Genomic DNA, 57,671 nt, shown 5'->3' on the forward strand with positions numbered 1-57,671 from the left:
CTCGGAGCCGGATTAGACGGGGTCGGAGCCGGATTAGACGGGGTCGGAGCCGGATTAGACGGGGTCGGAGCCGGATTAGACGGGGTCGGAGCCGGATTAGACGGGGTCGGAGCCGGAGTCGTGCCGGGGAAGTCGGGTGGAAAACTGATCCTGGGAATGACGGGGACACCCGGGGGCAGGTTGAGGGGTGCGGGAATGAAGGGCAGTGGATTGATGAATTGGGCCGGGTTGGCGTAGGTGTCGAGTCCGGATTGCAGTGTTTCGCAACAGGATCGCTGCATAGGGTGGGAACGGGGGCCGGATTCGGCCAGTGTCGGACCGAATCGGGTCGACCGGGCGACGGGTGCGATCGCCAGACCGGAGGGGGTATAGGTGACCGGCCGCGATCCCGCGCCCCCGGTTCGCCAGAGCTTGTCGAGCGCTCCGTCGCCGCTTGGTTCGTACAGCAGCGTGTCCGCGGGAATATCGACGCCGGGTAAGCGGTCGAGCACCGGGGATAGTCCGGTGTCGACGGGTCCGCCGAACACGGTGACAGCCGAAACCGCGATCGCGGAAGCGACTGCGGCGCTGGAGAATACCGTGGGATGCGGGAGGAAATGCTTACCGGTGAGGGCGGGAACGAAGGTGCGCGCGGCGTAGTAGGCGGCGCCGGCGGCGACGGTCTGACCGGGATCGGCCGACATCACCACGGGGCGACCGAGTTCGGCGAGTGTCCGCGCGACCTCCGCCGGCCGGCCTGCCCCGCCGATGAGCAGAACGCGTCCGATATCGGAGAGGGTGAGGCCGGTCGACTGCACACACGCCCGCACCACATCGAAGGAATCGCGGATGTGTTCGGTGCGCAACCCGTCGACGTCGACGATCGACGTCATCGACAACGGTGCGGCGCGGCCGGGTGCGACGCCGTGGGCGTATCGCGCGATCATCGACCCGAGCGGCCGGCCGCCGAAGTCGTAGGAGCGCTGTGGCTTCCCGACCATCGGGTGGTCTTCCCAGTCGGGCCCGACCCGGACGACGGTGACATCCAGACAGGTGCCGCCGAGGTCGTACACCAGCACAAAGCCGGGTTCCAGCGGACCTTGCTCCTGCTCGAGCCACTCCGCTGCCGCCACCGGTTCGGGCATCAGCAGCACGTCTCGCGCTCCGGCGAGATCCATGGCCTGGCGCAGCAGGGCGACCTGTTTGTCGGAATACGCTGCCGGATAGGTCGCTACGGCGCCCGCGATCGGCTCGACCGCCTCGATCAGGCCGTTCACCACGGCCGCAACCAGATTGGCGGGCGACCAGATCCGCCCGCCGACGATCACCGGCTCCGGATCGCGCGCCAGATCGGCGAAATCACTGACCGCCATACTGAATTGGGGTATCGCACCGATTCGGATGCCGCCCGCGCTGTCGAACGTCACCGCCGAACGTCGAGTGCGCACCGATGGCCGGGAGCGTTCCTCGCTCACCGAAGCCGATACGGAGTTCACTGAACCGATGCTGAAGCCCACGCCTGTAGTCATTCGCCATCCCGTCAACGCACCGTGACCACGTCCATCACACAGGAAATCCATGTGGCCGCGGTCGTCTTCCAAATAGCCCCCACAGGTTAACTGCTTACCGGCCAGTACGGATGCCGAATTGATATGGAAAGTTCGATCGCCGTTGGCTATCCGTTATTTACCCAGGTAGATGGGTTGCGCGAGGTGGATCAAGACACCTCGGCGATGGCAATTCGATTGCGGTAATGCCGATTCCGCTACTACACAGCGACCTGGATATCCATTGTGGACGCTGCACTGCCGCGACTCGGCGGCCATCGATAAAACCCGGACAACACACACCGACCGGTCGGTAACCGAATCGTTGCCAGCGCTAGGCATTTCATGGCACACATGCCCCATTCGCACAAATATGACACGTCAAACGCAACGGCTGTTTTCCGCCAGCACCGCACTGCCGCTCCGGCTTGACTGGGTACAGCGATGCGACGCACGACCGAGACAAGATCCAGGTCCGCAGTTACATCCGACATGAAAAATCAAGGACGAGAAGGGGATTGAAGACGATGACTACACGCTTCGCGCAGAAGGTCGTGCTGATCACCGGAGCTAGCTCGGGGATCGGCAGGGCTGTGGCCCTGCGCGTCGCCGCCGAGGGCGCGGCAGTGGTACTCGGCGCTCGCGGTAAAGACGCGGGCGAGCAGGTCGCCTCCGACATCCGCGCGGCCGGCGGCCGCGCGCTGTTCGTGCCGACCGATGTCACCGTCGAAGCCGACGTGGCCCGGCTGACACAGGCCGCGTTGACCGAATACGGTCGCCTGGACGGAGCCTTCAACAACGCGGGCGCGGTCAACGCCTTCGGTCCGGTCTCCGATATCGAGGAGTCGGGCTGGCGCGCCGATATCGAGCTCAACCTGACCAGCGTGTTCTATGGTCTGCGCCACCAGGTTCCGGCATTGGTCGCCTCCGGCGGCGGCGCGATCCTGAACAACGCCTCGAACCTCGGCGTGGTTGGCATGGGCCAGGTCGCCCCGTATGTCGCGGCTAAGCACGGCGTGGTCGGGCTGACCCGCGCGGTGGCGTTGGAGACGGCCGAACAGGGTGTGCGGGTGAACGCGATCGTCTCCGGCGCGGTCGACACGCCCGCCTTCCGCAACTCGATGGGCGCGACACCGGAGGGCGAAGCGGCCATTGCCGCACTGCATCCCCTCGGCCGGATCAGCGAGCCCGAGGAGATCGCCTCGTTCTGCGCGTACCTGCTCAGTGCTGAAGCAAGCTTCATCACCGGCGCGGCACTCGCGATCGACGGCGGGTTCACAGCTCGGTAAGTATCGCGTCCGTATAGACAGGCGCGGCACCTCGGCTCGAACACGCCCTCATCGCGTGACCGCCGGCCGAGGTGCCGACTACCGCTCTGGCGACCCTACCGTCTGATCGCCGCCGCCGGACGGAGTCCGTACAACCGTCCCACATTCGGCCCGTGAGCGCCTCGGCCCGCAAGCGATCCGGAAGTGCCATGGCGGTCTTCGACCGTGCGTATCGGGTCGCTCCCGCAGCCTCCGTCCCAACCGATCCGAGGGTTGCGAGGGGCGCCTCGGCCTGCGATCAAGCGCGAGCAAGCAGTCGGCGGATCGAGCCGGGGCGCTGCGCCGCCCCTGTCGCGTGCACCGCAGGCCGGCGGTTACGCACCAGGCGATCGAATTCCTTGGCACTGCCGCGAGGTTCGCGCAGCAGACCGGCATTGAAATCGTCGGCCACCTGCTGCACCGTCTCCTGCGCGCACGACTTGTTGGTGCCGATGAAGCCGGTGGGGACGCGCTTGATCCAGCCGGTGACATAGGCGCCGGGAAACACCGATCCGCCCACCTCCCGCAGGACACGTCCGTTCCGGTTCGGGATCACCGCGTCCCGGTCGTCGAATGGCAAGCCGGGCAACGCAACACCGCGATAGCCCACCGACGTGAGCACAAGTCCGGCCTCGATCCGCTCGGTCTGCCCCGTCGCGACCGCACGTACCCGGCCGTCCGGATCGGTGACAAGTTCGTTGCGGCCGACCTCGACACCGGAGACCTCGTCGATGCCGAGAATTTCGGTCGGCGCGGCCAGGTAACGGAAGATGATCCGTTTGCGAGCGCCGAACGGGCGGTCGGCCACGCTGCGCAGCAGTCGCAGCTTCTGCTCTACCTGGTACGCCATCCCCTCGGCCGGTTCGGGCACCTCGCCCTCGACGGCGATATCGACATCGGCGCCGAGCAGACCGACGAATTCCGGGACGGTGAAGGCGGATTCGGCAGGACCACGGCGGCCGAGGATGACAACCTCCTCGATCTTGCTGTGCCGCAACGCCCGCAACGCGTACGGCGCGATATCGGTGCCCGCCAACGACTCCGGGTCGCCGGCCAGGATGCGCGCGACATCGAGCGCCACATTGCCGTTGCCGACGATGACGACCCGCCGCTGCGACAAGTCGAAGGTGTCGCCTGCATGATCGGGATGCCCGTTGTACCAGGCGACGAAGTCGGTGGCGGAGACATTGCCCGCCAACCCCTCACCGGGGATACCGAGCTTGCGATCCGAGGACGCGCCGACCGCGTAGATCACCGCATGGAAGTGCCCGAGCAGCTCCTCGTGCGAGACATGCTTGCCCACTTCGACATTCAGGTACGACCCGAACCCGGGCTGCGCCGAGATGATGTCGAACAGCTCGCTGACCTGCCTGGTCTTGCCATGGTCTGGTGCGACGCCGTGACGGGCCAGTCCATAGGGCACCGGCAGGCGATCGAAGACGGTCACCGACACGTCGGGCTGGGTCAGCAGCTCGTCGGCCGCATACATCGCCGACGGCCCCGACCCGACGATCGCCACCCGCAGCGGCTGCCGTTCGGTATGGAACTCGGCGGCGGGCACCGGCTTCGCGAGCAGCGGACGCGGGCGGGTCTGCCGGTAGAAGTCGGCGTTGATCTCGATGAACGGCTTCTGCTCATCGGTCAGCTTCTTCGACGAGGTGATGGCATCGACAGGGCAGGCGCTGGCGCAGGCACCGCAGTCCACGCACGCCTGCGGGTCCACGTACAGCATGTCCGCCGTCAGGAAGTCCGGTTCGTCGGGCGTGGGATGGATGCAGTTGACCGGGCAGGCGTAGACGCAGGACGCGTCGCTGCAACAGGATTGCGTGACAACGTAGGGCACGTCAGGCAGCCTTGACCGCGCGCAACGGCTCCGAACGGTAGCGGGTGGTGTGGCCGTCGATCCGGAGCAGCTTCCAGACCGCCTTGGAGATCGGGTTCATCAGGCCGATGTCGTTGGCCAGGGTGCGCACATCGGCGAAGTAGTCGCGGAAGACCTGCTTGGCTTCCTTGGAGCCGTAGAACAGTTCCTTGCGGACCGACCGCGGGATGTCGAACTCCTCGAAGAACGCCTTCGGCGGCGTCGCGATCGAGCGACCGAGGATCCACATGACGATCGGCATCGCGACCGACAGCACCAGCTTGCCGGCCGGGTTCGCCTCTGGCACATGCTTCTTGAGAAACTCGTGCGCGAAGGAGATGTGGCGCGCCTCCTCGGCGACGTGAATGGCCATCACGCCGAGCATGATCGGATGGACCTCTTCGCCGGAGCGCAGGATGGCCTTCTGGATGTGGTCGATCGGCTCTTCGCCGGCCAGCACCGCCATGAAGAACAGGTTCGGGAACAGCCCGGCCACCGGAGCGCCGAGGTACTTGAACTTGCTCACCAGCGGGCCCATGCCGGGAACATCGACACCGATCCGGTTCACCATCTCCTGGAACATCAGGGTGTGGTTGTGCTCCTCGATCATTTCGTGGGAGCAGTAGCGGAATTCGGGCGAGCCGTTGGGCAGGCCGAAGTTGTGCGTCGCCATACCGCTGATGAGGATCGACTCGAACTGCAGACCGACCTTGGCCACGTTGGCCTGGCGGTACTTGCCGATCTTGATCTTCTCCTCGTCGGAGAGCGCGAGGTACCAGGGATGGCGGCCGAGGGTGTCGCCGGACATCGGCAGGATCCACCGCTGTTCGCCGGCGTCGGCCGCGTAGTCGGGGTTGTCCCAATCGATGTCCTCGAACGGGTCGAAGTGCTTGTTGACCGAACCCTCGGAGAGCAGCAGCAATTTCGCTGCGTACTCCTGCGCCTTCTCCAGATCGGGATCGACCGCGGGCGTCACGGCTGCAGACATCGTCGTCACTGCCTCTCCTCATGGGATCAGTTATCTGTTTCCCATAGTTACATCAACGGAGACAGCAGTCAACCCAGCGCCCACGCGGCCTTCCCGGCGGCGAGCCGGATACTCGCCACCGCACCGCTCTCCCCCGCGCTATCGCACCGCGAGCTGCGACAATCCCACGACCACCGAATCCGCGGGCAAGGCGAGGGCGAACGCGCCACAGGCCGCCGACATCCCCGCCGCGATGGCGACCTTCGTCAGCCTGCGCCGCGTCCGTCGTGACAACAACAAGGCCCTCGTCGCCGCGCTGCGGTGCGACCCGCGATGTTTACGCCTGTGCGGAACGCCCGCTGCCTCCTCGACAGCGGCCGCCGACCTGCGCGCCATGATCGCGGCGCCGTCGGCGATCGTGCGCTCCGGATCCGGGGCCGTGATCACCGGGCGTGCCAGCTCGCCCGCCAGCACCTGAGAAACCTCGATCGGCCGAGCCGCGCCACCGACAACCAGCACGCAGTCCACATCGGCCATCGTCACGTCGGCCATGCCGAGGCAGCGATACACCAGTTCCAAAGAGCGGCGCACATGCTCGGTACGCAACGCGTCGGCGGTCGTGCCGGTGACCGCTCCCGACAGCGAGGCGGCGGCGACACCGGTCCCGGCACGCTCGGCAACCAGCGCACCGAAGGCGCGGCCGCCGAATTTCGGCGAGCGCAGCGGGACGCCGACAATCGGATTGCGCGGACAGCCCGCGCCGACCCGGACCAAGGTGACGTCGAGGGTGGACCCCCCTAGGTCGTAGACCAGCGCCAGCCCCGGCATGATCGGGCCGCGTGTGGCTTCCAGCCAGGTCGCGGCGGCGACCGGCTCGGCGACCAGCGCCACATGCCCGAGAGCGACGGCATCCAGTGCCGCACGCAGCTGGGCCACGTGATCGTCGGTGTAGCCCGCCGGATGGGTCAGCGCGATCCCGGCCTCGACCGCCCGGCGATCGCGCCGCGCCTCGGTGATCAGACATTCGGCGACCACCGCGACCAGGTCGGCCGACGACAGGGCGCGGTGCCCGACTCGGGCCCGCAAGGTGGTGCGCTGGGTGAGGTCGGCGAATTCGGTGATGGCGCGACCGTGCCGCGGAATCATGCCGACCCGCGCCATTCCGGTGCTGTCGAAAGTGAGTGTGGTGCGGCGGGTGATGGCGGGCGAACGCTCGGCGGCGGAGCGTCGCCCCGGCGGAGCCTTGGCCGAACCCTCCTCCGCCAGAGCGGAAACCGTGTTCACCGTGCCGATACTCAAACCGAGACCAACCGCCATCGCAATCCACCTGATCGCCGAGCCGATTTGCTTCGAACCCCCTCACGCAACCACTCGGCGACCCGCCTGCCAACCACCGGACATAGGATTGTCCGCATCCCGCCTGCACTGACACGCGTTGCATAACGAAGGCGCCGAGCGCCGCCCACCTGCCGCGCTGGGCCAAAATTTGCGCAGGCAGCCGGATTTCCTTACGGCGCGGCGAAATTCGAGGATGCCCTGTCCGAGTTAGCCAGCCACGGAGCAGACCGTCCAGTTGCCAACAAATACACGTTCCTCCCCGCAGCACGGGCACCGCGCTATCCCGTTCGGCAACAAGACAGCACCGGCCCAGTTACCTTCTGGCTGAATCCTTCCACCGCACAGGCACTTCCGGATCTCCACCGGGAGCACACCCGCCTGGTGCGTGACGATTTCCAGGTCCCTGTCCGCCGCGCGCTCCCGCCACTCGGGCACAGAGCGTCGGGAACACCGAACACTGGGTGGTGGCCCGCCCGAACGGCCGGTGCAGGTAGTCCGGCACGTGCGTCTGAAGTGCCTTATCCGGCAGGCAACTCCGGAATACGGGTGGCGCGGGCGAAGACTGTCTCCCCCTCGTTCAGGTGCAGCGCCTCGGCATCGCCGCGGGTCACCTGAGCCGCGAACAGATCGCCGGTGGCGGCGTTGCGCAGCTCGACACGCACCTCGAAGCCCAGATGCACGACACGTTCCACGGTCGCGCGGGTGACGCCCGCCGATTGCGCGGTGCCCTCGTGCGCGGCCAGCGCCATGCTCGCGTCGCGGCCCACCCGAATATCGTGCGGACGCACCAGGTGTCCGTTGAGCCGGGCCACCGCACCGAGGAACGACATCACGAATTCGTTGGCGGGACGGTCGTACACGTCCTCCGGAGTGCCGACCTGCTCGATGCGGCCCTTGTTCATCACCGCGATCCGGTCGGCGACGTCGAGCGCCTCCTCCTGATCGTGAGTGACGAGCACGGTGGTCACGTGGACCTCTTCGTGCAGCCGGCGCAACCAGGTGCGCAGGTCCGCGCGAACCTTGGCGTCCAGTGCGCCGAACGGCTCGTCGAGCAGCAGCACCTGCGGGTCGACGGCCAGGGCGCGCGCCAGCGCCATGCGCTGACGCTGACCGCCCGACAGCTGTGCGGGGTAGCGATGCTGGAAGCCGTCGAGGCCGACGATGCCGAGCAGTTCGTCTACCCGCTTGGCGATTTCGCCCTTGGGGCGCTTGCGGATCTTCAGCCCGAACGCCACGTTGTCGCGCACCGTCATATGTTTGAACGCGGCGTAATGCTGGAACACGAAACCGATGTCACGCTTCTGCGGCGCCACCCTCGTGACATCGCGCCCGGCGATGACGACGACGCCGGAGTCGAGCGACTCCAGTCCGGCGATCGACCGGAGCAGCGTCGACTTGCCCGAACCCGACGGTCCGAGCAACGCGGTCAGCTCTCCGGAGGGGATGTCGATGGAGACATCGTCGAGGGCGGCGAACGAACCGTAGTTCTTCTTCGCGTTGTTCACGGTAATCATGGGTGGCCTCCGGCAAGGGTGATCACTTGGTGCCCCGCTTACGTTCGAGGAGGGTCATCAGCAGCAGTACGACGAGCGCGATGCCCATCAGCAGGGTGGCGGCGGCATACGCGCCGAAGGTGTTGTGGTCGTTGATGTATCGGCCGTGCACGAGCAGGGTCAGCGTCTGCGACTTGCCGGGCAGCGCGGAGGAAACCATGATCACCGCACCGAATTCGCCGAGCGCGCGGGCGACGGTGAGCACCACGCCGTAGGTCAGGCCCCAGCGGATCGCGGGCAGCGTGATACGCCAGAAGGTCTGCCACCGGGATGCGCCGAGCGTGGCCGCGGCCTGCTCTTGATCGTCGCCGATCTCGTGCAGCACCGGCTCCACCTCACGCACCACGAACGGCAGTGTGACGAAGATGGTGGCGATCACCATGCCCGGCAGATTGAAGATCACCTTGAAGCCGAGGTCCTCCAGACCGCCGAACCAGCCGTTGGCGCCCCACAGCAGGATCAGCGCGACGCCGACCACGACCGGTGAGACGGCGAAGGGCAGGTCGACGATGCCCTGAACCAGCGTGCGGCCGGGGAACTTGCCGCGCACCAGTGCGAGCGCGGTGACGATGCCGAAGATGACATTCACCGGCACCACGATCGCCACGATGATGATCGAAAGCTGGAAAGCGGAGATCGCCGCGGGCGTGGTGATCGATTCGATGAACGCGCCGACGCCCTTCTCGAAGGTGCGCCACAGGATGATGATCAGCGGCAACACCAGCAAGATGAACAGATAACCCAGTGCGATGGTCCGCAACGAAATACGGGTCAGCGGAGAAAGTTTCATCGAGCGGCCTGTTCTTTACGCGCACTGCGCTCGGCAAGCAGCCGCAGCACGAACAGCGCCACGAACGAGATGGCGAGCAGCGTGACCGACACCGCCGCCGCGTTCACCGGCCGGTCGATCTCGATCTGCTTCTGGATGTACTGCGAGGCCATCTCCGTCTTGCGCGGAATGGCCCCACCGATCAGCACCACCGAGCCGTATTCGCCGATGGCACGGGCGAAGGCGAGGCCGCCGCCGCTGATGACGGCGGGTGCCAGGGTCGGCAGCACGATCCGCCGGAAAGTGGTCCAGTTGTCCGCGCCGAGTGACAGTGCCGCCTGCTCGACCTCGCGGTCGGCCTCGATCAGCACCGGCTGCACCGAGCGCACCACGAACGGCAGCGTGACGAACGCCAATGCCACGACCAGGCCGGGCTGGGTGGCATTGAGGTGGATGTCGATCGGGCTCTGCGGCCCGTACAGCGACAACAGCACGATGCTGGCCACGATGGTCGGCAGCGCGAAAGGCAGGTCGATGAGCGCGTTGACGACGCCTTTGCCGGGAAATTCGTCGCGGACGAGCACCCACGCGATCAGCGTGCCCATCACGACGTTGATCACCGCGACCACCACCGACACCAGGATGGTGATCCGCAGCGAATCGAGCGCGGCGGGTGCGGTGACGGCGTCCCAGAACCCGGACCAGCCGTTGTCGAAGGACGTGACGGTGAGTGCGGCCAGCGGCAACAGCACGATGATGCTGAGCCACAGCACGGCGGTGGCGATGCCGAGCGGGCCGACCGAGCCGGTGACCCGCAGCCACGACCAGTTGAAGCGCCCGGGCGCTGCGGCGGGCGCTTTCGCGCCCGCCTCTAAGGAAACGCCGGAACCGGGCGCGGGCCCGGTTCCGGTGTTGCTGCTGTCTGTCACAGTCTCGAGTATCCCGTGTGGCTCAGGTCACCGAACTACTTGGTGGCCTTGTCATAGATGACCGCGACGGAGCCGGTGTTCGCGGTGAACAGCTCCTTGTCCACGGTCTTCCAGCCACCGAGGTCGGCGATGGTCCACAGCTTCTGCGGGGTCGGGAAGTCCTTGGCGAAGTCGGCGGCCACCTTCGGGTCGACCGGGCGGAAACCGGCAGAGGCCCACGCCTTCTGGCCCTCGGGGGTGAACAGGAAGTCACGGAAGGCGGTGGCCTTCTCCAGGTTCTTGCTGTTCTTCAGCACCGCGACCGGGTTCTCGATCTTGAACGTGGTCGGCGGGACGACATGCTCGATCGGGTCGCCGTTGCGCTCGGAGAACAGCGCCTCGTTCTCGTAGCTGAGCAGCACATCACCGGTGCCTTGCAGGAAGGTCTCGGTGGCCTCGCGACCGGACTTCGGCTGGACCTTCACATGCTCCTTGGAGATGAGCTGGCTCAGGTAGTCGAGGCCGGCCTGCGGGTTCTTGCCGCCGTCGCTCTTGGCGGCGTACGGGGCGAGCAGGTTCCACTTGGCCGAGCCGGAGCTGAACGGGTTCGGGGTAACCACCTCGACGCCCGGCTTCAGCAGGTCGTCCCAGTCCTTGATGCCCTTCGGGTTGCCCTTGCGGACCACGATCGCGACGACCGAACCGAACGGAATTCCCTTGGTGGCGTCGGCATTCCAGCTCGCGTCGACCAGGCCCGCATCGACAAGCCGGGTGATGTCGGGCTCCACCGAGAAGTTCACGATGTCGGCCTCAGCGCCGTCCTTGACCTTGCGGGACTGGTCGCCCGAGGCACCGTAGGACCCGTTGACCTGGACGTTCTTGCCCTTTTCGGTCTTGTTGAATTCGGGGACCACCTTGTCGAAGCCCGGCTTCGGCACGGCGTAGGCGAAGAGGTTCAGGGTGCCGCCGCTGCCGTCGGAACCACTACCTCCGACGGTGTCACTGGCTCCACCGCCGCACGCGGTGAGCGCAACCGCCGCGATCGCTGTGAGAGCGGCGGCGGCATAGCGTCGACGCGGCGAGAGCCAAGATTTGCGAGACATGAGGGGTGGACCTTTCCAACGGAACCGTCACTGCCGGCACGGCGATCGATGACGGAGGAGCTGATGCTGATCGGTAGACCTGCCGCTACGGGCAGTGGCGCGACTCTCGGCCGGGCGGCCGTCGGGGTTCGACACATCTGCGAAAAAGGTGCGTGCCAGTCTACGAGGAAACGACGCGCAGAAGTGCCGGGTTACCGATCAACGACAGTGAATATCGGCGACATCGAGGTTGCCGACAGCGATCAACGCCAATTCATGGCGGACCAGCGGGACGGCACTCGAAGACACGGGCAGACTGTAGCAGAGCGGACGCCACTGTCTCGAATTGTCGCGGCGACTGCTTGCAGATTGCTAGCAATGACAGAGGTCCAGGAAGAGGGGCTTTCATCCCATGACTACCAGCCCGGATCGGGTCCGCACCCGACTACCCGGCATCAGCACGCGCGCCTGGGAACATCCGGCCGACCGCACCGCCCTGGTGACGCTGCGCTCGCTGTCCGGATTCGACGTGGTGCTGCGCACACTGTCGGGGTTGTTGCAGGAACGCCAGCACCGCCTGCTGTACCTGGCGACCGCCGTCCGGGTCGACGAGCGCCAGTTCCGTTCGCTGCACCAGTTGCGCGAGGACTGCGTCGAGATCCTCGACGCGCGCACGACGCCCGAGATGTTCGTCTTGCAGAGCCCGCACGTCAACGCCTTGACCATCGGCATGGACACCCCGTTCATCGTGCTGACCACCGGGCTCATCGACCTGATGGACACCGAAGAGCTGCGCTTCATCGTGGGCCACGAACTCGGCCACGCCCTGTCCGGCCATGCCGTCTACCGCACCATGCTCATGCACCTGCTGCGGCTGTCGGCCAGCATCGGCTGGATGCCGGTGGGCGGCTGGGCATTACGCGCCATCGTGGCCGCGCTGATGGAGTGGAGCCGCAAATCCGAGCTGTCGGGCGACCGCGCCGGACTCCTGTGCGGTCAGGACGTGGACGCCTCGGTGCGGGTGCACATGAAGACCGCGGGCGGCACCTGGATCAAGGAAATGAACCACGGCGCGTTCCTGGCCCAAGCCGACGACTACGAACGCTCCGGCGACCTGCGCGACGGCGTCCTGAAACTGCTCAACCTGGAGCTGCAAAGCCACCCGTTCTCGGTGCTGCGCGCCGCCGAACTGCGCCGCTGGATCCAATCCGGCGAATACAACCGCGTCCTGGCAGGCGACTACCCCCGCCGCGAACACGACAAGAACACCAGAATCAGCGACGAAATGAAGGAAGCCGCCCGCACCTACCGGCAGAACTTCGACCAATCCGAGGACCCGCTCATCCGCACCGTCCGCACCCTCGGCAAGGACGTGGGCTCGGCGGTGAGCACCGTGGGCCACGAAGTCGGCGAGACGGTGTCGAAGATCGGCAAGCGCTTCAACGACTGGCGCACGGGAGAACGGGACGACTGACCCGGTCAGTCGAGGATCGTGTGGAGATCGATCCGGACCTGGAGACTTCCCGTCAGGCACACCTACCAGGGGTTTCCCAAGCGGTGCTGAGCAGCCAGAGACACGCGCGGCTTCCAGCGTGACCGCACCGACGATTGCCGAGGAAGTCCTCGGCCGATGCCACTACTACCGAACTGCCTGCGCACTGCCCTGCCATGTCGATGAGCGCGGCAGGCTGGCCGTCACCATCGGCGGCACTCTCCGCGCACTCATGCTCGCCGAATACTGGGGTTATCGAGTGACGGAGGAACTTGCCGTTTGGGGCATGGGTGGTCCGACGATCTGGCATCCGGTTCAGCGGCTCACGATGCTGACGGGTGCGTACTTCGACGACGAGCACGGCCCATCGATAGACCGCCTCTTGCGGCATACGGTTCGGTTCTGGTGGAGCCGGGAAAGTCGGTCGTCCTCCCCTCGCCTGGCGACGGCGGCCGTGGTTGGGCGACCCCGATCAGAGACCTGTTCCGGCCGACGATGGCAACCGTCCTCACCACACTGGCCGAATGCGCGTCCAGGGAGCGGCGATGAGCGCGATCCTGATCCTCGTTCCCCGCTGGAGCGAGAGCGACGACAACGTCGTCGAAGCCGGTTGGGCGAAGGTGCACGCCAAGATTCGTCATGACAACCCGCATTGGCCGGTGTCCAGTCGTGCCGACGCCGAGCAGGCGCAGAACATGCATCGGCGGTGCGATCCTGGGGAATGTTCGACACGAGTTGCTGCTTCTATCGTGGTGCGCAACAACTTTCAGTACTTCCGGGACCGAATGCGATGACCATCGCAGCACCCGGAGAACCGGATGTACATCTACAGATCGACCTGCACGGCGTTGTCCTCCACTACGCCGCGCACCCTTCGGCCGCGCGCCGACTGATGGCGGACGAGTCGATCCACCACTACATCGACAACGTGTCCGTCATCCCGGGCACCGCCGCCGAACTCCCCCGCCTCCCCTGCGAACAGCTATACCTCGGCCCATGAGCTCGGCGGGTGGCACGTAGCTGCGTCCAAGGGTGCGAATCGCGCGCGGGGAGTGGGCGGAAACGTCGAATAGCGCCCTCGCGGTGTGCCGCTCGTCTCTGCCACAGCGGTTGCAAGCCTCCCGCCAACAGTTAGGGAAGAATGCGCACGATGGATAGTCTCGAGCCCGCCCGCCGGGCACTCGTGCCCGGCCAGCTGGTGCGAGCCAAGATCGTCAGTCACCAGCCATGGGGTTTGTTCGTCGATATCGTCGGTCGCGAAGGTGTCGGCGCGTCGGTGGATCTCATCGAACAGTTCAGCGCCGCCTTCCCAGGGAGGCAGATCTACCAGCTGTTCCTGCCGGTCGGCACCGAGATCGATGCTGTTGTCGAGCAAGTTCGGGACTGGTATCCCTCCGAGCGCGGTATTCGACAGGGCGGAATTCGACTCAGCATTCGCCCTGCGGACCTCACCTCGTTCAGCTGGTCGTGTGACTTCTGCGGGCAACCCACAACTCTCAGCCCCGGAGGCGACGGCCTCAGCCTGGCAGTGCTGACCACCGACGGCCCCGAGGGCTACACGGTGACCTCGCACCGGGAGTGTCTTGCCGAGCGCATCCGCCCGGAAGACGGAGGTCAACGTGCGCGAGCCCTGTGGATCGGCAAGCCCCTACCGAGCAACTCGCCGCCGGAGTAGTAGGTCGGACCGCGACGTTTACGGGTCAGCGGGTGAAGAACCAGGCGACGAGAACCAGGACGAGCAATGCGACGAGGGCGAGCTGAACGCGTGATCGGGGCATCAACGGGCACCGCTCTGGACGGGCTCGCGCATCTCGGCGACGGGAAGGGGCGGTTCCTGGAGCGCGGCGGCCGCTACGGCGCGATCGCGACCGAGGGCGTGCATGGCGGCGCGCAGGACGCGGTCGAGGCCGTAGGCGATGGCGAAGCTGATCGGGACCATGCCGACGAGGACAACGAGGAACTGCGGGATGAACGGCAACCCGGCCACCCATAGCTCGAACCCGTCCCACCAACCAGCAATCGCATGCACAGCGACAGCCTACTCACGCCGGATAAACGAGCCGTAAAGGAGCACGGCTGGGCGGCCGGTGGACGTGCGGGCGAGCTGGAACGAAGATGAGGTATGGCGTCCTACGATGATCTGACGGTCCAGGAACCCGATGGCTTGCCGTCGTTGAGTCCGATGACGGTGTCACAGCACCACGCCACCTATCCACCGATCGACGACTACGCGTTCCTGTCGGACTGCGAGACCACCTGCTTGGTCGCCAGCAATGGCGCGGTCGAGTGGATGTGTGTGCCGCGCCCGGATTCACCGAGCATTTTCGGCTCCATGCTCGATCGCAGTGCCGGGCATTTCCGGATCGGCCCGTACGGCGTCAATGTGCCCGCCGCGCGCAGATATCTGCCCGGCGGGATGATCCTGGAAACCACCTGGCAGACCGAGACCGGCTGGATCATCGTGCGCGACGCCCTGGTGCTCGGTCCGTGGCACAACAACGATCAGCGCAGCAAGACCCATCGCCGCACCCCGATGGACTGGGATGCCGAGCACACCCTGCTGCGCACGGTGAAGTGTGTGAACGGCACAGTGGAGCTCGAGATGAGCTGCGAACCGGCCTTCGACTACCACCGTTCGACGGCGAGCTGGCAGTACACGGGCAAGGTCTACGAGGAGGCCACCGCGGTGCGCACCGTCGACCCGGGCGCCGGTCCGACGCTGGTGCTGACCACCGATCTGCGGCTGGGACTGGAAGGCCGTGAGGCCCGCGCCAGGACCAGAATGAAGGAGGGCGACGAGGTATTCGTCGCACTGACGTGGTCGGAGCTGCCCGCGCCACGCACCTTCGAGGACGCGGCCCAGAAGATGTGGGCGACGACCGAATGCTGGCGGCAGTGGATCACCCTCGGCAAATTCCCGGACCATCCGTGGCGCAACTACCTGCAGCGCAGCGCGCTGACCTTGAAGGGCCTCACCTACGCGCCGACCGGCGCACTGATGGCCGCCGCGACCACGTCGCTGCCCGAAACGCCTGGCGGCCAACGTAATTGGGACTACCGCTACAGCTGGGTGCGCGACTCCAGCTTCGCACTGTGGGGCCTCTACACCCTCGGCCTCGACCGCGAGGCCGACGACTTCTTCGCCTTCCTCAACGACGCCACCACCGGCGAAAACGGCGAACCCGTTCCGCTGCAGGTGCTTTACGGTATCGGCGGCGAACGGGAGATCACCGAATCCACCCTCGACCACCTGTCCGGCTACGACGGGGCCCGACCGGTTCGCATCGGCAACGGTGCGTACAACCAAGACCAGCACGACATCTGGGGCACCATGCTCGACGCCGTGTACTTGCATGTGAAGTCGCGCCAGCAGGTACCGGAGACGCTGTGGCCGCTGCTGGAACGCCAGGTGCACGCGGCCATCGCACACTGGCAGGAGCCCGACCGCGGCATCTGGGAAGTACGTGGCGAGCCACAGCATTTCACCTCGTCGAAGGTGATGTGCTGGGTGGCGCTGGATCGCGGCGCGAAACTGGCCGAACTGCACGGACAGTTCGAGCACGCCACCGAGTGGTACACCATCGCCGAGCAGATCAAGGCCGACGTGCTGGCCAATGGCGTGACCGACAACGGAGTGTTCACCCAGACCTACGGCGGCGACACCTTGGACGCCTCGCTGCTGCTGGTGGTGCTGACACGGTTCCTGCCGCCCACCGACCATCGAGTGCGCGCCACCGTGCTCTCGATCGCCGACCGGCTGACCGAGAACGGGCTGGTGCTGCGCTACCGGACCGAAACCACCGACGACGGGCTCAGCGGCGAGGAGGGCACCTTCACCATCTGCTCGTTCTGGCTGGTGTCGGCGCTGGTGGAGATCGGTGAGCTACAGCGGGCCAGGCATCTGTGCGAGCGACTGCTCGGCTACGCCAGCCCGCTACGGCTCTACGCCGAGGAGATCGATTCGCGCAGCGGCCGCCACCTGGGCAACTACCCGCAGGCATTCACCCACCTGGCGCTGATCAACGCAGTCATGCATGTGATCCGCGCCGAGGAATCACGCCACACCGGCGCATTCCAACCCGCTCACACCCCCGCCAGCCATCCCGGCTGAGCGGGAAGCTCGCCTCCACCCCGTCGGCCGGCCCGGCTGAGCGGGAAGCTCGCTGCGCTGACGCACATCAACCACGCCGAAGAATCAGGCCACACCACCGCATTCCAACCCCGTCACCTCCGATGAGCGGGGTTCGAAGTCCCGGCCGACACGACATTCGCAACACCCCGGGAGCGGACTGTCGCTAGGCCGGGGCGAGATCGTCGGCGATCGAGCGCAATCCGCGCAGCTTGCCCAGTTGGAGGTCGAGGTCGGCGATCCGCTGTTCTCTGCGGTCGCCGTACTTCCCCGACGCTTCCTCGGCGGTGCGCAACGCCTCGTCGGCCGCGCGCAGCACGTCGGTGGCGATATCGGTGAAGTGGTCGCGCAGTGTGCGCTGCAAGGCGCGCAAGCGGTTTCGCGATTCCTTGCCGACCTGGAAGACGACATCGTCCATCAGTCTGGCGACCGCGACCTTGGCCTCGGCTTGGCGGCGCTGCTTGCGCGCCTTGCGGTCGTCCCACAGCGCGTTGACACCGAGCAGTACGGCGGCCGCGGCCGAATACCAGTTCACCAGTGGCATTTTCAGCAGGCTGGTGAGCAGGCCGACCATGAGCAGACCACCGTAGGAGCCGCGCATGGCGGTCAGCAACTGGGTGAACACACCGGCTTTCGCGCTCACCAGCGATTCCAGCGATGCGACCGGCCCGAGCACTTCCCCGGGGTTGGTCAGCCGCAGATCCGGCAGCGATGGGGCGCGGTTGTCGGCGGGGAACCGCGCGGCGACCTGCTCGCACAGCTCGACTGCCCGGTAGTGCGCCATCACGAAGTTCTCTTCGACGGCCTCGCAAATGCGCGCGTCGAGATCGGTGCCGAATTCTTTCCACCGGCGGGCCGGATCGGTCTCGGCGATCTCGGCCTCGGCGTCACGGACCAGGTTGCGCAGCCGGTGCCGCAGGTCGTGTTCGATGTCGGCCATCAGTTCGGTGCTGCCGTCGACCAGGGTGACCTGCCAGTTCGCCGAGCGCTGCCGCAGCTGGTCGGCCTGGTCGCGGGCGATGACCAGCCGTTCGGTGATCTCGGCGCGCTTGCGCGGATCACGCAGTGTTTCCGCCTCGGTCCGCAGCGTCATGGCCAGGTGGTCGGTGACCAGGCGGATGTCCTGCACCGCAGCGTCGATCGCGACGGTGTCGGCCCGCGCCACTACGTAGTCACGCAGGTGATCGATGAGCTGCGGGACGCCGGATTCGATATCGCGCTGGTAATTGCCCGCCTCGCGATGCAGCTGCGCGGATACCGGCGCGACCGCGAAGCCGAGCCCGGCCGCGTCGAGCAGATCCCGGTTGCGCTGCTGAACCTGCGACCACTGCGGGTACAGGTCGATCTTGTTGAGCACGCAGATCACCGTGGGGCACACCTGCTGGATGCGTTGTAAATGGTCGATCTGACGCGCGGTGAGCTCGGCGCTCGCCTCGCCGACGTAGAGCACGGCGTCGGCGGCGGCGATCATCGACCAGGTGGTGTGGTCCTCACCATTGGCGCCGGGGGCGTCCATCACCACAACACCGTCGGCGAGCAACGGGCTCGGCTCGGTGAATTCGGCGCGGATCACGCTCTCGGCATTGAGCGCGGGGACCGGATCGAGCGGATCGACCGCCTGGCGTTCGATGCGACCCTTGCCGACCGACTTCACCAGGGTCGCAGAGGCTTCCGGCGCGTACTCCACGATCACCGGAACGCTCAGCGCACTGTCGGTCGCGCTGACCTGCGCCCCGACCAGGCTGTTGACCAGGGTGCTCATGCCGTTCTTGGAATCGCCGACCACCACGAGCCGAACCCGGGGATCGCTGACCCTGGCCAGCACCATATTGACGCGCCCACCGAGATCATCGCGGCCGGCGGATCTGGTCATCTCCCGCAGCTCGTCGAGAATCCGGATGAGTGGCGCCATCGCGTCCGGGTGTTTCACCGTCACGGCCTCCAGCCCGGCTGCGGCAGACAACACTCCTCCTGACTATGGTTCGCTTCGCTCAACGATGACATGACCGTGCGCGGGCTCGTGCACGCACCCCGAATCGCGCTCTCGGTGCGCTCCGGCTACAACAGCGCGCCGTCCAGTCCACCGGGCAGCAGGTGGTGCGCGTCTTGCATGCTCGCCTCCGACATCAGCGGGGTGGCCAGGCCGCCCGCGGCCATCAGCGTGTACGCCGAATGGTCGTAGTACATCGACGGATCGGTGTGTGACAGCAACACGCTCATCGGGTCGTCGAGCTCGCCCGCGATCCCGTGCGGCTTCGGGTCCAAGCCCATCGGAGGCTTGATCGGGGTGACAGGCCCCGCTCCGGTCGGGAGCGGGTTCTGCGCGGTCGGCAGTTCGACGTCCATCGTCGGCGTGATCGGGATTATCGTCGGCGCGGGCGCGGCGTGCGAGACCGTCGGCTGCGGCAGCGAAGGCTGCTGAGTCGGTACGACCACCGTCGGGATCTCGGTACTGGGCTGAGTGGGCGTGGAGGGGCCGGTGTGCCCGGTGCCCGCGCCGCCGCCGGTGCTCGGCAGCGTGATGTCGTCGTCCGGCGTGGTTGGGCGCGTCGGAACGACGGTCGTGCCCGGGGTCTGGGTGCCGGGCAGGCCCGGTGTCTTGGTCACATCGATCCCGGTGCCCGCGCCCGGCGTCGGCGTGAGGACCGCCGTCGGCAGCTTGGTGGTGCCGAGGTCGGGCAGCTCCATGGTGCCGGGATCGGTGATGACGTTGCCCGGGGTCGGCAGGGTGTGGGTGATGGTGGTCGAGATAGTCGGCAGCGTCGCGGTCGGCACCGGGGTCAGGGTGGGCAGCAGGTCCACCACCGGCTTCACCGGAATCGGCTGCACAGGCTGGTCGAACAGGGCGGGCAGCACCGCGGCGGGCGCGGTCAGCGGCGACGGACCCGGTGGCGGCGCAAGCACATTGGCGATCGGCGTGCTCGCCGCGTCCGGCTGGATGGTGGTCTGCAGCGGGGTGGCCGCCACCGGCTGCGCGACATTCACCACGGGTGCGGGCGGCGCGATGGGCGCGGGCACCGGCGCGATCGGCTGCGCCGCGACCGTGGACAACGCGGGCGGGGCCACCGCAGGAGCCACCGGCTGATGACCTACTCCGCTGTTTCCGAGACCCGAAGTGCCCGAACCACTTCCCTGCTGATCCGCCGTCGCGCGCCCGGACGGGCTCGCCGGGTACGTACCGTGACCGCCGTGGTCGAGCCAGTCGTTGAACCGATCGACCTGATCACCGACGTTGCTCCCCGCGGCCCCGACGACCTTCAGACCCGCGGAGGCTTCCACCTTCAGGTCGGCACTCACATACGCACCCTTGGGGCCGATGCTGACGTCCAGGTCGAACTCGGTGTGCACCTGCACCCCGGCTTGCACGCCGAGGTACACGCCGAAGTCGCCGTTGCCGACTCCGTCGAAAAGATGGCCCGATGCCCCGTCGGACATCCCGTCCAGGTAGTCACCGAACATCCCGTCGAACATGTGGCCCGGCACCGCATTGGGCGTTTCGTCGAACATGTGGCCCGGCACCGCACTCTGCGATTCGTCGGACGCGTGGCCCGGCACCGCACTCTGCGATTCGCCGTACACGTGGCCCGGCACCGCACTCTGCGATTCGCCGTACACGTGACCCGGCACCGCACTCTGCGATTCGCCGTACACGTGGCCCAGCACGGTATCGGTCGCTTTATCGCTGACCGCTTGCACTTTCATGCTCTCCGCGACCGGAGCCCTGGTCAGGCCGAATACGTTCCCCGGCGGGACGAGACCACCGCCATCGGGAATGCCGAAGCCATGACCGGAGGGACCGTGCCCCGGCAGCCCGACACCAGGTCCGTTGTCGGACGAATCGTCTTCGGACTTCTCGCCTTTACCGGTGATCGCGTCCCACCAGTTGGGCACGTGCCATTCGGGCAACGGCAAACCGGGCGGCCCCGACGGTGCAGGCGTTTGCGGGGTCGGATTGCCCCATTCGGTGGTGGACGGCACGTGCAACGTGGGCGTGTTACCGGATTCCGACCAATTCGGCTTGGTCGACTCCGACCAATTCGGCGTCGAGGGGGTGTGCCCTTCGGGCGCGCCCACCCGGATGTAGGGCCCGTTGGACGGCGCGTGTCCGTTGGGAGCCGCGGGCGCGGTCGGGAAGGACGGCAACTGGAAGCCGTGGTGGCCGTCGCGAGCAAGCGGCGGCGCGGGGATCGAATGCGGATCCGGTTCCGGGAAGGTCACCACCGGGCTCGGCGCATCGGGTTCCGGATCGCTGCTGCCCGCAGCCCAACCGGTGTGCCAGCTGTCGAGCCGTTGCGAACCGGGATGGGTGGGTGCGCCACCGCCGTTGGACGCCACCAGGGCGCCGCCGGTCACGTAGGCGCCCGCCCTCGCCACCCGCGCGACGCCGGTGGCAATGCGGTACGCGGTATCGCCCGCGCGGTCGTCAGCTTCGGTGTCGTTGCTGTCGAAGGGCAGGTCACTCGTCATGCAAGCTCCACTCTCGGGTTTCCAGCATCCTCACCAACGCCGGGCAGACCCGAGTGAAGATCACCTAACGATATTTCGGGAAATCACAGCTGTCACATTCTCCGGCCACCCTGCCATGGCAATTACCAGAACGGAAGCCCTGTTTCTCGGGGCATACCAAACCGGACGCAGCCTCAAATATATGCCGCTACCGGGGCCGATCCACACCGCAGACTCCCTCTCGCGCATGCGCACCGCAGTCGTGTCGACGAAGATTAAGAGATCTCTAACAAATGCTCAAGGCGCGCTGAAGATCCGCTGCCTACCTTCGATCTCGCCGCTCCGATCGGTCGGCGGCATCGCAGCGAAGGAGACCTCAGCATGACGGCACTCACCGGACGCCGCCGAGCCCGCATCGCCGCCGTCCTCACCGGGACGGCACTCGCAGGCGGGGCGGCCACCATCGTCGCTGGCGCCGCGTCCGCCCACCCACCGCTGCCTGCCGAACTCGGCGGCCCCGCCATTGTCTGCATCATCCAGGACCCGCCCGATATGCCGATGCCTCCCGGGCGGGTCCGCATCGAGCGGATCGAACCACTGCCCACCGAGCCGGGCCCGCAGGTCCGCATCGAACGCGCCGAACCGCTGCCGCCCGGCGTCGCCCTCCCGGACTGCCCCGACATCGGCCCGCACGGCATCATTTCGGTCCGGCCCGCCGAGCCCGGTGGGCCGCAGGTGACCATCGAAAGGGGCGGACAAGGCGAATCCGGCGTCGTCTACGCACGACCCGCGCAACCTGCGCGGATCGCGCCGACCGGCAGTAGCGGCAGCTGATCGATCACCGGCTCTATGGTGGCCCCATGACCGGACAACGCATCTTGGTCGTGGACGACGAGATTCGAGTTCTCGCGTCCCTGCGACGCGGGCTCGAACTCTCGGACTTCGAAGTGATCACCGCCGGCGACGGCGCGGCAGCGCTGACGATGGTCCGCACAGCCGCGCCCGACGCCATGGTGCTCGATGTGAACATGCCGAATCTCGATGGGGCGGGCGTGGTTACGGCGCTGCGCGCGATGGGCAACGACATCCCCATCTGCGTGCTCAGCGCCCGCACCGCGGTGACCGACCGCATCGCCTGCCTGGAGCGTGGCGCCGACGACTACCTCACCAAGCCCTTCGACCTCGGTGAACTGGTCGCGCGGTTGCGCGCGCTGCTGCGCCGCAGGCCACCCGTCCCCGAGCAGCCCGCCGATCTGTGCCGCGTCGGCAGGGTCGACATCGACCATGCCGGACACCGAGTGCGGTCGAACGGCGCGACGGTGGAGCTGACCAAACGTGAATTCGAGGTGCTCGCATTGCTTGCCAGAAACATGGGCATCGTGCTCGGCCGCGAGCAGATCTTGTCGGCGGTATGGGGCTACGACTTCACCACCGACACCAATGTGGTCGATGTGTTCGTCTCCTATCTGCGCCGGAAGCTGGAGGCATCGGGTGCGCCGCGAGTGATCCACACGGTGCGCGGTGTCGGGTTCGTGTTGCGGGAGCAGCCGTGAACGCTCGCCTCGAGGACACCGTCGCACGCGCCGCCGCGACCATTCGGAACAGGGGCGCGTCGCTCTCGCTGCAGGCTCGGGTGGCGCTGGTCTCCGGCGGCGTCGCCGCGCTCGTCGCTGTCACTCTCGGCATCGCCTATACCGCGCTGCTCGACACCACTGGCTCCCGACAGTTCGACGAGACGGTGTCGACCATGGGCGTCGCGGTCGCACAACCTGCGGAAATACCACCGCACCTGGGGAGTCCGCCGCTCCCTTGGCCCCCGCCACCAGGATTCCGGCCACCGCCGTGCCTTCCAGTACCAGGAGCCGGGGTGCTGTGCCCTCCGCCGCCAGGGGCAGCGGACTCAGTCATGGCGCCGCCGGGATCCGCGATGCCCGGATTCCCGCTGCCCGCACCGGCGATCGTGGCCCCCGGCGACGTCCGCACCACGGTCGAAGGCTTCCCAGGACTGGTCGTGCGACTGGAAGCCGACCGCTCACTGGTGGACTCGGCCATCCGGCGCAGCCAATTGACCGGACTGGCGATCGGGCTCGCAGGCATCCTCGTCGCCGCGGTGCTCGGCTGGTTCCTGGCCGGGTACGCGGCACGACCGCTGCGCAGACTGGCCACCGCGACGCACGGCATCGAGACCCTCGAACAGCTGCCACCGCTGTCGGGTCGCGGGGCGCGCGAAGCGGAAGCACTCTCCGACGCCATCACCAGAATGCTGACCCGGCTGGAGGCCGCACACGGCGCGACCAACCGTGCCCTGGCCAGCGCCCGCGACTTCGCCGCCGTCTGCGCTCACGAGCTGCGCACTCCGCTCACCGCCATGCGCACCGACCTGGAAGTGCTGACCACCAAGGACTTACCGGCCGAGCAGCAGCGCGCGGTGCTGTCCGACGTGCTGCTCGCCGAGCGCCAGATCGAGAACACCCTCACCGATCTGGAACGGCTTGCCGTCGGCGAACTCACCGAATCCGATGCCTTCGAACCGTTCGAGCTGTGCGAAGCCCTCGACCGCGCGGTCCAGGATGCTCGGCGCAGGCATCCCGAGGCGCAGATCGACCTCACCGAATGCGCGCCGGCCATGGTGACCGGTTTGCCGGGCGGGCTCATGCTGATCGTCAGCAATGCGGTGGCCAACGCGGTGCAACACGGTCACGCGAAGACCATCACCATCGCGGCCCGCCGATACCACCCGGACGACCCGAACCCTGCCGGCTCGACCACCGGCAACCCGGCGACAGCCGACCCGGCAACGAGCGACCCGAACACGGCCGACCCGGCAACGAACGATTCGAACACCAGCGACCCGGCCACAGCTGACCCGAACACGGGCGTCGAAATCCTTATCGACGACGACGGCACCGGCATCCGTGACGACCTGCGCCAGGCCGCCTTCGACCGTTTCGTCAAAGGCCCCGGCTCCCCAGGCTCCGGCCTAGGCCTCGCCCTGGTCCGCCAGCAAGCCGAACTCCATGCGGGCACAGCCGAACTCGGCCACAGTCCGATGGGCGGGGTCCAGCTGCGCGTGCGGATCGGCCCGGCTGGGCAGTAGTCCGCGACCCGAACCGGCCGCCTCCGATGCGTACGGCGTCGGCGAGTCCGGGTCGACGTGCGCTACTTGCCCTTCGGCTTGTCGGAAGCCGCATCCGAGGACAACGCCGCGACGAAGGCTTCCTGCGGAACCTCCACGCGACCGATGGTCTTCATCCGCTTCTTGCCTTCCTTCTGCTTCTCCAGCAGCTTGCGCTTACGGCTGATGTCACCGCCGTAGCACTTGGCGAGCACGTCCTTGCGGATGGCGCGAATGTTCTCGCGGGCAATGATCTTCGAGCCGATGGCGGCCTGGATGGGCACCTCGAACTGCTGGCGCGGGATGAGCTCGCGCAGCTTGGTTGTCATCTTGTTGCCGTAGGCCTGGGCGGCGTCCTTGTGCACGATCGCGGAGAACGCGTCCACCGCCTCGCCCTGCAGCAGGATGTCCACCTTGACCAGCTGCGAGATCTGCTCGCCCGACTCCTCGTAATCGAGGCTGGCGTAGCCGCGGGTGCGCGACTTCAACGAATCGAAGAAGTCGAAGATGATCTCGGCCATCGGCATGGTGTAGCGCAGCTCGACGCGGGTCTCCGACAGGTAGTCCATGCCGCCCAGCTCGCCGCGGCGCTGCTGACACAGCTCCATGATCGAGCCGATGAACTCGCTCGGCGAGATGACAGTGCACTTCACCTCCGGCTCGAAGACGGTGCGCACCTTGCCTTCCGGCCAGTACGAGGGATTGGTGACGATGTGCTCGGTACCATCCTCCATCTCCACGCGGTACACCACGTTCGGCGCGGTGGAGATCAGGTCGAGATCGAACTCGCGCTGCAACCGCTCGCGAGTGATCTCCATGTGCAGCAGGCCGAGGAAGCCACAGCGGAAGCCGAAGCCGAGTGCCACAGAGGTTTCCGGCTCGTAGGTCAGCGCGGCATCGTTGAGCTGCAGCTTGTCCAGGGCGTCACGCAGATCGGGATAATCCGAGCCGTCCACCGGATAGAGACCCGAGTACACCATCGGGCGCGGCTCGCGGTAGCCGGTGAGCGGTTCGGTGGCGCCGTTGCGGGCGGCGGTCACGGTGTCACCGACCTTGGACTGGCGCACATCCTTCACACCGGTGATCAGGTAGCCGACCTCGCCGACGCCGAGACCCTGAGTGGGCTTGGGTTCCGGAGAGACGATGCCGACCTCGAGCAGTTCGTGGGTCGCGCCGGTCGACATCATCTTGATCTTCTCGCGCGGCACGATCTTGCCGTCCACCACACGCACGTAGGTGACCACGCCGCGGTAGGTGTCGTAGACGGAGTCGAAGATCATCGCGCGGGCGGGCGCGTCGGGATCGCCGACCGGCGCGGGGATGGTCTTGATCACCTCGTTGAGCAGCTCCGCGACACCGACGCCGGTCTTGCCCGAAACGCGCAGCACATCGTCGGGTTCGCAGCCGATGATGTGCGCGATCTCGCTGGCGTAGCGATCGGGGTCGGCGGCGGGCAGGTCGATCTTGTTCAGCACCGGGATGATCGTCAGATCCTTGTCCAGCGCGAGATACAGATTCGCCAGCGTCTGCGCCTCGATGCCCTGAGCCGCGTCCACCAGCAGCACCGCGCCCTCACACGCCTCCAGCGCCCGCGACACCTCATAGGTGAAGTCGACGTGGCCGGGCGTGTCGATCAGATGCAGCACGTAATCGGTGCCGTCCACCTGCCACGGCAGCCGGACATTCTGAGCCTTGATGGTGATACCGCGCTCGCGCTCGATATCCATCCGGTCCAGATACTGGGCGCGCATCTGCCGCTCTTCGACCACACCGGTCAGCTGCAGCATGCGATCGGCCAGCGTCGACTTTCCATGGTCGATGTGCGCGATGATGCAGAAGTTCCGGATCCGCGCGGGATCGGTGAACGTCGTGTCGGCGAAGCTGGCGGGCACTCCACTCCTCATTGGTATCGGCAAACTGTCGTCTATCGTCCCATGGGCAGCCACCCGAGTCCGCCGCCGGTCCGGCGACCATGCGCAAACACCGGCGCCAGCCCGAATATCAAGTCCAACCGGTCGCCACCGACCCGCCTCGAAGCGACCTCCGAAGTCGCATCGCAACCCGACTCGCCAACCCGCCCACCATGGAGCGAGTCTTACGAGCGACCGTTCGCGGCCGGCTCGCGTCCGAGTGGCCGAAGCGATTGCGACGAAGTCGCGAGTCTCGGCCGCTCGGACGCGAGCCTTCGGGGCCGCGAACCCGCAGTGCCGCAGGCGCTGCACATCAGATACAGGCGCTGCCAATCAAACACAGCGCCGTTATTCTCCAGAGATGGCCCGAAGTTGGAACTCTCTCGGCAAGCAGCTAGGCCTCATCGCGAAGGAACAGGGTCCCAGGATCGTCAAGCAGCAGGGACCGCAGCTTGTCGACAAGCTGCGACGCTCGTCATTGCTGGAGCGTGCGGTCGGCTCGATCGCGCAACGCAGGACACCTGCCGTCGCCGTGCGCCCCACCGCCTCCAAGCCCGTGCCGACGGCCGAGCGCGCCAGGCAGATCGTCTACGCACCACACCTGGACGGCCGCGCCGACCCTGGTGAGATCGTGTGGACCTGGGTTCCCTACGAAGAGGACCCCGATAACGGCAAGGACCGTCCCGTCCTGGTCGTCGGGCGCGATCGCAAGACCCTGCTCGGGCTGATGCTTTCGTCGAATCCGCAGCGGGCGCACGACCACAATTGGGTCGGGATCGGCAGCGGCAGTTGGGATCACGAGGGCAGGCCGAGCTGGGTCCGACTCGATCGGGTGCTCGATGTACCCGAGGACGGCATCCGCAGGGAAGGCGCCATCGTGGCGCGCAAGACATTCGACCTGGTCGCACACCGACTGGTCATCGAATACCACTGGAGCTGAGAGTGATCGACAGGGTGCTCGGGCCGACCAAGGTCGCCATGCTGATCACCGACATCGGCTTTCTGATCTATTGGGCGATCGCCTTCGCCCACCTGATCCCGCCGGAATTCGCGTACAAGGACTACACCGATCCGGTGCTCAGCGACTGGAACTTCTCGTTCGTCGCGCTGGACCTGGCCGCCTGCGCCACCGGCCTCGCCAGTCTGTGCCGCGGCAACGGCTCGCGAACGCTGATGACGGTGTCGCTCACCCTGACCAGTACCGCGGGACTCCAGGCCATCGCATTCTGGGCCCTGCGCGGCGACTTCAGCCTCACCTGGTGGATCCCGAACCTCTTCCTGCTGCTGTTCCCTATCCCCGCCCTGGTCACGCTGACCTGCGGCGCGGCGCCTCGATCCGGTGCTGCGACCGAATCGGGAGCGCTCCGCTAGCGACGTGGCGATCGAACTGCGCTGATCACTTCGCGGGAGCCGCCCGTATCGCAGCAGCCCGGGCCGACACGTCCATCGGAACGTGCGACCCGGGCTGTTCGGCAAGGCCGGACGCTCAGCTGATCATGTCGCGCGAGCGGCCGAAGAGCAGGCCGTACACCAGCGCACCGAGGACGCCGCCGATCAGTGGGAAGACGACGAAGGCCCAGACCTGGCCCATCGCGCCGTTCTGGTAGGGCGCGACGGCGAGGGCACGAGCCGGGTTGATCGCCGCGTAGTCCACCGGGATCGCGACCAGATGGATGACGGTCAGGGTGACGCCGATCGAGAGCCCGGCCAGCGGGACGTCGGAAAGCTGGTCGGTCGAGGCGAGCACCACGAACACCAGCAGCGCGGTCAGCATCACCTCGATGATGATCACCGCGGCCAGGCCGTAGCCGTTTTCGATGACGACCTCGCCGAGCGGCCCCGTCCTCGCCGACGGGCTGTGCTTTCCCCAGCCGTTGGCGGCGAGCCCGTCGGTCGAGCGATCGTAGGACGGCAGGTTCTTCGCGAGAGCGAACAGCACAAGACCGGCCAGGAACGCGCCGATGAGCTGGGCGATCACGTAGCCGGCCGCGCTGATCGCCGACAACCTGCCCAGCAGCAGCTGACCGACGGTCACCGCCGGATTGACGTGGCAGCCCGAGATCGGCCCGATCGCGTACACCAGGAACAACAGCGTCAGCCCGAAGGCGAACGCCACACCGAGCGCACCTACCTTCTGACCGGCCAGCACCGCGGTGCCGACACCCCCGATGACAAGAACGAAGGTGCCGAGCGCTTCGGCGGCCCATTTCTTGGAGTCGGGAGTCGGTGCTAGCTCTGTGGCTTCCTCGATGACTTCCTGAGCAGTGGGCATACATGTCACCTTCCGAGAGAACACCCCGCGTGCACGGGGAGCACACTGGTTCTGCCTGAGGTCCTGCTGCGTTCGATAGTGCCGAAGTAGTCGATCCGATCGGGACGTTACGCGAGGTAGTTGTGCTCCACAACAACCCTCGGCGCTGCGACGACCGATTTCCCGGACACCCGGGTGACTCGCCGGGTGGCCCGGAACCGGCCGATCGCGGGTTCGCGGTGCATCGCCGACTGGATGAGCCGCGGAAAAGGCCGGAGTCTAGGCGAGACGGGTGATCTCCACGACGACCTCGAGGTCCGTGGAGCCGCCGCCGGAAAAGATTCCCTTCAGCGGCGGCACATCCGCGTAATCGCGGCCGACGCCGACCGATACGTGCTGTTCGCTGATGGCGATGTTGTTGGTCGGGTCATAGCCCCACCACTGGCCGGTCCATGCCTCGATCCAGGCGTGCGATTGCCCGGCCACGGTGGTGTTGATCTCGGCGTCTGGATTGGGATGCAGGTATCCGGAGACGTAGCGACTCGGTATGCCCATGCTGCGCAACAGGACGAGGGTGAGATGCGCGTAGTCCTGGCAGACGCCTTGCCGGTCGGCGAACGCCTGCACGGCCGAGGTATGCACGGAGGTGGTTCCGGCCAGGTAGGTCATCTCCTGATGCACCCATTCAGCGGCTCGCACCACAGCTTTCGCCGGAGGCACCCCGCGCGCCAGCTGCCGCGCGACGGTCGCCAGTTTCCGATCCGCCGGCACATAGGTGGTGGCGGCGAGCATTTCGTCGAACCGGTCGGCGATCTGTTCGCGGCGCAGCTCCTCCCAGCCCAGTTCCTCGGCCGGACCGGCGAACGGCTCGGTCTCCACCACCGAGGAGCCGGTGACCTCCAATTCGGTGTGCGGCGCGTGCAGGTCGAAGGAGGTGACCGCGGTGCCCCAATAGTCGGTATAGCGGTAGGAGCGGGTCGAGGGCACCGTCTCCACCCGATTGAGGATGACGTTCTGCCTGCTGTCGGCGCGTGGGGTGAGCCGAGCCTCGTTGAACGACCGGGTGACCGGCGCGTCGTACACGTAGCCGGTGGTGTGCACCACTCGAATCCGCCAGCTCACAGTTCTCCTTCCACCTGCGCGTGGTTGTCGTGACTGCTGCGCAGATCGGTCCACGCCACCCATGGCGCGGCATGGAAATATTGCAGCGCGATCGCCTCGCCGACCTCGCGGAAGTTCCGCTGCAGCAACAGCAACCGATTCTGCAGGTCCTCCAGAAGCACACCGGGCGGCAGGAATTCGAGTTCACTGCGGGCCCGGCCGAGTAGTCGCTGTGCCTCGTGCCGGGCGCCGACCCGGCTGGTCGGCCGCTGGTCGAGCTCGGCGAGACAGTCTTCGGCAACCCGCACCGAATGGAACAGCGACCGCGGAAAAAGCCGGTCGAGCAGAATGAATTCGGCCACCAGATTGGCGTCGAGCGCGCCGCGATGGGTGCGCAGATAGGTGTCGTGCGCACCCGCCGAGCGAAGCACCGTCACCCAGGCCGGTGACGAGGTACGGTCGCCGGCGCGCGAAAGCAGTAGCCGCACAGTCATATCCGCGCGTTCGATGGAGCGGCCGAGCAGCAGGAATCGGTAGCCGTCGTCGCGACTGAGCGTCGAATCCGACAGTCCGGCGAACATCGCCGCCCGGTCCTTGATGTAGTGGAAGAACTCGTGCGGCCCGAGACTGCGGGCGGCGCGTTCGGCGGCGGCGAGCCCGATGTAGGTGGCGTTCAGGCACTCCCACATTTCGCTGGAGGCGACTTCTCTTGCGCCCCTGGCATTCTCGCGGGCATTCGCGATCGAGTTGGTGATCGACGCACCGTGCTCGGGACTGAACGCCACCAGATCGGTGACCGACCAGACATCGAGTTCGCCCTCGGGCGGCTCGATACCGAGCACCCGCAACAACACTCGCGAAGTACGGTCCGGATCGGCCGTCGCATCCTCCAGCAGCTGATGCACCGCGACGTCGAGGATGCGTGCGGTGTCATCGGCGCGCTCGACGTAGCGTCCGATCCAGTACAACGATTCGGCATTGCGGGCCAGCATCAGCGCACCACCCCCGCACCGGACTGTCGCTGCTCTTGTTGTTGCTGCTGCTGTTGCTGATTCGACTGCTCGGCAGTCAGTTCCCTGCCGAGTTCACGCGAATCCGATTGCGGCGGTTCGCCGACCAGCTCCGCACCCGCCAGTTCCCGGTCGGCGAGCGAGTCGCGTCCGGACAACACCCAGGTGTCCTTGCTGCCGCCGCCCTGGCTCGAGTTGACCACCAGGGAGCCCTCCGGCAGCGCGACCCGGGTCAGCCCGCCGGGCAGTACCCAGATGTCGTCACCGTCATTGACCGCGAAAGGCCGCAGGTCGACGTGGCGCGGCACCAGTTCGCTGCCGATCTTGGTCGGCACGGTGGACAACTGAACCACCGGCTGCGCGACCCAGCCGCGCGGGTCCGCCTTGATCCTGCGACGGGCGGCGTCCAACTCGCGCAGCGTGGCGTCCGGTCCGATGACGATGCCGTAGCCGCCGGACCCCTCCACCGGCTTGACCACCAGCTCACCGATGCGGTCGAGCACCTCCGCGCGCTCGTCGTCCAGCCAGCAGCGGTAGGTGTCGACATTCGGCAGCACCGGCTTCTCACCGAGGTAGTACTCGATGATCGTCGGTACATAGGCGTAGATCAGCTTGTCGTCGCCGACGCCGTTGCCGATCGCGCTGGAGATGACGACATTGCCCGCGCGGGCGGCATTCAGCAGACCGGCGACGCCGAGCACCGAATCGGGACGGAAATGCATCGGGTCGAGGAAAGCGTCGTCGATGCGGCGGTAGATCACGTCGACCTGCCGCTCCCCCGCTGTGGTGCGCATGTACACGACGTTGTCCCGGCAGAAGAGGTCCCTGCCCTCGACCAGCTCCACGCCCATCTGCCTGGCCAGCAGCGAATGCTCGAAGTAGGCCGAGTTGTAGACGCCGGGGGTCAGCACCACGACCGTCGGATCGGCCTCGTTCGGCGCGGCCGAAGCGCGCAGCGCGCGCATCAGATGACTCGGGTAGTCACCCACCGCGCGCACCCGGTGCGAGGAGAACAGGTCCGGGAACACCCGTGCCATGGTGCGTCGATTCTCCATTACATAGGAGACGCCGGACGGGGAGCGCAGATTGTCCTCGAGGACCCGGAATTCGCCGTGCTGGTCACGGACCAGGTCGATGCCCGCGACGTGGATGCGCACGCCGTTCGGCGGCACCAGCCCGGCGGCCTCCCGGTGGAAATGCTGGCAGGAGGTGACCAGGCGTTTCGGGATCACCTCCTCGCGCAGGATGTTCTGCTCGCCGTAGATGTCGGCGAGGAACAGCTCCAGCGCGGTCACCCGCTGCTTGATGCCGCGCTCCAGTTTGTTCCATTCGGCGGCCGCGATCACCCTGGGCACCAGATCCAGCGGAAACGGCCGCTCCTGACCCGACAGCGAGAACGTGATGCCCTGATTGATGAAGGCGCGATCGAGGGCGTCCGAACGCGCCGCGAGATCCGCGACGTCGATGGGCGCGAGCGCGGAGAAGATGCCTTTGTAGGGCTGCCGGACCCGGCCCGAGCTGTCGAACATCTCGTCGAAGGCCTGGGCATAACGGCCGGGTCGATAGCCCTCGAACAATCCGGTGGAAGGCACCCGCCCATGGCCACCCGCACGTCCGTTCGACCGGACCGGCGGCGGCACAGGAGATCGGGCCGATCGCGGCGGCGAGGCGGAGGTCATGCAAGAATCGTGCGCCATGCAGCGGCTTTGCCGTGTGAGACACAGGTAAATTTCTTGCATCACTCCTGCGTTGCGTGTGAAAATTCTGTGAGCCGAACCGGCGGGTCTGCCTCGGTGGCCCGGTTGCCGGATGCACCGATTTCGTGTGCCAAGCCGTGGCTGGTACCCTCGATCTTCGGCGTTGCGTTACCGATTTACTTCGGGTGTGTCGCACGCTCGCAAACTTTTCAGCACAGTCCATTCAGCGACAGGAACACGAGGAAACAGGCGTGGCCAACATCAAGTCCCAGATGAAGCGGATCCGCACCAACGAGGAGGCGCGCAAGCGCAACCAGTCGGTCAAGTCCGCTCTGCGCACTGCGATCCGCAGCTTCCGCGAGGCCGCGGCCGCAGGCGACAAGGACAAGGCTGCCGAGCAGCTGCAGTTCGCCAGCCGCAAGCTGGACAAGGCCGCCTCGAAGGGCGTTATCCACGCCAACCAGGCCGCCAACAAGAAGTCGGCTCTCGCGCTGGCTCTCAACAAGATCTAGTTCGCCGGTATCGCGAGATACCGCATGTGCTTGTGACGCAGCCGCCGTGGCCTCGATGACCACGGCGGCTTTTGTCGTGCTCCACCGCAACGAGATGGCCACACGACGCCGTGTCGCAGCGCCGTCGGGGCCGTGATCTGCGGGGACGAGCGCAGCAGGCGAATGGTGTGTGAACGGTTTCGGGCAAACGCCCGGCGTCCTCCGAATCGACGGTAGTGTCTGCCAGGCGAGGGCACTCGTCAGCAATGTTTTCACCAATGATTGGAGTTACCGTTGGACGGCGACCGCAACACCATCACGTTGTATGCCAACCAGACCGTGGTTCGGTCCGAGGACCTGCCCGATGTCATCCGGGCTGCCGATGTTCTCCAGATCGGTCTGAAGATCGAGAACATCATGGTTCCCGCCGGTGAGGGCGCGTACTCGTTGGAGTGGATCGTCACCCGTGACGACGACGTGCCGTTCTATGAGGAATGGGACGGCCGCTACGAGGAGTCCGACGAGGAAGACGAGCTGACGCTCGCCTCCGTCGAGTAGTTCTCAGGACTCGGCCAACCGGTCCAGCGCCGTCTGGGAATCGGCGTCAGCGGCTCGATAGATGATGATCCGCTGGTCGGGGTCCTGGATCGGCATCAGCACTTCGTAGTTGACGACCAAAGGCCCCACCACCGGATGCCGCAATGGCTTCCGGCCGCGACCGTTCACCCGCACATCATGTCTGTCCCAAGCCCGTGCGAATTCCTCGCTGCGGGTGAACTCGGCAATCAGGTCCGCAAGGGCCTGATCGTCGGGATGCGCCGCCCATGCGGCCCGCAGGTCAGCGATGCCTTCTCGGATGATCCGTTCCCGGTCGGCATAGAAGTCACGCATGTCGGGGTGCATCAGGCACAGCCACATCGAGTTGCGCTGGCCCGGCGGCAAGGTGTCGAACTCGACGACCAACCTGGCCATTTCCCGGTTCCACGCCAGAATGTCGTAGCGATGGTTGACCAGCATGGCAGGCAGCGGGGAAAGATCCTCGACCAGCATGACAAGCGCGGGCGCGGCCACCGTGCTCGGCTTGCCGGTGTCGGGCTGACGCTGCTGGGCCAGGTCGAACAGATAGGCGCGCTCGTCGGTGTCCAGCCGCAACGCACGCGACAGCGCTTCCAGCACGTCGGCGGACGGGCGTAAGCCGCGCCCCTGCTCCAGCCGGACGATGTAATCGATACTGACCCCTGCCAATTCGGCGACTTCCTCGCGCCGCAGGCCGGGCGTGCGGCGGGCCTGCCTGCGCTCGGGCAGCCCGAGGTCGCCGGGGGTGAGGCGCTCCCGCCGGGCCCGCAGGAAAGCCGCCAGTTCCTGTGTCGCGTTCACGGTGCCAGTCATCACCTTCGATCCTACGGCTGGGTGGTACTGGCTTTCCCAGGAAGAACCTTCCCTTATCGTCGGCCTCGCGCCGTTCCAGACTTGCTGTCGAACGAACGACGACAGGAGCCCGACATGTCCACAGGCCTCACCCTCGACACCTACCGGCTGCTCGGCCGCTCAGGGCTGCGGGTTTCCCCGCTGTCCCTGGGCACCATGACCTTCGGCGCCGACTGGGGTTGGGGCGCCGACAAGGACGAAGCCCGAAAGATTTTCGACACCTATGTCGAGCGCGGCGGCAATTTCATCGACACCGCCAGCCAGTACACCAACGGCACCTCCGAGCAGCTGCTCGGCGAGTTCACCGCGGACAATCGCGAAAGCCTTGTGCTGGCAACCAAATACACGATGCTGCGCCGACCGAACGACCCCAACTCCGGGGGCAACCACCGCAAGAGCATGTTCGCTTCGGTGGAGGCGAGCCTGCGCAGGCTGAACACCGACTACCTCGACGTGCTGTACCTGCACGCCTGGGATTTCCGCACCCCGGTCGAGGAGATCCTGCGCGCGATGGACGACCTGGTCCGTGCGGGCAAAGTGCTCTATGTCGGCATTTCCGACGCACCGGCATGGCAGGTCTCGCGCATGCAGGCCATCGCGGATCTGCGGGGCTGGTCGCCGCTGATCGCGCTGCAGATCGAATACAGCCTCATCGAGCGGACCGTCGAGCGCGACCTCATTCCGATGGCGCAGGAAATGGGTCTTGGCGTGATCCCATGGTCGCCGCTGGCCAGCGGCGTGCTCACCGGCAAGTACAGCAGCGCTGACCTGGCACACGATGTGGAGGCATCGCCGGCAGGCTCACGCAAGAATGTCGCCGCCGCCAACGGCTCGCTCACCGCGCGCGGTCTCGCCATCGCCGATGTGGTGAAAGAGGTTGCGGCGCAACTAGGTAAGGCGCCGTCGCAAGTGGCGCTCGCCTGGACGCTTCGCAACCCCGCAGTTACCGCACCGATCATCGGTGCCCGCACGGCGGCACAGCTCGAGGACAACCTCGGTGCGCTCGACGTCGAGTTCGACGCGGCGCAGGTGGCCCGGCTGGAACAGGCCAGCGCTATCGACCTCGGTTTCCCGCACGAGTTCCTGGCCAGGCCGATGGCGCAGAGCGTCACCTTCGGCGACCTGAAGGTGCAAGAGCGCAACTGAATTCGACTCGGTTCGCCAGCGGTGCAGAGCCGGCTTGCACCGCCGCGAACCGCTGTCCTATGCTCGGTGCCGCGACATCGCGTCGCCGTAAGCGTTCACGTGAACCAACGCACCGATCCCGCCGCCCGGCGGAATCGCTGCTGTGAGGACCTTACGGAGTGAACCGATGACTTCCGCGAACACCAACTCCCGCACCGGTTTCAAGCTTCCTGCCCGCTATGCGTCGGTGATCATGCCGATGCTGCTATCGATCCTGATGACCTGCATCGTCTCCCTGATCAGCACTCTGATGAGCGAGGGCTTCACGGTCGGGATGTGGTTGCGCTCGTGGGCGGTGTCCTGGCCTATCGCCTTCCCCACCCTGCTGCTGGTGCTGCCGCTGGTGCGCCGGGCAACCGCGACACTGGTGCAGGCACCGAAAGCGGTGTGAGGCACCGCTTCAGCTCGGATAGCGCTGGTCCGGCGTCGCCGGGGCAGGTGGCTGCCACGCACCGTGCCCCGCATTGGCCGTCTGCGCCTGGTGCAGCAGTTCGGGGACACGCTGGTGCGGCACTTCCGATTGCGCCCCACACCACGTGCACTGCACGGTGTGCTTGGTCTTCAGCGGGAAGAGCGGGATGAAGAAGAACGTGAACTTGGTGACGAGTTTGCGCAGGGCATGCGCCGCTGGATTGTGGCAGTTGCCGCATACCAGCGTGAGCATGGCGAGTTGCTGGACGGTGCGCCGCCAGCCCCAAATCAACATAGGAACCCCCGGGATCGAATCGAACGACGTCGACAGTACCCGCATGATCGAGGACCAACATCTGCCCACAGCGGTCGAGAGTCCGGCGGCTACCAGGGAAGAGCATGTCGCCGTTGGCCACGATGGCCGGGGCTCTGGACTGAACACGCCGAAGCACCGTTCACTCGAACGGCCGGAAAGCGCGTCGCTTCGGTCAGCCTGCGGAGTGCAGGTCGAGAATCTGGGTGAGGGCGTGTTCCAGGGCGTAGTCGGGGTCGGCGGCGCCGCCCTTCACGTCGGCGTTCAGAGTGGCGACCACCTGGAGGGCGGAGCCGATGGTTGCCGAGCTCCAGCCGCGGGCCTGGGCCTGGGCTTTCTTCACTTTCCATGGGGGCATGCCCAGCTGCTGGGCCAGTTTGAAGGGGTCGCCGCGACCCGCGGAGCCGACGCGGGCGATGGTGTGCACAGAGTCGGCGAGTGCGTCCGCGAGTAGGACATGCGGGACGCCGCGATCATTGGCCCAGCGCAGCGCCTCCATCGCGCCGGGCCGGTCGCCCGCAACGGCCAGCTCGGCGACGTCGAAGCCGGAGACCTCCGCTTTGCCGGAGTAATAGCGGCGCACAGCCGCGACGTCGATCTTGCCGCCGGTGTCTGCCGCAAGCTGTGAACAGGCGGCGGCGAGCTCCCGCAGCTCCGAACCGACCGCCTCCAACATCACCTGCACGACCTCGCCCGACACCCGCACCCCTGCGGCCCGGAACTCGTTGCGCACGAATTCGACCCGCTCCGCGGCCTTGGTCAGCTTGGCGCAGTTGTGCACCTCGGCGCCCAGCTTCTGCAGCGCAGGTGCCAGCGCTCTGGCCCGGCCGCCTCCGGAATGCAACACCACCAGCACCGCGCCCTCGGGCGGATCCCCGGCAGCCTCGGTGATCACCGCGACCGCGTCCTTCCCCGCCTCGGCCGCCGACTCCAACACGATCAACCGCTCCTCGGCGAACAACGAGGGGCTCAACAACTCGGCCAGCTCAGCCGTGCTGGCGTCTCCCGCCCGCAACCGATCGACCGGCACGGCGTCACCATCCGGCGCGCCCGCCCGAACCCGCGCGGCGATCGCCGCCACCGCCCGCTCGATCAACAGCTCTTCTTCACCGAGCACCAAGTGCACCGCCGCAGCTCGCTCGCTCATGGCCGCACCCCGCTGGCGCTGGACTCCCCAGTGCGGGCAACCGACCGCGACATGATCCGCTCGCCGCACTCGCTCATGGCCGCACCTCGCCGGCACTCGGCTCCAGCGCGCCCGAAGGCGCCATGTCCGTGGTTGGCTCGCCGCGCTCGCTCACGGGCCCGATCCTACGGTCCGCCACCGACGCCTTTTGCCACGACCACGCTGCGCGCTGTCCCGACCCGGGCTGCCGACCATCGACGGAAAAGAGAGCGGCCCGGGCCAAGGCGAGCAACACCCGATCGAACGCCCCGACATTTGTCACATACCTCTGATCCAGGGCAGTCCGTCAGGTTGTCAGCACTTCAGCTCTCAATTTCGGCGTTGCGGCAGTCCAGCGATTATCGACAATCGCGAGACGAGGAGGGTGTTTCCTTCAGTTTTCGCTCAGAAACATTCTGATCAAGCTTCGGTATCCAGTGCGCAACGATCGAAGCCGAACTGCAGATAGTCGCTTTTGTCCAGTTTTAGGAGACCAAAGAGGTCAGCGGATCCCCCTTTCAGGCATTCATCATCGGCTGGGTGAAAACCGAAGAGGGGCGATGAGTGATTGCAGTAGGAATCTATCCACACCCGACGGAAGCAAAATGTCTACCAAAACCGGCAAAATCTTCGCCGCGATCACGGTGGCCTCGTCTCTAGGTATCATCTCGACTCCCGCAGCATCGGCCGGCGCAACTCCGTCCACCGTGCCCACATCGATACACTCCCATTGGATCAATCAATCTGTGATTCGACCTCGGCAGTGTCTGGTTCTATCGCGAGGCGAAGGCCCAGAATGAAGAGAGTGTTTCATTTCAGTGTGCTCGGCAACATTCCGAATAAGCTTCGGCCTCCGGTACGCAACGGTCATACGCCGAACTCCAGGTGATCGTCTTCGCCGGACTGTAGGGGATAAAAGAGGTCAGCGGTATTTCTTGACCCCTTCTGGCATTCGCGGGCAGCTGGGTGAACACTGGGGAGGGCTATGAGTTATTGCAGTAAGAAATCGATGCACACCGAAGGAAGCAAAATGTCTACCAGAACCGCAAAAATTTTCGCCGCGACCGCCTTGGCCTTGTCACTGGGTGTGATCGCAGCTCCCGCAGCATCGGCCAGCACGATTCCATCCGCTGAGCCCACGTCGACATCAGCCACTCCCATCACTGGCGGATCAGTCGCACTGTGCTTCCCCCTCGGCAGTGTCGTCTGGTGCATCTGAGGCCACCGCTCGAGAAGCCCGCAAATGTGGGTCGATTGAGACCTTCCCTGGACTTGCCTCGCATCCAGTGCGTTTACGCACTGGATGGAGGTCCCGGAAGATCTCAGGAAGATGTCTCCGAGTGCGATGGGATTCGCTGAACGCGAGTTCCTGCACGGAAGAGTGCGGTCCCAATCCGAGTTTCGGGATGTGGCCGCAGATCATGGAGAGAATCAAGCCACAATTCAGCGCAATGTCACCACGCGCATTGTCGATCCTGCACCAGTGATTACGACGTCGCCCGACTGGTCGGTGCGGGTCACGCGGCTGCCGACGCGTGCCAAGTCGGCGAGTAGGCCGGGATGCGGGTGACCGAAGGTGTTGTCCGCGCCGACGCTGACTATCGCGAGGCGAGGATGGACGGCGGCCAAGAATTCCGCTGCGGTGGTTCGTGATCCGTGGTGCGGGACCTTGAGGATGTCGGCCCGGAGAGGGGCTCCGGAGTCCAACAGGCGGTGTTGGGCGGGAGCCTCGATGTCGCCGGTCAGCAGGATCCGGCCCGCGGGCGTGGTGGCGGCGATGACGACCGATCGGTCGTTCGCATCGTCGGCTGCCGCGCTGCCCGAAGGAGGTCGCTGGGATGCTGTCGGCGCGAGAACTATCAATTCGACTGCGCCGAAGTTGATTACGTATCCCGCCGACAATTCCACAACAGGTATACGTGCTCGCGCGGCGGCGGTTGCGACCTGGACCGGTCCATTCGCTGTTGCCCGCGCGTGGCCGGTCGGAGCCCGTGACTCACTGGTGGTACCGCGCGGATCGCCAGACGAGGCACGCGGCCGACTCCTCGTCGCACTCGGATCGCCGGTCACGGCGCACGAACTGTCGGTACCCGGAGGCGGATCGCCGGTCGCGGTGCACGGGTCGCCGGCTGTGGTTTGTAGGCAGCCGTCCGTCAAATCGCACTGGTCGCCGATCGAGGCGCACCGGTCACCAGGCGCGGCACGCGGGCCGTCTGTCGTGACACGCGGGCCGCTGATCGCACCGCACAGGTCACCCACGTGAGAGTTGGCCGCAGGCGTTGAACCGGCGGCGTCATTACCCTCGCTGCCGTTGACGCCGACCGCGATGTGACGCGAACCGGGTACTGCCGGGAGTTCACCGGGGCCGACGGCCAGTGCTGCGACCGAGCGTCCTTCGAGTGCGCCGGTGAGGCCGCCGATGTGGTCGGCGTGTGGGTGGGTCAGGATCAGCAGGGGGATTCGGGTGATACGGAGGCGATCGAGGCAGGTGCGGATGGCACGGGGTTCCGGGCCGACGTCGATCACTATCGCCGCACCATCGCCGATCGACAGGGCTAGGCCGTCTCCCTGTCCGACATCGCAGGCGGCGAGTACCCAGCCGGATGGCGGCCACCAGGGGTGCCAGATCCGGATGGGAACCAAGACGACCGCTATCCCGAGAAATGTCGCGGCCGTGAGTCGGCGCACGATGGCCGACCTTAGAGACCACACGAGCACCGCAACGACTGCGGCAGTGATCGAACCGCCGAACAATCCACCAGGAATGTCGATCGTCGCGCCGGGAGTCCCCGCCGCGCGCTCGGCAATCATCAGCAGCCACCATGTCGGTGGTCCCGCACAGCGCAGAACCAATTCGGCGGGCAGTTGCCAGAAGCACGACAACACAGCACCGGTTGCGCCGATCACCGTGATCGGCGCGACAACCGGTGCGACAAGAACATTCGCGAGAACTGCCACGAGACTGAGCCGTCCGGTCAGCGCGACCATGAGCGGAGTGGTGACCACGAACGCGCCTGCCGACACGGCCACGATTTCGGCGGGCACCCGCCACCAGCCGCGAGCGCGCAGCCAATCGGCCCAGCTGGGCGCAAGGAGTATCAAGCCGGCCGTGGCGACGACAGACAATGCGAATCCAGCCCGAACGGCCAGCTCTGGCCAGATCGCAAGCAGTCCGACAACCGCCGCGCACAACGCGGGCAACGCCTGTTTCCGGCGGCCCGTGACCAGTGCCAACAATGTGATTGCGCCCATCGCACCGGCCCGCAACACACTGGGATCCGGTCTCGCCAGCACAACGAACATGAGCAGCGCCGCCGCCGCGACCGTCGCCGCAAGACGTGGACCGAGGGTGAGGGCACGCACTACGAGCAGCACCACCGAGAGCAGAATAGTGAAGTTCGCACCGCTGACGACGCACAGATGTTGCAGCCCAGCTATTTTGAACTCCTCCCGCACGTCATCGGGCAACGCCGAAGTGTCCCCCACGACGAGTGCGGGCAGCAGTCCGGCTGGATCCGCGGGCAGGGCACGGGACGTGGAGGCAGCGAAATCCGCACGCACCGAGGCGGCCACGCGTTGCCACCACGGCAGCTTTCCGACCACGACCGGCGGACCGAGCGCCCGCAACGCGACAACCGAAAGATCCTGATGCCACGGCTGATCTATTCGCGCGCGGAATTCGACCGGCCCACCAGGCAACAGCTGCGCCCACTCCGCACCCGAGGCCAGAATCACCACCACACCACCGGTCCGCACGGTCACCTCACCCTGCTGGTACTCGCGCAGCTCCGCGCGCACCGTCCACCGTCGCTCGCCCGCGAATGAATTAATGCGCACTGGTTTCGGATCATCGATCGGTGTCGCCACGACCCGCGCCGACGCGCCGATCGCTGTCCGCAACGGATGCGTGGCCACCCGATGTTCCCGCCATGCCCCCGCGATCGCGAACCCCATCCCGAGCAAGACCGCCGCGAGCGCCGCCACCGCGACCACCCGCCAACGTTCACTGCGGTGCGCAACCGCCCACAGCAACAACACCCACAACCCGATCGCCAGCACCGACAGCCCGGCCGCGACCACTACTCCAACCACCCACCCACCGGTGACCGCCACAATCGTTGCGCCCCAGCAACACAGCGTCGCAGGCAGCAGCCGCGCATCGAGCGCCTGGGGCTGGTCATCCAGATCGGCATCGACGCCACTGCCGATCTCCCTCCGCCCGCTACTCATCGGACGCGCATCTCTCACGCACCGCCGCTGAAAGGCTCCCGCCCCGTTGTGAAGCTGGCGGGCACTGCCAGTCCATAGTCCCGAGTCCGGACAATCCCCATGCTCGACCGACCGGCTCGCTCCCCTCGCGGCTCATATCTTCACCAACCCGCGCAGGCGGGCGAGTCGAGCGGGTCCGATGCCGTCTATTTCGCCGAGCTGCCCGATATCGGTGAAGCGGCCATTCTTGGTGCGCCAGGCGATAATTGCGCGGGCTGTCACCGGCCCGACGCCGGGCAACACGTCGAGGTCGGACTCTGTCGCGGCATTGAGATCTATGCGGGCTGTCGGGGACGGTGACGATGCCGAACCCGCGTGCGGCGCCGGGTGGGTAACGGTGCGGCCGGCGCCGATCGTTGTGCTGCCCCATTGCGGCGGCCCAGGACTTGGGCCGGTGGCGCCGACCAGCACCTGATCGCCGTCCTGCAAGCGCTGGGCCAGGTTGAGCCCGCTGAGATCGGCGCCTTCTTTCACACCGCCCGCCGCCGTGATGGCGTCGGCCACTCGAGATCCGTTCGGTATACGCAACAGGCCGCCGTTGTGCACCAGACCGACAACACTGACGACCAGTTCGACGCCCGTGACGCTCTCGGGGCCGTCGGGCGACACCGGCGCTGCACCGGGTGGCGCAGCCACAATCGGAGCCGAACTCAGCTGTGGCGACGGGCGGACAGCGATCGTCGCGTGCACAGCGGGCACCGGTGGAACAGGCTGCGCGACAGGCCGTTCCCGCAACACCACCACCGCCGCCGCGACCACCGCCGTCAGCCCGACCAAGGCCAAAGTCACCACACCCCGCCACCCCGGATCGAACCGCGCACCCCGAAACCGCTCCGGCACGATCCGGTCCCGCCACACCGGGCGGTTCCCTGTCTCCGCCAGCCACCCCGGCACACGGACCTCACCGTCCCCGGCCAGGTCGTGTTCGCCACCGTCCGACCCATCCGACATCACGTCTTTCGACGTCAACCGGTCGTCATCCCACCGCCCGCCACGTATACCCTCGGCCCGACCGATCCGCCCCACCCGCTGCGCCTTTCCTGATCGCTGCACTCCAGCCGGCGACTGTGTCTGCTGTGCCCGCTCGCCGCCTTCCGATCGCCCATGGGCTCCTGACAGCGCGATACCCTCTGGCCGCGCACGGCCATCTGCATGCTCGCTTTCGCCGACCAGCTCCCCCGCACCCGCCACTGCGGCGATCTCTGATCGTTCAGTCGTGGACGATCGCGTATCGCTGCCGGCCCGCGATGGCGGTGTCGGGCCGCGAATCCCGGACCCCGCTGTCCTGCTCGCGCCGACCCTGCTCGTCAGTTCGCTGAGTCGCTGACGGATTCGCCGGCGTTCGTCGTGTCGTGACATGGCGGTGACGGTAGTGCGATTCGAATTCCTGGGATCCGCGTTGAACAGCGGATTCGATGGATTTGTTGATAACCGCGGAGCTGTGGACAACCGCGCTTCGAACGAACCGATACGGGCGGACCGGTCAGTACTATTCAGCGGGTCGCCAGCGCGCCGCACATCCCCCCGGGACTACTGACATCCCGTCACGCCGGCGGCCGGGCGAGTTTGGCGGCCACGGCGTCGAGGACCCACTCCAGGCCGGTCGCGAAGGACGCATCGGCGTCGATATCCGCGCCGTCGTACACGGCCTTGGCCAGCGCCGGGAAGCGGCCCGTGGCCAGCATCCTCCTCAGATGCGGGCCGGAGGCGCGCTGCCAGTCGCGCTCGGACAGGCCCGTGACGCGCTCGGCCCGCAGGTCAGCGATCTCGCGCCTGATCGCGCCGGTGAAGTAGGCGCTGACGGTCTCCACGGCGCGCAGGACGGTGTCGAGGTCGGCGAGGCCGTCGAGGGCGGCCAGCGAGCCCTCGGTCACGGCGAGGGCGTTGGGGCCCAGAGTCGGACGGCCGCCGATCAGGTCGGCCAGCCATTGGTGACGGAGGACGGCCTGCCTGGTGCGGTGGGCGCGGATGCGCAGCACCTCCCGCCAGTCACCGGGCTGCTCCTCGGGAAGGATCTCGGCGTGAACCTCGTCCACCATGAGATCGAACAGCTCCTCCTTGGTGGAGATGTATCCGTACAGCCGCATCGGGCCGACGTCCAGCCGGGCGGCGACCTTGCGCAACGACACCGCCGCCAACCCCCCCTCGTCGGCCAGCGCGATGGCGGCGGCGACGATTCGCTCCCGGTCGAGCGGCGCGGGGCGAGTCGGCGGCTCCGGCCGGTCCCACACAGTCATAGTGACACCGTACTGTTGCGATACATCGTCTTAGAACAATACAGTGTATCGACATGAGTCACCGTATCGCCGTGATCGGGGGCGGCCCCGCCGGCCTCACCTTCGCCCGCGTCCTGCACCGCCACGGTCACCCCGTCACCGTCCTCGAACGCGATCCCGCCCCCGACGCCCGCCCACCGGGCGGCACGCTGGACCTGCACGAAGGGCTGGGCCAGCTCGCGCTGGGCAAGGCGGGGCTGCTGGCGGAGTTCCAGGCGCTGTCCCGTCCCGAGGGGCAGGCCATGCGCATCCTGGACACCGACGGGACTGTCCTGCGCGACTGGCGACCCCGTCCGGACGACCGGGCCAATCCCGAGATCGACCGGGGGCAACTCCGTGACCTGCTGCTCGGCCCCCTCGATGTTCAGTGGGGGCGGGGCGTGACGGAGGTGGTGCCGGGGACCAGGGACGGCGTGCTGGTCCATTTCGCCGACGGGCGTCAGGAGATGTACGACCTCGTGGTCGGCGCGGACGGCGCCTGGTCCCGGGTCCGCCCGACGGTCTCGTCCGCGACGCCGCACTACACCGGCGTCACCTTGGTCGAGACCTCCCTGGACGACGTCGACACCCGCCACCCCGACCTCGCCCGACTGGTCGGCGATGGTTCCATGGGCGTGTACGGCGTGAACCGCGCCTTGGTCGCCCAGCGCAACAGCGGCGGCCACATCAAGGTGTACGCCCAGTTCCGCGCGCCGCTGGACTGGCACACCAACCTGGACCGGCATATGGGCCTGAACCGGCGCCCAGGAACGGACGCGGGCCTGGACCTGGCCGACGTCGAGGCCGTGCGATCAAGCCTGCCTGCCCTGTTCGCCGGCTGGGCCGCTCCCGTCCTCGACCTCCTCCGCCACGGCACCGCCTTCGTCCACCGCCCCCTCTACGTCCTGCCCGTGTCCCACACCTGGACCCACGTCCCCGGGGTGACGCTACTGGGCGACGCCGCCCACCTGATGCCCCCATTGGGAGCGGGCGCGAACCTCGCGATGCTGGAAGGCGCCGAACTCGCCGAGTCCATCGCCGCCCCTTACTCCGGCGATCTGGACGAAGCCGTCCGCGCCTTCGAGGAACAGATGTGGGCACGGGCCGGCAAGTGGGCGCGGATCACGACGACCGGTCTGGACCGCCTCGTGAGCCCGGACCCTACCCAAGCCCTCGCCCTCTTCGACGAAGTCCAGCCATCCTGACCCGCCGAGCGCGAGAGCACCGGCACCAGCAGCTCGCCACGTCGACTGAAGCGCCCCCTCACATCTACTTCTGGCCTGCGATTTCGCATGAAACAAGATCTCTACGGCGGGGGGTTCCTGCGCATCTCGGTCGCCTACCTACGAGAACCGCGTCGACGCCCTCCCGGCTACAGCCGGACCTGGTGAAAGGGAAGGGGAGTTGGCCTGATGGATTTCGACGACGTTCAGCGAACCGCGAATTCGGCGATGGCCGCTTCGGTGACCGGCGCGGCGCAATTCGCACAGGACCGAGGTCTACGTCGGCGGAGGTGTCGGTGACAGATGCCGCGAGGCTGGTGATTCGAGGATTCCTCTCCGGATGGGATGGTCCGAACGACGTCCGGGCCGTCTCAACCGGAGAGGAATCCTGTGCGCCCCGAGTTCGGTTGCGGTGTCGCTGAACTCGGGGTGCGTCGGTGGCATGGCGCCTGAGTGTCGGCGCATGGCATCTACCTCCGTTTCGGTCGGCAGCACGCGCTGCCCGATGGGTCGGTGTCGGATTGCGGTTAGGTGTAGAGCCTCGCGATGAAGGCGTTCATATTGTCCCGGACCCTGTCGACCTTGGTTTCGACGGAAATGAGGTCTTCGCGGTACCGATTGCCGAGCGCGGGCGTTCGCTTGCCGCGCGCATACAGCGAACACGCGAGGTCGGTGCACATATAGGTGCCGACCGAGTTGCCGCGGCGACCGGACTCGCCCGCCTTGTGCGCGGTCATCAACGAAACACCCTTGCTGGTGTGCGTGGTCATGCAGATCGCACACATCTGGGCTCGGCCGAATCCACCGATTTCGTAGCGCAATGCGACACCGATGAGGCGATCAGCTTCCTGCGGGACGACGAGGTAGCCGCGTCCGGGCAGCGATGGATTGCCCCACCCGAGAAAGTCCAGGTCATCCCATGGACGATCGTCCAGGTCTCGAGGCGTGGGCAGCTTCCTGGCGGTGGTTTTGGAACAGTTGACGAACGACGACCTGATGTCGCGTTCGGTGACGGCTTTCATGACGGCATCGACTCCTTCGGTTGATCTGTTGACAAACCGAAGTGACGGTACAGCTGGTCGCAGCATCGAACAACGGAATTTCACGGTCATGGCGACGAAGGGTGGCCGGCGCCATGAGCGGTGCGAATGACGCGACGGGTCAGACCCGGCGCATCACCGAGACCACTTTGCCGAGCACCACGGCCTCGTCACCGTCGATCACCGAGTAGGCGGGGTTGCGTGGCTCCAGATACACGTGGCCGTTGCGGCGGCGATACACCTTGACGGTCGCCTCGCCATCGATCATCGCGGCGACGATCTCACCCGAGTGGGCTTCATGCTGTTTCCGGATCACCACGATGTCACCGTCGCAGATCGCGGCGTCGATCATCGAGTCACCGCGCACTCGCAGACCGAAAACCGTGCCGCGGCCGACGAGTTCGCGCGGCAGCGTCATCATGTCGTCGGTGTGCTCCTCGGCGAGAATGGGGCTGCCCGCGGCGATGTCACCGACGACCGGCACGGCCACCGAGTCGTCCGACGACTCCCGCGGCGCGGCAGCGGCAAGAAACATCCGGACATCGATCGGCCGCGACATCGTTTCGCTGCGGCGCAGGAACCCCTTGTCCTCCAAGCTTTTCAGATGCTTGGACACCGACGAGGAGGAACGCAGCCCCACCGCATCGCCGATCTCCCTAGTGTTGGGCGGATACCCGTGCCGGACAACGCAGTCCCGAATCGTGGTGAGAATCTGCTGCTGTCGCACTGGCAGCGTCGAAGTGTCGAGGTGCTCGAACGCGTCGAGGTGGTCGTATCCGGTCACCTGGGAATCGTAGATGGCACACCAACCCTCACCAGCCGCACACTATGGACCGACCATCGGCGTGTCGCCGACCCCACGACCGAGTTGCCGTCCGCATCCACTCCCCTGCCACGACCTCTGGCCGCGCGGCACCGAACGGGCCGTCACGGCGGGCAGCTCCCGCACTTCGCCGCAGTGACGTCGTTCGTCAATGGTTCGCGTGACGGTGGTCTGTCAGGGCAGGGTTTTGGCGAAGCAGTTGGAGAGAGGGAGGGGTTCGTAGGGGGAGAACAGCGGGATTCGGTGGTAGCCGCTGCGTTCGTAGAAGCGGACCGCTTCGGGCTGGAGGTGGCCGGTTTGCAGGATCAGGCGGGGTTGGCCGAGTTCGCGTGCGGCATCTTCCGCGGCGGCGAGCAGGCGGGCGGCGACGCCGGAGCCGCGGTGGGCGGGGCGCACGAACATGCGCTTCAACTCCAGATCGCCCGCATTCCATCGCACCGCGGCATGCCCGACCGGCTCGCCCGAATAGGCGACGAAGGTCCGGTGCACCGTCGCGGGATCGACCGCTTGCGGGTTGCCGCGCAACCGCCGGGCCAGATAGGCGTACCGGGGGCCGACTTCGGCAGCCATCTCCGCACGAAGGGTAACCGCGTCCTGGTGCTCCCAGTCCGTCGACTCCACAGTCAGCGGCGGACGGGTCGGCGGCCTCGCAGAGCTCGTCATCTCGCGACCCTAACCCGCTCCACCGCCACCGAACCCCTTTGCGATCAAGCAGATTGGTTTACTCGCCGAGGGCCATGGGGTCCGAGCCTGCGCACCAACCGAAGCGGGCGGGTGATTCAGGCACAGCCGCCGGGGACGACCAGGACGCCGACGGCTCCGGGACCGAGGTGGACGCCGAGGGCGGGGCCGAACTCGGCGATAATGAGTTCACGGATGCCGGGGACGAGGTCGCGGAGTTGGGTGGCAACGGTATGGGCCACTTCTTCCGCGCCGAGATGTTGGACGGCAACCGCGGCGCCGTCCTCGCCTGCCGCGTCGACTGCCGCCGCGACCAGTTTGGCGTAGGCCTTGGAGCGAGTGCGGACCTTTTCGCGGAGCTCCAGGCGGCCCTCGACGATCTGCAGCAAGGGTTTGGTGACCAGTTCGCTGCCGAAAAACGCGGCAGCGCTGCTCAATCGGCCGCCACGGCGCAGCTGTTCGGTGCGGTTCACCAAGATGAAGGTGCGTGAGCGGCTCGACGCGGAGACGGCGGTGTCGTAGACGATGTCCAGTGCGGCGCCGCCGCGGGCTCGGCGGGCCGCCGCCAGCACAGGCAGCCCGGTGGCCAGGCCGGCGCCGAGGGAGTCGACCAGACGGACATGGTCGGCGGCGTCCATATCGCGGACCGCCTGCCTGCCTGCCTCCCAGGTCCCCGAGAGCTGGCGCGAAATATGCACCGCGACAACACCGTCACCGCCGCTGCGCTCCAGCGCTTGCTCGTAGACCGCGCGTAGTTCGCCCGGCGAGGCGGCCGAGGTGGTCACGGTGTCGGAGGAATAGTCGATATCGATGGGGTCGACGCCTTCACGGATCGCGCGATCACCCACCAGGACATGCAGCGGTACGACGGCGATGTCCAGCTCGTCGACGAGCTCGGCGGGGAGGCTGGCGGAGGAATCGGTGACGACCACAACGGCCAACTACCGAACCTCCTGCAAGGTCTTCACCATCGCATTGGCCACCGCGGTGTGTCCGGCCCAGCCCCAGTGGATGCCGTCGGGGTTGGCCTCACCGGAGAAGATGTTGTCGCGCACCGCTTCGCCGAGATCGACCAGCGGCACCGAGGTCTCGGCCGACCATTGGCGCAGCGCCTTCACCGCGCGCTCGCGGCCCGAGTGCACGCGACCGTAGGCATCGCAGTTGTGCACCGACGGCAACACCGCGATGATCGGTAGGTCGGGGCGCAAGTGCGACAGCGCTTCCCGCGACTGTTCCAGGTAGTCGACGCTCACTTTCGGCGGCAGCGCCACCGGGCGGCCGAGCTTCGACAGCTTCGGCTGCAGCCAGTTGTAGGCGCCGCGCACCGCGCGGCGAATGGCGGGCGGGCGCACGTAGCGGATCAACTCACGCAACGCGGTCGGCAGCGGCGACGGCAGCGTGTCCATCCCGCCGACCGCGAACACCACCGCACCCGCACGCGGAACCGCGGCCCACACACGAGGATCGCCGATCAGGGCCCAATAGGCATCCCGGCAGGTCCAGCCGATCCGTCCGACCAGCTCGACATCCCAATCGAGTTCGGCGCCGACAAGGTTCGGCCAGATCTGCGGATGATCCGCAGGCAACCCGCCCTTCGGCCCGAAGTAGGACAGCGAGTCCGCGATCACCAGCAACACCGGCCGCGCCGCGGACTGCTTCGCCGCGACCGTCGAGTCCACGCCGGCAACCACAGCGGCATCCGCACCAGCGACCACCGCGTCGACCTCGGCAGCTACAACCGAGTCCGCTCCAGCAGCCACAGATGAATCCGTCTCGACCGCCACGGCGGAGTCCGCCTCGGCCACGGCCGCGCTCTGCCCGGTAGCCGCAGCGGAGGCCACGCCAGCGGCCACAGTGTGCACGGCTGCGGCGGAGCTGCCGGATTCGCTTGCTGTGGTATCGAGTTCGATATCCGAACCCTCGGCAATGGGCGGGGCGGTCCCCGCTACCGCGGCCGCCTCATCGATAGCCGGGGTCAGCGAGCCCGAGTCGGACAGCTGCGCCGCGGCGGCTTCGGAAAGCGCGTCTGCACCCTCATCCGACCTGGCCGCGTCGGCCGCCGATACCGGGTTGGGGGCGGATTTCACTGTGGCGGCGGAAGTCTCTTCACCGGAAGCCGCGGAGTCGGCGGCAGTGGCATCGGCATCGGCCACCGAATCCGCTGTGGGAGTTACGGAATCGGTGGCTCCTGGAGGTTCTCCGGCAGCGGGCGCGACCGCGCCTCCCTCGGATTCGGCTGCACTGGACGCGGACTCGGCTGCTCCAGCCACCGAACCAGCAGCACCAGACGCGGACTCACCAGCACCAGCCACCGAACCAGCAGCACCAGACGCGGATTCGGCTGCACCGTTGGCACCGGACGCGGATTCTGCTGCGGCGGACGCGGTCTCGGATGCGCCGCGCGCGGATTCCTCGGCGTTCGCCTCGGCCACTGGTTCGGGTTCGACCGGCTCGACAGGCTTCTTGACCGGAGGGGGTCCGAACAGTGCGTCGGGGGCAGCCCGTTCGGGCTTGGCCGATACGCGCCGGAACAGTTCATCCGGAACCTGTCGAATCGGTTCTTCAGAGGACATCGGGGGCCACCTTCGCCGCTGCGTTCCACACATCCAGGCGCCAACCGGGTTGATCGATGCTCGGGCCGTGGCTGCTCAGCTGCACCCAGCTGGTATTGGCCAAGCCCCCAAGGGCAGGCCAGTTCCGCGGCGGCAGGTCGAGCAGCGCGGCCGTGAGGGCGGCGATCAGCCCGCCGTGCGCCACCAGGATGATAGTCCGGCCCGGCCAATCCTGCCGGTCGGCGAACAATTCTTGTACTACCGGAAGTGACCGCGCACCGACCTCGAGCTTGCTCTCGCCGCCGGGCGGGGTGTACGTCGCGTCCAATCGCCAGGCCACGCGGGCACCGGGGTAGTCGGCGTCCACGTCGAGGTGGGTCAGGCCCTCCCAGTCACCGAGGTCGGTTTCGCGCAGCCGCACATCCGTGACGACCGGCACCGTGGTGTGTTCGGCCAGCGCCGAGGCGGTGTCGAAGGCGCGCCGCAGATCGGAGGAAACGATGGCGATGGCGTTGCGCGAGACCAACTCACGGGCAGCCTCTTTCGCCTGGCGGCGGCCCAGTTCGGTCAGGTCGGTGTCGATCTGGCCTTGCATCCGATCGGAGGCGTTCCATTCGGTCTGCCCGTGCCGCAACAGGATCAGGGTGCGGACGCCGGCATGTCTGCTCACTCGGAGTCGTCCCCCGCTTCACCGCGCACAGGCTCGCCGTTCACGGATTCACCATTGCTCGCGACCGGCAGCTGCTGCGGTGCGCCGATGCCCTCCACGGGAACCACCGGGCAGTCCTTCCAGAGCCGTTCCAGCGCATAGAAATTGCGCTCGTCGTTGTGCTGGATGTGCACGACCACGTCGACGTAGTCCAGCAGCGCCCAGCGACCCTCGCGGGTGCCCTCGCGCCGGACCGGCTTGTGCCCGGCCTCGCGGAGCTTCTCCTCGATATTGTCGACGATGGCGTTCACCTGCCGCTCGTTCGGCGCGGAGGCGATCACGAAGCAGTCGGTGATCACCAACTGTTCGGAGACGTCGAGCACGACGACGTCGGAAGCGAGCTTCTCGTCGGCCGCACGTGCGGCAACCTGCGCCATCTCCACTGATTCGACAGATGCGCTCATGCCGCAACCTCGCTGTGCTTGCTCACGTTCAGCTACCTTCCGCTCCTGCGGGCACGTAAAGGTGCCGCTTCGATATGTACTGCACAACCCCGTCGGGGACGAGGTACCACACCGGCCGATTCTCGGCCGCGCGGCGACGGCATTCGCTCGACGAGATCGCCAAGGCCGGGATCTCGATCATGGTCACCGCGTCGACCGGCAGGTCGCGCAGATGCTCCGCGAGATGATCGGCATTCAGCTCATACCCCGGTCGACTCACCCCGACGAACTTCGCCAGTTCGAACAGTTCGGCCCAATCCTGCCATGTCAGGATGTTGGACAGAGCATCCGCTCCGGTGATGAAGTACAGCTCGGCGTCCGGATGCTTGCTGCGCATCTCGCGCAGGGTGTCGACGGTGTAGGTGACTTTTCCCCGGTCGATGTCGGCCCTGCTGACCGAGAATCGCGGGTTGGAGGCGGTCGCGATCACCGTCATCAGATAGCGATCCTCGGCCGGGCTGACCTGTTTGTCCGCTTTCTGCCATGGCTGTCCGGTCGGGACGAAGATCACCTCATCGAGGTCGAAACGATTCGCGACCTCGCTGGCGGCGACCAGGTGACCGTGATGGATGGGGTCGAACGTGCCGCCCATCACGCCTAGCTTGCGTCGGCGCCGACCTGTCTCGTGCATGAGTGCCGAGCTTAACGGGTTGCCCCCATGTGACGTCGCCGAGCGTGCGCTGAGCGGGCCGCCCGAGCGGGTGCACCGCGCACCGATTCGCCGTCAACTGCTGACGACTGCCCGCAGATCTGGCTTCAGCACGCCGTCGAGCGCGGACCACGGCACGGTGATGTCGATGTAGCCCATCGCGTGCGACGCGAGCTCGCCGAGATAGATGCGCATTCCCGCGGGGGTCGCGACCCAGCGTTCGTAGTTCTGCACCCTCGGCTCGAGATCTTCCTTGAAATAGAAATTGGTGCCGACCCGCGTCTTCGGCAGCAGTTCCGCCGCCTGTGTCGAGAGCACGTTCAGTCCCTGCTGCAGGTCGGTGAACAGATCGGGCAGGGTGAGCGCCGTCGCGGTGTCGATGTTGGTCACGTGGGTGGCCTTGTAGGTGGCCGGATGGGCGCCGCCGGTGTCGACCTCGATCCCCAGCACACCGCTGAGCACATGGCGGCCGATTCGGGCGACCTCGCTGCGGAACCCGGTGACTTTGATGTCCGGGCCCGCGTCCCGGATGAACTTGTCCGCCTCGGCGCGCATCCCATTGTCGAATTCGGTGCGCGCGTCCCCTTTTCCACCGGCGACCTGTGGCAGGTCGACGCTGTATCCCACGCCCTCCAAGCGCACCGTCGTCGCGGTGAACCCCCAGGTCGTGTCAGGAGCGGGTGACTCGACAGCGGCGGACGTGGTGGACACCGTGGCGGCCGGGCCGGCCTGATCGGCGGATCCACACGCGGTGAGCACGGCAGCCAACGCTGCGGCCACGATGGCGGCGACAGTCTTCTTCATTCGCGGAACCCTCCCAGACGATGCCCGGTACAGCCTAGTTATTCGCGACCGGATCGTCGGCGGACGACTGCCCGCATGTCGCAGCTGCCCTCAGGAGCCGACGACCTCCCGCATACCCGGCCTCAGCACACTGTCCAACTCCGGCCACGGCACCGTGATCTCGATCTTGCCCAACGCGTGCGGCCCGATTTCGCCGAGCACGATCCGCATGCCCTCCGGGGTAGCCAGCCAGTTCTCGTAATTCCGCTCCTCGGGGGCGATGGCCTCCTTACGGTAGTCCGCGCCTGCCCGTGTCTTCGGCACCAGCAGCGCGGCCTGCGCCGACAGCGCCTCCAGGCCCTTGCGTGTGTCGGTGAACAGGGTGGTCAGCGTGATCGGTCGACCGGTGTCCACGTTCGTCACGTGGGTTCCGTAGAAGTTGTTCGGATGCGCGGCGCCCTGCGAGTACACGATCACGACCAGCTCGCCGCTGAGGACACGCGTGCCGATGTGCACCACCGCGCTCTCGCCGCCGGTGAGCGAGGTGCCGGGAACGAGCTGCGCGATCCAGCCGCCCGCCAGCGCGCCCATTCCGTCGTTGAATTCCGCTCGCGCGCCGGGGTTCCCGCCGTTCACCTGCGGTACGTCGATGGTGTAGTTCGGGCCTTCGAGCCGGATGGACGACGGGGTGAAGGCGGCATTCGGGTCGGACTGGGGGGAGGAGAGCACGGTCGAAGGCGTGGTGGGCCCGGTTGACGGTGTGGTCCCGCCCGCCGATGGCGCCGGCGAACCCGCCGCACCGGCCGACGACGGCGCGCCACCCGAGCTCGGAGCGTCACCCGGCCCGCAGGCCGTCAGCACAGCGGTGAGCGCGCCTGCCACGGCGGCTGCGGCAATTTTCTTCATGTGGAAGCTCCCGAATCGACGACGCACCGAGCCCATCCCGGTGTCCATTCTCGACCATGCCGGTATCGCCTAACGATTCCCTTATCAAGGAGTAATGGACCTCAGGAGTCCGGTGCGCCCGTGTCTCCGACTTCGCGCCGCATGTCCGCCAATTGGCTGTGGGTGTGCGCGAGTTCGCTGGTCACCTCGGCCGACGGCGCGGCGCCTGCGCGCTGTTCCAGTTCGGCGAGCAACCCGCCCATCGTCGCCAGCCAGGGTCGCTCGTCGGATTCGCCGCTTCGGCTCCATATCTGCACCCAGGCGGCCGAGCGCAGGCACCGGGCTCGCGGACCCACTCGACCGAGCTCACCCCAGAGCTGAGCGGCATGCAGATACGCCGCCAGCGCCTGGTCGTCCTCATCGCAGTTTTCCAGCGCGGTCGCCGCCGCCCAGACAAGGTCGGCCTGTAGCTCGATGCGTCCGGGGTCATCGTGAACCAAACGCGCGGCTTCGACGAATTGCCGTGCCGCAGCGCGGAATCGGCCGAGCCTGCGTAGGGATTCGGCATACTGCCTGCGCAGCACGGCCATCTCGGCGGCCGGGTAGGGCACCTTGCCCGCGGCAATCGGCTGCTCGAACAAGGCGGCGGCCTCGCCGTGCCGTCCGGCCCGATGGAAGGCGCGCGCCGCGACGAAGGTGAGATGCACGGCGTCGGCGTCGGAAATCCCCTCCCATCGCGCGACGGCGTCGAGTGCCGCGTCGGCCAATTCGGATTCGCGCCCCGGCTGCCCGGACAACACCATGACCAGCTGCGAACTCAGCCGCGCCAGGTGCTCGGCAGGCAATACCGTTGCGCCGATCGACAGTGCCCGCCGCAGATGCCGTTCCGCGACCGCAGGCCGGTCGATCAGCCGGGCCGCGGCCAGACCTGCCAGCCACAGCGCCTCGGCCTCCCGTTCGGCGGCGGCGGCGACCCGCTCTGTTGCGGTGACCGCGCGCTGGGGGCGAGCTGGGCGCGGCAAGGTGTGGCGCAGACCGAGAGGAAGGCGCTCGAGCAGCGGTTGTTGTGCCAGTCGCGTCGCGACGCGGGCACTGACAACGGTGCTGTCGTTGCGGGCGTCGAAGCGGTCCGACAGCGCACCGATCTCGATATCGAGGTTCGCGCGCACCGAATACACCGTTCCGACGCCGAGGCAGAGATCACCGAGGCCGAGTGCTTCGAGTCTGCGCAGCAGCACCGACACTCCCGTCGTGAACGACAGCCGGGCGGCGGCGTCGGAGCCCTGATCGGTCAGCCACGCGGCGTGCGCGGCGAGGATGTCGAGGCCGCGCGCTTCGTTGCCGGTGAGGGCACAGAACTCGATGTGTTCGGCGACGGCGTGCCGGAGGTCGGGACTGTGCCGGACCAGTGGATACCCGGTCAAGTGCGCATTGCGCGCTTGCACGGTGCGGCCGGTGCGCACCAGCGGAAGCAACGCGTGCGCGAGCACCCGTTGTGGCTGCTCCGCGCAGCTGCGCTCACCGTCGAGAACCGGCCGCCACTGAGCGAGTGCGCCCTCGTCGTCACCGGCCCGCGCGCAATCGACGCCCCATCCGCTGCGTTCGCACGCTTCGCAGTCGGACATGCCGTCGCGCGGCGCGGCCATCGCGGCGTCGAGCAGACGGGCGGCCTGCTCGTGCTCGCCCAGTTCCCGAGCCAGATCCGAGCGCAGCGCGAACACCGGACGGGCACTGTATCCCTGCTGGCGATAACGGTTTTCGAGCTCGTCGAGCCACCGATAGGTCGTCGGAAGCGGGACCGCGGGGTTTCCGATCAATCCCGACGTCATCCACTTCAGATACCAGTGCACCGACGGCGCGATGGCGCCGAGTTCGGCAGGAAAGTCATCGTGGATCCGCAACAACCTGGCGTAGGCGACCGGAGCCAGATCCCATTCGCCCCCTTGCGCGTACGCCTTGGCCAACTCCAGCAGCACCGCCCCCTCCAGGGCCCGGTCCGGCCCTGCCTTCGCGGCCGCGGCGAGCGTCTCCAATCGCTGCGCTCGCCCGCGCCCCTCCGGCAGCGAACAACTGTGCGCCAATGCGCTTCGGATCTCTGTCGCGTCCATCTCACGCCTCCCCTACCTGTCTGACATCACCCACACGACACCGCGACCTCACCCCGCCGCAGCACCCCCACCGACCGAGCGTTGAGTCGCAGAATCGACGACCGCGCCCTTGGTCACCCGGATCATGCGATGCCGACGAGCGAACTCCGTCAGCGCCACGCGTCCATCGGTGGTTTCGAACAACAAGTGCGGCAGCATGATCCGCGGCATGTCGGGAGAATGCCGAGCCATGGCCTTCACACCGAGCGCGTGCACGGAAAGGAAGGCGCGCGGCCGCCCGGGCTCAGGGTCCAGCAGCTGCCGGGCGGTGACGGCGTCGACCGCGTTCTGCAACAGGTCGCGGGCATACGCCCCCGGACTCGAATACAGATGATGCGAGAGCAGATCGACGACTCCCCGCAGATCCACCTGGAACGCATCGCTGTGGTCCGCGGCCTCGCCGCCCACCGAACCGGCGCTGTCCGGCGTTGGGTTCACCATGGCGACCGATAGTGCTGCTACCCGCCAATGGTCGGCTTAACGAAAGCTTGACAACTTTCAGACGGTGGGGCGTTTCGACTTCGGCAGTTTGCTCACGACGGCGTCATAGGACTGGTCCACGAGTTCGGTGAGCTCGTCGCCGGGAATCGCGCCGCCGAGCGCGACAGTGTTCCAGCCATACCTGCCGATGTAGGCGGAGGCCGCCACGTCCTGCGGGTAGACCCGGATCAGCTCGTCGGCTTCCTCCCGGTTGCGGCCGCATTTGAGCCCGACCGAGGTCGAGCCGAGGAACGCGAAGATCTTGTCGCCGACCTTGGCGACGATATCGCCCTCCCACGGTTCGTCCTGCCAGGCACCGGGTTTCGCCAGGCAGTACGCCAGCAGTTTCGTCTCATCCATGTCGGCCCCTCACACCGGCAGCAGCCGAGACACCACCGCGGTCAGCTGGCTGGCCGAGCGGCATTCGTGCATCTCGATCACCTGCTGGTACTTGTCGGCGGCGGAATCGCCGGAACCCCAGTTGGTTCGCATCTCCGGATTGAGCCAGTGCGCGTGCTTGGCGGTGCGCACCAGCGACCGCAACGTATCCAGTTCGGGGTCACGGTAATTGGTGCGCGCGTCGCCGAGGATCAGTAGTGAGCTGCGGGCAGTGACGGCATCGGGGAAGTCTCTGACGAACCCGGCCAGCGCGTTGCCGTAGTCGGAGTGCCCGTCCATGCCGACGACAGCCGCCTCGGTGAAGATCCGGGCCATCGCAGTGTCGAGCTGCGTGCGCGGATCGAAGAATCCGGTGACCTCGTCGGTCTGGTCGACGAACGCGAAAATCCTGACCCGCGAGAATTGTTCGCGCAGCGCGTTGACCAGCAGCAAGGTGAAGTTGCTGAAGCCCGCCACCGAGCCGGACACGTCACACAGCAGGACCAGCTCGGGACGGCCCGGCCGCGGCTTGCGATTCACCAGGTCGATGGGCACACCACCGGTCGACATCGACTTACGCAGGGTTTTGCGCAGATCGATCTCGCCGCGACGGGAATGCCTGCGTCGCACCGCGAGTCGAGACGCCAGGATGCGCGCCAGTCTTTGGGTGCTGCGCCGCATCTCGATCAGCTCGGATTCCGACGCCCGCAGGAAATCGACGTCCTCGGATTGCCGCGAGACGGCGTAGCTCGCGACGCGCTCACGGCCGATCCGCTCGGCCACCCGCCGCCGGGTCTCCGCTTCCACCGACGCGCGGAACCCGTCGATGCGCCCGCGAGCGGCCCGCCTGGCGATCTCGGTGTCGAACGCACTGGTGTCCGGGCCGGCCGCCAGACCGG

At 66.9% G+C, this 57,671-nt stretch carries 54 protein-coding genes and 1 pseudogene (1 of these 55 only partly in view); 16 read left to right on the forward strand and 39 right to left on the reverse strand.

Annotated features, from left to right (window positions below; all coding sequences use genetic code 11):
- Positions 1-1,475, reverse strand: a 1,475-nt coding sequence (locus ACFU4Z_RS14490; RefSeq protein ID WP_379062888.1) for an Hsp70 family protein, incomplete at its 3' end; no start/stop codon positions are given.
- Positions 1,476-2,053: 578 nt separating this feature from the next.
- Here ACFU4Z_RS14490 and ACFU4Z_RS14495 point away from each other — a divergent pair.
- Positions 2,054-2,815, forward strand: coding sequence for an SDR family NAD(P)-dependent oxidoreductase (locus ACFU4Z_RS14495; RefSeq protein WP_379062890.1), 762 nt, complete (start codon positions 2,054-2,056; stop codon positions 2,813-2,815).
- Between the two features lie 277 nt (positions 2,816-3,092).
- On the opposite strand, the gene ACFU4Z_RS14500 is transcribed toward ACFU4Z_RS14495, so the two are convergent.
- From ACFU4Z_RS14500 to ACFU4Z_RS14535, 8 genes are all read right to left on the reverse strand, one after another.
- Positions 3,093-4,676, reverse strand: a complete 1,584-nt coding sequence (locus tag ACFU4Z_RS14500; protein WP_379062892.1) for an FAD-dependent oxidoreductase — start codon at positions 4,674-4,676, stop codon at positions 3,093-3,095.
- Between the two features lies 1 nt (position 4,677).
- On the reverse strand, positions 4,678-5,682 hold the full coding sequence (locus ACFU4Z_RS14505) for a diiron oxygenase (protein WP_379063464.1): 1,005 nt from the start codon (positions 5,680-5,682) through the stop codon (positions 4,678-4,680).
- A 138-nt stretch (positions 5,683-5,820) separates the two neighbouring features.
- Positions 5,821-6,978: an Hsp70 family protein gene (locus ACFU4Z_RS14510; protein ID WP_379062894.1), complete on the reverse strand. Its 1,158-nt coding sequence runs from the start codon at positions 6,976-6,978 to the stop codon at positions 5,821-5,823.
- 539 nt (positions 6,979-7,517) lie between these two features.
- A complete protein-coding gene (locus ACFU4Z_RS14515) occupies positions 7,518-8,513 on the reverse strand; it encodes a sulfate/molybdate ABC transporter ATP-binding protein (RefSeq protein ID WP_379062896.1) in 996 nt (331 codons plus the stop codon).
- 22 nt (positions 8,514-8,535) lie between these two features.
- Positions 8,536-9,342: a sulfate ABC transporter permease subunit CysW gene (gene cysW, locus ACFU4Z_RS14520; RefSeq protein WP_379062898.1), complete on the reverse strand. Its 807-nt coding sequence runs from the start codon at positions 9,340-9,342 to the stop codon at positions 8,536-8,538.
- Positions 9,339-10,139, reverse strand: a complete 801-nt coding sequence (gene cysT / locus ACFU4Z_RS14525; protein ID WP_379063466.1) for a sulfate ABC transporter permease subunit CysT — start codon at positions 10,137-10,139, stop codon at positions 9,339-9,341. The genes cysW and cysT overlap by 4 nt, the downstream gene beginning before the upstream one ends.
- 146 nt (positions 10,140-10,285) lie before the next feature.
- Positions 10,286-11,332: a sulfate ABC transporter substrate-binding protein gene (locus ACFU4Z_RS14530; RefSeq protein ID WP_379062900.1), complete on the reverse strand. Its 1,047-nt coding sequence runs from the start codon at positions 11,330-11,332 to the stop codon at positions 10,286-10,288.
- Positions 11,333-11,530: 198 nt separating this feature from the next.
- Entirely contained in the window at positions 11,531-11,620 is a 90-nt protein-coding gene (locus ACFU4Z_RS14535) for an Ms4533A family Cys-rich leader peptide (protein ID WP_328410605.1), read from the reverse strand.
- A 103-nt stretch (positions 11,621-11,723) separates the two neighbouring features.
- Here ACFU4Z_RS14535 and ACFU4Z_RS14540 point away from each other — a divergent pair, with 103 nt between their 5' ends.
- The 4 genes from ACFU4Z_RS14540 (at position 11,724) to ACFU4Z_RS14555 (ending at position 14,478) form a co-directional block, all read left to right on the forward strand.
- The gene (locus ACFU4Z_RS14540) at positions 11,724-12,785 is read left to right on the forward strand and encodes a M48 family metallopeptidase (RefSeq protein ID WP_379062902.1); all 1,062 of its coding nucleotides are present in this window, start codon (positions 11,724-11,726) and stop codon (positions 12,783-12,785) included.
- Between the two features lie 563 nt (positions 12,786-13,348).
- Positions 13,349-13,597: a hypothetical protein gene (locus tag ACFU4Z_RS14545; protein WP_379062904.1), complete on the forward strand. Its 249-nt coding sequence runs from the start codon at positions 13,349-13,351 to the stop codon at positions 13,595-13,597.
- Positions 13,594-13,803 (forward strand): hypothetical protein, encoded by a 210-nt coding sequence (locus ACFU4Z_RS14550; RefSeq protein WP_379062906.1) that lies wholly within the window; start codon positions 13,594-13,596, stop codon positions 13,801-13,803. Before ACFU4Z_RS14545 ends, ACFU4Z_RS14550 begins: the two co-directional genes overlap by 4 nt.
- 150 nt (positions 13,804-13,953) lie before the next feature.
- Entirely contained in the window at positions 13,954-14,478 is a 525-nt protein-coding gene (locus tag ACFU4Z_RS14555; RefSeq protein ID WP_379062908.1) for a hypothetical protein, read from the forward strand.
- 102 nt (positions 14,479-14,580) lie between these two features.
- Here the strand turns inward: ACFU4Z_RS14555 and ACFU4Z_RS14560 are convergent, their stop codons facing one another.
- A complete protein-coding gene (locus ACFU4Z_RS14560) occupies positions 14,581-14,832 on the reverse strand; it encodes a hypothetical protein (protein ID WP_379062910.1) in 252 nt (83 codons plus the stop codon).
- Between the two features lie 153 nt (positions 14,833-14,985).
- On the opposite strand from ACFU4Z_RS14560, the gene ACFU4Z_RS14565 reads away from it, so the two are divergent.
- Entirely contained in the window at positions 14,986-16,914 is a 1,929-nt protein-coding gene (locus ACFU4Z_RS14565; RefSeq protein ID WP_379063468.1) for a glycoside hydrolase family 15 protein, read from the forward strand.
- A 184-nt stretch (positions 16,915-17,098) separates the two neighbouring features.
- On the opposite strand, the gene ACFU4Z_RS14570 is transcribed toward ACFU4Z_RS14565, so the two are convergent.
- Positions 17,099-18,895: a dynamin family protein gene (locus tag ACFU4Z_RS14570; protein ID WP_379062912.1), complete on the reverse strand. Its 1,797-nt coding sequence runs from the start codon at positions 18,893-18,895 to the stop codon at positions 17,099-17,101.
- A 95-nt stretch (positions 18,896-18,990) separates the two neighbouring features.
- Positions 18,991-21,399, reverse strand: coding sequence for a hypothetical protein (locus ACFU4Z_RS14575; protein ID WP_379062914.1), 2,409 nt, complete (start codon positions 21,397-21,399; stop codon positions 18,991-18,993).
- A 360-nt stretch (positions 21,400-21,759) separates the two neighbouring features.
- On the opposite strand from ACFU4Z_RS14575, the gene ACFU4Z_RS14580 reads away from it, so the two are divergent.
- From ACFU4Z_RS14580 to ACFU4Z_RS14590, 3 genes are read left to right on the forward strand one after another with little or no spacing between them, the layout of a single operon-like run.
- A complete protein-coding gene (locus ACFU4Z_RS14580) occupies positions 21,760-22,212 on the forward strand; it encodes a hypothetical protein (RefSeq protein ID WP_379062916.1) in 453 nt (150 codons plus the stop codon).
- Between the two features lie 26 nt (positions 22,213-22,238).
- The gene (locus ACFU4Z_RS14585) at positions 22,239-22,931 is read left to right on the forward strand and encodes a response regulator transcription factor (protein ID WP_379062918.1); all 693 of its coding nucleotides are present in this window, start codon (positions 22,239-22,241) and stop codon (positions 22,929-22,931) included.
- The gene (locus ACFU4Z_RS14590) at positions 22,928-24,475 is read left to right on the forward strand and encodes a sensor histidine kinase (RefSeq protein WP_379062920.1); all 1,548 of its coding nucleotides are present in this window, start codon (positions 22,928-22,930) and stop codon (positions 24,473-24,475) included. Before ACFU4Z_RS14585 ends, ACFU4Z_RS14590 begins: the two co-directional genes overlap by 4 nt.
- Before the next feature lie 62 nt (positions 24,476-24,537).
- Here ACFU4Z_RS14590 and lepA read toward each other — a convergent pair whose 3' ends face one another.
- On the reverse strand, positions 24,538-26,397 hold the full coding sequence (lepA, locus tag ACFU4Z_RS14595) for a translation elongation factor 4 (RefSeq protein WP_379062922.1): 1,860 nt from the start codon (positions 26,395-26,397) through the stop codon (positions 24,538-24,540).
- Positions 26,398-26,764: 367 nt separating this feature from the next.
- Here lepA and ACFU4Z_RS14600 point away from each other — a divergent pair, with 367 nt between their 5' ends.
- Together ACFU4Z_RS14600 and ACFU4Z_RS14605 are read left to right on the forward strand one after the other, a co-directional pair.
- On the forward strand, positions 26,765-27,343 hold the full coding sequence (locus ACFU4Z_RS14600) for a type II toxin-antitoxin system PemK/MazF family toxin (protein WP_379062924.1): 579 nt from the start codon (positions 26,765-26,767) through the stop codon (positions 27,341-27,343).
- A gap of 2 nt (positions 27,344-27,345) precedes the next feature.
- Entirely contained in the window at positions 27,346-27,774 is a 429-nt protein-coding gene (locus ACFU4Z_RS14605; RefSeq protein WP_379062926.1) for a DUF5360 family protein, read from the forward strand.
- A 115-nt stretch (positions 27,775-27,889) separates the two neighbouring features.
- Here the strand turns inward: ACFU4Z_RS14605 and ACFU4Z_RS14610 are convergent, their stop codons facing one another.
- The 4 genes from ACFU4Z_RS14610 to ACFU4Z_RS14625 all read right to left on the reverse strand — a co-directional run bounded on the left by ACFU4Z_RS14610 (position 27,890) and on the right by ACFU4Z_RS14625 (position 32,294).
- Positions 27,890-28,675: an aquaporin gene (locus ACFU4Z_RS14610; RefSeq protein ID WP_379062928.1), complete on the reverse strand. Its 786-nt coding sequence runs from the start codon at positions 28,673-28,675 to the stop codon at positions 27,890-27,892.
- 258 nt (positions 28,676-28,933) lie between these two features.
- Complete coding sequence (locus tag ACFU4Z_RS14615) at positions 28,934-29,776, reverse strand: transglutaminase domain-containing protein (RefSeq protein ID WP_379062930.1); 843 nt, start codon at positions 29,774-29,776, stop codon at positions 28,934-28,936.
- Complete coding sequence (locus ACFU4Z_RS14620) at positions 29,773-30,747, reverse strand: alpha-E domain-containing protein (protein ID WP_379062932.1); 975 nt, start codon at positions 30,745-30,747, stop codon at positions 29,773-29,775. Before ACFU4Z_RS14620 ends, ACFU4Z_RS14615 begins: the two co-directional genes overlap by 4 nt.
- On the reverse strand, positions 30,747-32,294 hold the full coding sequence (locus ACFU4Z_RS14625) for a circularly permuted type 2 ATP-grasp protein (RefSeq protein ID WP_379063470.1): 1,548 nt from the start codon (positions 32,292-32,294) through the stop codon (positions 30,747-30,749). Before ACFU4Z_RS14625 ends, ACFU4Z_RS14620 begins: the two co-directional genes overlap by 1 nt.
- 419 nt (positions 32,295-32,713) lie before the next feature.
- On the opposite strand from ACFU4Z_RS14625, the gene rpsT reads away from it, so the two are divergent.
- Positions 32,714-32,974, forward strand: a complete 261-nt coding sequence (rpsT, locus tag ACFU4Z_RS14630) for a 30S ribosomal protein S20 (RefSeq protein WP_366528276.1) — start codon at positions 32,714-32,716, stop codon at positions 32,972-32,974.
- 273 nt (positions 32,975-33,247) lie between these two features.
- Entirely contained in the window at positions 33,248-33,511 is a 264-nt protein-coding gene (locus ACFU4Z_RS14635; RefSeq protein ID WP_379062934.1) for a hypothetical protein, read from the forward strand.
- A 3-nt stretch (positions 33,512-33,514) separates the two neighbouring features.
- Here the strand turns inward: ACFU4Z_RS14635 and ACFU4Z_RS14640 are convergent, their stop codons facing one another.
- The gene (locus tag ACFU4Z_RS14640; RefSeq protein WP_379062936.1) at positions 33,515-34,342 is read right to left on the reverse strand and encodes a helix-turn-helix domain-containing protein; all 828 of its coding nucleotides are present in this window, start codon (positions 34,340-34,342) and stop codon (positions 33,515-33,517) included.
- A gap of 114 nt (positions 34,343-34,456) precedes the next feature.
- Here ACFU4Z_RS14640 and ACFU4Z_RS14645 point away from each other — a divergent pair, with 114 nt between their 5' ends.
- Together ACFU4Z_RS14645 and ACFU4Z_RS14650 are read left to right on the forward strand one after the other, a co-directional pair.
- Positions 34,457-35,527 (forward strand): aldo/keto reductase, encoded by a 1,071-nt coding sequence (locus ACFU4Z_RS14645; protein WP_379062938.1) that lies wholly within the window; start codon positions 34,457-34,459, stop codon positions 35,525-35,527.
- Between the two features lie 166 nt (positions 35,528-35,693).
- On the forward strand, positions 35,694-35,957 hold the full coding sequence (locus ACFU4Z_RS14650; protein ID WP_379062940.1) for a DUF2798 domain-containing protein: 264 nt from the start codon (positions 35,694-35,696) through the stop codon (positions 35,955-35,957).
- 9 nt (positions 35,958-35,966) lie between these two features.
- Here the strand turns inward: ACFU4Z_RS14650 and ACFU4Z_RS14655 are convergent, their stop codons facing one another.
- The 6 genes from ACFU4Z_RS14655 to ACFU4Z_RS14680 form a co-directional block, all read right to left on the reverse strand.
- Positions 35,967-36,272, reverse strand: coding sequence for a zinc-ribbon domain-containing protein (locus ACFU4Z_RS14655; protein ID WP_379062942.1), 306 nt, complete (start codon positions 36,270-36,272; stop codon positions 35,967-35,969).
- 193 nt (positions 36,273-36,465) lie between these two features.
- Positions 36,466-37,437 (reverse strand): DNA polymerase III subunit delta, encoded by a 972-nt coding sequence (holA, locus tag ACFU4Z_RS14660; protein WP_379062944.1) that lies wholly within the window; start codon positions 37,435-37,437, stop codon positions 36,466-36,468.
- A gap of 1,008 nt (positions 37,438-38,445) precedes the next feature.
- On the reverse strand, positions 38,446-38,610 hold the full coding sequence (locus ACFU4Z_RS14665) for a hypothetical protein (RefSeq protein WP_379062946.1): 165 nt from the start codon (positions 38,608-38,610) through the stop codon (positions 38,446-38,448).
- A gap of 288 nt (positions 38,611-38,898) precedes the next feature.
- On the reverse strand, positions 38,899-41,685 hold the full coding sequence (locus ACFU4Z_RS14670; protein WP_379062948.1) for a ComEC/Rec2 family competence protein: 2,787 nt from the start codon (positions 41,683-41,685) through the stop codon (positions 38,899-38,901).
- 132 nt (positions 41,686-41,817) lie between these two features.
- Positions 41,818-42,693: a helix-hairpin-helix domain-containing protein gene (locus ACFU4Z_RS14675; RefSeq protein ID WP_379062950.1), complete on the reverse strand. Its 876-nt coding sequence runs from the start codon at positions 42,691-42,693 to the stop codon at positions 41,818-41,820.
- Between the two features lie 575 nt (positions 42,694-43,268).
- On the reverse strand, positions 43,269-43,961 hold the full coding sequence (locus ACFU4Z_RS14680; RefSeq protein WP_379062952.1) for a TetR/AcrR family transcriptional regulator: 693 nt from the start codon (positions 43,959-43,961) through the stop codon (positions 43,269-43,271).
- A 53-nt stretch (positions 43,962-44,014) separates the two neighbouring features.
- On the opposite strand from ACFU4Z_RS14680, the gene ACFU4Z_RS14685 reads away from it, so the two are divergent.
- Positions 44,015-45,184, forward strand: a complete 1,170-nt coding sequence (locus ACFU4Z_RS14685) for an FAD-dependent oxidoreductase (protein ID WP_379062954.1) — start codon at positions 44,015-44,017, stop codon at positions 45,182-45,184.
- A 545-nt stretch (positions 45,185-45,729) separates the two neighbouring features.
- Here the strand turns inward: ACFU4Z_RS14685 and ACFU4Z_RS14690 are convergent.
- From ACFU4Z_RS14690 to ACFU4Z_RS14760, 15 genes and pseudogenes are all read right to left on the reverse strand, one after another.
- Positions 45,730-46,224, reverse strand: coding sequence for an FBP domain-containing protein (locus tag ACFU4Z_RS14690; protein WP_379062955.1), 495 nt, complete (start codon positions 46,222-46,224; stop codon positions 45,730-45,732).
- Between the two features lie 139 nt (positions 46,225-46,363).
- Positions 46,364-47,026, reverse strand: coding sequence for a transcriptional repressor LexA (lexA, locus tag ACFU4Z_RS14695; protein WP_379062957.1), 663 nt, complete (start codon positions 47,024-47,026; stop codon positions 46,364-46,366).
- Positions 47,027-47,239: 213 nt separating this feature from the next.
- The gene (locus ACFU4Z_RS14700; protein WP_379062959.1) at positions 47,240-47,728 is read right to left on the reverse strand and encodes a GNAT family N-acetyltransferase; all 489 of its coding nucleotides are present in this window, start codon (positions 47,726-47,728) and stop codon (positions 47,240-47,242) included.
- Between the two features lie 116 nt (positions 47,729-47,844).
- Entirely contained in the window at positions 47,845-48,687 is an 843-nt protein-coding gene (locus ACFU4Z_RS14705) for a DegV family protein (protein WP_379062961.1), read from the reverse strand.
- Positions 48,688-49,425: a diglucosylglycerate octanoyltransferase gene (gene octT, locus ACFU4Z_RS14710; RefSeq protein ID WP_379063472.1), complete on the reverse strand. Its 738-nt coding sequence runs from the start codon at positions 49,423-49,425 to the stop codon at positions 48,688-48,690. It abuts the gene before it with no gap.
- A gap of 491 nt (positions 49,426-49,916) precedes the next feature.
- Positions 49,917-50,102, reverse strand: a complete 186-nt coding sequence (locus ACFU4Z_RS14715) for a hypothetical protein (RefSeq protein WP_379062963.1) — start codon at positions 50,100-50,102, stop codon at positions 49,917-49,919.
- 206 nt (positions 50,103-50,308) lie between these two features.
- Positions 50,309-50,968 (reverse strand): histidine phosphatase family protein, encoded by a 660-nt coding sequence (locus ACFU4Z_RS14720; RefSeq protein ID WP_379062965.1) that lies wholly within the window; start codon positions 50,966-50,968, stop codon positions 50,309-50,311.
- A complete protein-coding gene (gene rsfS, locus ACFU4Z_RS14725) occupies positions 50,965-51,411 on the reverse strand; it encodes a ribosome silencing factor (RefSeq protein WP_366528293.1) in 447 nt (148 codons plus the stop codon). The genes ACFU4Z_RS14720 and rsfS overlap by 4 nt, the downstream gene beginning before the upstream one ends.
- A gap of 28 nt (positions 51,412-51,439) precedes the next feature.
- The gene (gene nadD / locus ACFU4Z_RS14730; RefSeq protein WP_228002288.1) at positions 51,440-52,081 is read right to left on the reverse strand and encodes a nicotinate-nucleotide adenylyltransferase; all 642 of its coding nucleotides are present in this window, start codon (positions 52,079-52,081) and stop codon (positions 51,440-51,442) included.
- 93 nt (positions 52,082-52,174) lie between these two features.
- Positions 52,175-52,903, reverse strand: a complete 729-nt coding sequence (locus ACFU4Z_RS14735; protein ID WP_379062968.1) for an RsiV family protein — start codon at positions 52,901-52,903, stop codon at positions 52,175-52,177.
- 90 nt (positions 52,904-52,993) lie between these two features.
- Positions 52,994-53,788, reverse strand: coding sequence for an RsiV family protein (locus tag ACFU4Z_RS14740; RefSeq protein WP_379062970.1), 795 nt, complete (start codon positions 53,786-53,788; stop codon positions 52,994-52,996).
- Between the two features lie 101 nt (positions 53,789-53,889).
- Positions 53,890-55,875 carry a tetratricopeptide repeat protein gene (locus ACFU4Z_RS14745; protein WP_379062972.1) on the reverse strand — a complete coding sequence of 662 codons (1,986 nt, stop codon included), beginning with the start codon at positions 55,873-55,875 and terminating at the stop codon, positions 53,890-53,892.
- Positions 55,876-56,175: 300 nt separating this feature from the next.
- A pseudogene (locus ACFU4Z_RS14750) lies at positions 56,176-56,355 on the reverse strand (hypothetical protein); the annotation flags it as partial.
- Positions 56,356-56,412: 57 nt separating this feature from the next.
- Positions 56,413-56,754, reverse strand: coding sequence for an MmcQ/YjbR family DNA-binding protein (locus ACFU4Z_RS14755; RefSeq protein WP_379062974.1), 342 nt, complete (start codon positions 56,752-56,754; stop codon positions 56,413-56,415).
- A 9-nt stretch (positions 56,755-56,763) separates the two neighbouring features.
- On the reverse strand, positions 56,764-57,671 hold the 3' portion of the coding sequence (locus ACFU4Z_RS14760; protein WP_379062976.1) for a VWA domain-containing protein. The gene runs 520 nt beyond the window's last position; only the last 908 of its 1,428 coding nucleotides appear in the window; the start codon falls outside the window, past its right edge; it ends in the stop codon at positions 56,764-56,766.

The organism is Nocardia sp. NPDC057440, from assembly GCF_042802915.1.
Classification (GTDB): domain Bacteria; phylum Actinomycetota; class Actinomycetes; order Mycobacteriales; family Mycobacteriaceae; genus Nocardia.

Coding starts and splice junctions, on each gene's coding strand:
- ACFU4Z_RS14495 (WP_379062890.1), top strand. CDS start 2,054: ATGACTACACGCTTCGCGCAGAAGGTCGTGCTGATCACCGGAGCTAGC.
- ACFU4Z_RS14505 (WP_379063464.1), bottom strand. CDS start 5,682: ATGTCTGCAGCCGTGACGCCCGCGGTCGATCCCGATCTGGAGAAGGCG.
- ACFU4Z_RS14510 (WP_379062894.1), bottom strand. CDS start 6,978: ATGGCGGTTGGTCTCGGTTTGAGTATCGGCACGGTGAACACGGTTTCC.
- ACFU4Z_RS14515 (WP_379062896.1), bottom strand. CDS start 8,513: ATGATTACCGTGAACAACGCGAAGAAGAACTACGGTTCGTTCGCCGCC.
- cysW (WP_379062898.1), bottom strand. CDS start 9,342: ATGAAACTTTCTCCGCTGACCCGTATTTCGTTGCGGACCATCGCACTG.
- ACFU4Z_RS14530 (WP_379062900.1), bottom strand. CDS start 11,332: ATGTCTCGCAAATCTTGGCTCTCGCCGCGTCGACGCTATGCCGCCGCC.
- ACFU4Z_RS14540 (WP_379062902.1), top strand. CDS start 11,724: ATGACTACCAGCCCGGATCGGGTCCGCACCCGACTACCCGGCATCAGC.
- ACFU4Z_RS14545 (WP_379062904.1), top strand. CDS start 13,349: ATGAGCGCGATCCTGATCCTCGTTCCCCGCTGGAGCGAGAGCGACGAC.
- ACFU4Z_RS14550 (WP_379062906.1), top strand. CDS start 13,594: ATGACCATCGCAGCACCCGGAGAACCGGATGTACATCTACAGATCGAC.
- ACFU4Z_RS14555 (WP_379062908.1), top strand. CDS start 13,954: ATGGATAGTCTCGAGCCCGCCCGCCGGGCACTCGTGCCCGGCCAGCTG.
- ACFU4Z_RS14565 (WP_379063468.1), top strand. CDS start 14,986: ATGACGGTGTCACAGCACCACGCCACCTATCCACCGATCGACGACTAC.
- ACFU4Z_RS14575 (WP_379062914.1), bottom strand. CDS start 21,399: ATGACGAGTGACCTGCCCTTCGACAGCAACGACACCGAAGCTGACGAC.
- ACFU4Z_RS14580 (WP_379062916.1), top strand. CDS start 21,760: ATGACGGCACTCACCGGACGCCGCCGAGCCCGCATCGCCGCCGTCCTC.
- ACFU4Z_RS14585 (WP_379062918.1), top strand. CDS start 22,239: ATGACCGGACAACGCATCTTGGTCGTGGACGACGAGATTCGAGTTCTC.
- lepA (WP_379062922.1), bottom strand. CDS start 26,397: ATGAGGAGTGGAGTGCCCGCCAGCTTCGCCGACACGACGTTCACCGAT.
- ACFU4Z_RS14600 (WP_379062924.1), top strand. CDS start 26,765: ATGGCCCGAAGTTGGAACTCTCTCGGCAAGCAGCTAGGCCTCATCGCG.
- ACFU4Z_RS14610 (WP_379062928.1), bottom strand. CDS start 28,675: ATGCCCACTGCTCAGGAAGTCATCGAGGAAGCCACAGAGCTAGCACCG.
- ACFU4Z_RS14620 (WP_379062932.1), bottom strand. CDS start 30,747: ATGCTGGCCCGCAATGCCGAATCGTTGTACTGGATCGGACGCTACGTC.
- ACFU4Z_RS14625 (WP_379063470.1), bottom strand. CDS start 32,294: ATGTTCGACAGCTCGGGCCGGGTCCGGCAGCCCTACAAAGGCATCTTC.
- ACFU4Z_RS14640 (WP_379062936.1), bottom strand. CDS start 34,342: ATGACTGGCACCGTGAACGCGACACAGGAACTGGCGGCTTTCCTGCGG.
- ACFU4Z_RS14645 (WP_379062938.1), top strand. CDS start 34,457: ATGTCCACAGGCCTCACCCTCGACACCTACCGGCTGCTCGGCCGCTCA.
- ACFU4Z_RS14650 (WP_379062940.1), top strand. CDS start 35,694: ATGACTTCCGCGAACACCAACTCCCGCACCGGTTTCAAGCTTCCTGCC.
- ACFU4Z_RS14655 (WP_379062942.1), bottom strand. CDS start 36,272: ATGTTGATTTGGGGCTGGCGGCGCACCGTCCAGCAACTCGCCATGCTC.
- holA (WP_379062944.1), bottom strand. CDS start 37,437: ATGAGCGAGCGAGCTGCGGCGGTGCACTTGGTGCTCGGTGAAGAAGAG.
- ACFU4Z_RS14670 (WP_379062948.1), bottom strand. CDS start 41,685: ATGAGTAGCGGGCGGAGGGAGATCGGCAGTGGCGTCGATGCCGATCTG.
- ACFU4Z_RS14680 (WP_379062952.1), bottom strand. CDS start 43,961: ATGACTGTGTGGGACCGGCCGGAGCCGCCGACTCGCCCCGCGCCGCTC.
- ACFU4Z_RS14685 (WP_379062954.1), top strand. CDS start 44,015: ATGAGTCACCGTATCGCCGTGATCGGGGGCGGCCCCGCCGGCCTCACC.
- ACFU4Z_RS14690 (WP_379062955.1), bottom strand. CDS start 46,224: ATGAAAGCCGTCACCGAACGCGACATCAGGTCGTCGTTCGTCAACTGT.
- ACFU4Z_RS14700 (WP_379062959.1), bottom strand. CDS start 47,728: ATGACGAGCTCTGCGAGGCCGCCGACCCGTCCGCCGCTGACTGTGGAG.
- rsfS (WP_366528293.1), bottom strand. CDS start 51,411: ATGAGCGCATCTGTCGAATCAGTGGAGATGGCGCAGGTTGCCGCACGT.
- nadD (WP_228002288.1), bottom strand. CDS start 52,081: ATGCACGAGACAGGTCGGCGCCGACGCAAGCTAGGCGTGATGGGCGGC.
- ACFU4Z_RS14735 (WP_379062968.1), bottom strand. CDS start 52,903: ATGAAGAAGACTGTCGCCGCCATCGTGGCCGCAGCGTTGGCTGCCGTG.
- ACFU4Z_RS14740 (WP_379062970.1), bottom strand. CDS start 53,788: ATGAAGAAAATTGCCGCAGCCGCCGTGGCAGGCGCGCTCACCGCTGTG.
- ACFU4Z_RS14745 (WP_379062972.1), bottom strand. CDS start 55,875: ATGGACGCGACAGAGATCCGAAGCGCATTGGCGCACAGTTGTTCGCTG.
- ACFU4Z_RS14755 (WP_379062974.1), bottom strand. CDS start 56,754: ATGGATGAGACGAAACTGCTGGCGTACTGCCTGGCGAAACCCGGTGCC.